The 55,333-nt window shown below is 67.8% G+C and carries 54 protein-coding genes (2 of these 54 cut by a window edge); 35 read left to right on the top strand and 19 right to left on the bottom strand.

The window, feature by feature from the left end:
• From CVV76_RS16300 to CVV76_RS16280, 5 genes are all read left to right on the top strand, one after another.
• Positions 1-983: the 3' portion of an ABC transporter ATP-binding protein gene (locus CVV76_RS16300; protein WP_102225742.1), read on the top strand. 43 nt of this gene lie to the left of the window's left edge; 983 of the gene's 1,026 nt are visible here — the last part of the coding sequence; its start codon lies beyond the left edge, outside the window; it ends in the stop codon at positions 981-983.
• A complete protein-coding gene (locus CVV76_RS16295) occupies positions 980-1,753 on the top strand; it encodes an ABC transporter ATP-binding protein (protein WP_158243177.1) in 774 nt (257 codons plus the stop codon). The genes CVV76_RS16300 and CVV76_RS16295 overlap by 4 nt, the downstream gene beginning before the upstream one ends.
• A gap of 29 nt (positions 1,754-1,782) precedes the next feature.
• The gene (locus CVV76_RS16290; protein ID WP_102225740.1) at positions 1,783-3,234 is read left to right on the top strand and encodes a serine hydrolase domain-containing protein; all 1,452 of its coding nucleotides are present in this window, start codon (positions 1,783-1,785) and stop codon (positions 3,232-3,234) included.
• Positions 3,235-3,308: 74 nt separating this feature from the next.
• Positions 3,309-4,127: a M55 family metallopeptidase gene (locus CVV76_RS16285; RefSeq protein ID WP_102225739.1), complete on the top strand. Its 819-nt coding sequence runs from the start codon at positions 3,309-3,311 to the stop codon at positions 4,125-4,127.
• A gap of 144 nt (positions 4,128-4,271) precedes the next feature.
• Entirely contained in the window at positions 4,272-4,916 is a 645-nt protein-coding gene (locus CVV76_RS16280) for a helix-turn-helix domain-containing protein (protein WP_102225738.1), read from the top strand.
• Positions 4,917-4,989: 73 nt separating this feature from the next.
• On the opposite strand, the gene CVV76_RS16275 is transcribed toward CVV76_RS16280, so the two are convergent.
• Complete coding sequence (locus tag CVV76_RS16275; protein ID WP_102225737.1) at positions 4,990-5,238, bottom strand: HypC/HybG/HupF family hydrogenase formation chaperone; 249 nt, start codon at positions 5,236-5,238, stop codon at positions 4,990-4,992.
• A 371-nt stretch (positions 5,239-5,609) separates the two neighbouring features.
• On the opposite strand from CVV76_RS16275, the gene CVV76_RS16270 reads away from it, so the two are divergent.
• Genes CVV76_RS16270 through CVV76_RS16245 form a run of 6 tightly spaced genes read left to right on the top strand, consistent with a single transcriptional unit; the run spans position 5,610 to position 11,375 of the window.
• Positions 5,610-6,116: a hydrogenase maturation protease gene (locus tag CVV76_RS16270; RefSeq protein WP_158243176.1), complete on the top strand. Its 507-nt coding sequence runs from the start codon at positions 5,610-5,612 to the stop codon at positions 6,114-6,116.
• The gene (locus CVV76_RS16265) at positions 6,109-6,486 is read left to right on the top strand and encodes a hydrogenase expression/formation C-terminal domain-containing protein (RefSeq protein WP_102225735.1); all 378 of its coding nucleotides are present in this window, start codon (positions 6,109-6,111) and stop codon (positions 6,484-6,486) included. Before CVV76_RS16270 ends, CVV76_RS16265 begins: the two co-directional genes overlap by 8 nt.
• Positions 6,483-7,604, top strand: coding sequence for a hydrogenase small subunit (locus tag CVV76_RS16260; RefSeq protein ID WP_102225734.1), 1,122 nt, complete (start codon positions 6,483-6,485; stop codon positions 7,602-7,604). Before CVV76_RS16265 ends, CVV76_RS16260 begins: the two co-directional genes overlap by 4 nt.
• Positions 7,601-8,260, top strand: a complete 660-nt coding sequence (locus CVV76_RS16255) for a nitrate reductase (RefSeq protein WP_102225733.1) — start codon at positions 7,601-7,603, stop codon at positions 8,258-8,260. The genes CVV76_RS16260 and CVV76_RS16255 overlap by 4 nt, the downstream gene beginning before the upstream one ends.
• Positions 8,257-9,633 (top strand): (Fe-S)-binding protein, encoded by a 1,377-nt coding sequence (locus tag CVV76_RS16250; RefSeq protein ID WP_102225732.1) that lies wholly within the window; start codon positions 8,257-8,259, stop codon positions 9,631-9,633. The genes CVV76_RS16255 and CVV76_RS16250 overlap by 4 nt, the downstream gene beginning before the upstream one ends.
• Positions 9,630-11,375 (top strand): nickel-dependent hydrogenase large subunit, encoded by a 1,746-nt coding sequence (locus tag CVV76_RS16245; RefSeq protein WP_102225731.1) that lies wholly within the window; start codon positions 9,630-9,632, stop codon positions 11,373-11,375. The genes CVV76_RS16250 and CVV76_RS16245 overlap by 4 nt, the downstream gene beginning before the upstream one ends.
• Positions 11,376-11,510: 135 nt before the next feature.
• Here CVV76_RS16245 and CVV76_RS16240 read toward each other — a convergent pair whose 3' ends face one another.
• Together CVV76_RS16240 and CVV76_RS16235 are read right to left on the bottom strand one after the other, a co-directional pair.
• Positions 11,511-12,989: an FAD-dependent oxidoreductase gene (locus tag CVV76_RS16240; RefSeq protein WP_102225730.1), complete on the bottom strand. Its 1,479-nt coding sequence runs from the start codon at positions 12,987-12,989 to the stop codon at positions 11,511-11,513.
• A 176-nt stretch (positions 12,990-13,165) separates the two neighbouring features.
• On the bottom strand, positions 13,166-14,635 hold the full coding sequence (locus tag CVV76_RS16235) for an FAD-dependent oxidoreductase (RefSeq protein WP_158243175.1): 1,470 nt from the start codon (positions 14,633-14,635) through the stop codon (positions 13,166-13,168).
• A gap of 302 nt (positions 14,636-14,937) precedes the next feature.
• Between CVV76_RS16235 and CVV76_RS16230 the strand changes: the two genes are divergently transcribed.
• Positions 14,938-15,570 (top strand): hypothetical protein, encoded by a 633-nt coding sequence (locus CVV76_RS16230; RefSeq protein ID WP_146010311.1) that lies wholly within the window; start codon positions 14,938-14,940, stop codon positions 15,568-15,570.
• 57 nt (positions 15,571-15,627) lie between these two features.
• Here CVV76_RS16230 and CVV76_RS16225 read toward each other — a convergent pair whose 3' ends face one another.
• The 5 genes from CVV76_RS16225 to CVV76_RS16205 are packed head-to-tail and all read right to left on the bottom strand — an operon-like array spanning position 15,628 to position 20,887.
• Positions 15,628-16,560 carry an SMP-30/gluconolactonase/LRE family protein gene (locus tag CVV76_RS16225; protein WP_102225727.1) on the bottom strand — a complete coding sequence of 311 codons (933 nt, stop codon included), beginning with the start codon at positions 16,558-16,560 and terminating at the stop codon, positions 15,628-15,630.
• Complete coding sequence (locus tag CVV76_RS16220; RefSeq protein ID WP_102225726.1) at positions 16,557-17,495, bottom strand: ABC transporter permease; 939 nt, start codon at positions 17,493-17,495, stop codon at positions 16,557-16,559. The genes CVV76_RS16225 and CVV76_RS16220 overlap by 4 nt, the downstream gene beginning before the upstream one ends.
• Positions 17,496-17,506: 11 nt before the next feature.
• Positions 17,507-18,439, bottom strand: a complete 933-nt coding sequence (locus tag CVV76_RS16215; RefSeq protein WP_102225725.1) for an ABC transporter permease — start codon at positions 18,437-18,439, stop codon at positions 17,507-17,509.
• Positions 18,436-19,878, bottom strand: a complete 1,443-nt coding sequence (locus CVV76_RS16210) for an ATP-binding cassette domain-containing protein (RefSeq protein WP_102225724.1) — start codon at positions 19,876-19,878, stop codon at positions 18,436-18,438. The genes CVV76_RS16215 and CVV76_RS16210 overlap by 4 nt, the downstream gene beginning before the upstream one ends.
• Positions 19,879-19,882: 4 nt before the next feature.
• Entirely contained in the window at positions 19,883-20,887 is a 1,005-nt protein-coding gene (locus tag CVV76_RS16205; RefSeq protein ID WP_102225819.1) for an ABC transporter substrate-binding protein, read from the bottom strand.
• A 208-nt stretch (positions 20,888-21,095) separates the two neighbouring features.
• Here CVV76_RS16205 and CVV76_RS16200 point away from each other — a divergent pair, with 208 nt between their 5' ends.
• Together CVV76_RS16200 and CVV76_RS16195 are read left to right on the top strand one after the other, a co-directional pair.
• Positions 21,096-22,361: a GAF domain-containing sensor histidine kinase gene (locus CVV76_RS16200; RefSeq protein ID WP_233192984.1), complete on the top strand. Its 1,266-nt coding sequence runs from the start codon at positions 21,096-21,098 to the stop codon at positions 22,359-22,361.
• Positions 22,358-23,077, top strand: coding sequence for a response regulator transcription factor (locus tag CVV76_RS16195; protein WP_102225723.1), 720 nt, complete (start codon positions 22,358-22,360; stop codon positions 23,075-23,077). Before CVV76_RS16200 ends, CVV76_RS16195 begins: the two co-directional genes overlap by 4 nt.
• Before the next feature lie 41 nt (positions 23,078-23,118).
• Here CVV76_RS16195 and CVV76_RS16190 read toward each other — a convergent pair whose 3' ends face one another.
• Positions 23,119-24,024, bottom strand: a complete 906-nt coding sequence (locus tag CVV76_RS16190) for a LysR family transcriptional regulator (protein ID WP_102225722.1) — start codon at positions 24,022-24,024, stop codon at positions 23,119-23,121.
• Between the two features lie 185 nt (positions 24,025-24,209).
• Here CVV76_RS16190 and CVV76_RS16185 point away from each other — a divergent pair, with 185 nt between their 5' ends.
• Together CVV76_RS16185 and CVV76_RS16180 are read left to right on the top strand one after the other, a co-directional pair.
• The gene (locus CVV76_RS16185; protein WP_102225721.1) at positions 24,210-24,467 is read left to right on the top strand and encodes an Atu4866 domain-containing protein; all 258 of its coding nucleotides are present in this window, start codon (positions 24,210-24,212) and stop codon (positions 24,465-24,467) included.
• 118 nt (positions 24,468-24,585) lie between these two features.
• Complete coding sequence (locus CVV76_RS16180) at positions 24,586-25,965, top strand: NAD-dependent succinate-semialdehyde dehydrogenase (protein WP_102225720.1); 1,380 nt, start codon at positions 24,586-24,588, stop codon at positions 25,963-25,965.
• Between the two features lie 133 nt (positions 25,966-26,098).
• Here the strand turns inward: CVV76_RS16180 and CVV76_RS16175 are convergent, their stop codons facing one another.
• Complete coding sequence (locus tag CVV76_RS16175; protein WP_102225719.1) at positions 26,099-26,788, bottom strand: N-acyl amino acid synthase FeeM domain-containing protein; 690 nt, start codon at positions 26,786-26,788, stop codon at positions 26,099-26,101.
• A 27-nt stretch (positions 26,789-26,815) separates the two neighbouring features.
• Positions 26,816-27,586 carry a class I SAM-dependent methyltransferase gene (locus CVV76_RS16170; RefSeq protein ID WP_146010310.1) on the bottom strand — a complete coding sequence of 257 codons (771 nt, stop codon included), beginning with the start codon at positions 27,584-27,586 and terminating at the stop codon, positions 26,816-26,818.
• A gap of 937 nt (positions 27,587-28,523) precedes the next feature.
• On the opposite strand from CVV76_RS16170, the gene CVV76_RS16165 reads away from it, so the two are divergent.
• Positions 28,524-29,969: a sensor histidine kinase gene (locus tag CVV76_RS16165; RefSeq protein WP_102225718.1), complete on the top strand. Its 1,446-nt coding sequence runs from the start codon at positions 28,524-28,526 to the stop codon at positions 29,967-29,969.
• 96 nt (positions 29,970-30,065) lie between these two features.
• Here the strand turns inward: CVV76_RS16165 and CVV76_RS16160 are convergent, their stop codons facing one another.
• The gene (locus CVV76_RS16160) at positions 30,066-30,677 is read right to left on the bottom strand and encodes an NAD(P)-dependent oxidoreductase (protein WP_102225717.1); all 612 of its coding nucleotides are present in this window, start codon (positions 30,675-30,677) and stop codon (positions 30,066-30,068) included.
• A gap of 146 nt (positions 30,678-30,823) precedes the next feature.
• Here CVV76_RS16160 and CVV76_RS16155 point away from each other — a divergent pair, with 146 nt between their 5' ends.
• Together CVV76_RS16155 and CVV76_RS16150 are read left to right on the top strand one after the other, a co-directional pair.
• Positions 30,824-31,210 (top strand): winged helix-turn-helix transcriptional regulator, encoded by a 387-nt coding sequence (locus CVV76_RS16155; protein ID WP_102225716.1) that lies wholly within the window; start codon positions 30,824-30,826, stop codon positions 31,208-31,210.
• Positions 31,211-31,322: 112 nt separating this feature from the next.
• Complete coding sequence (locus CVV76_RS16150) at positions 31,323-31,865, top strand: NADPH-dependent FMN reductase (RefSeq protein ID WP_102225715.1); 543 nt, start codon at positions 31,323-31,325, stop codon at positions 31,863-31,865.
• Between the two features lie 12 nt (positions 31,866-31,877).
• Here CVV76_RS16150 and CVV76_RS16145 read toward each other — a convergent pair whose 3' ends face one another.
• From CVV76_RS16145 to CVV76_RS16130, 4 genes are all read right to left on the bottom strand, one after another.
• Positions 31,878-33,404 (bottom strand): VOC family protein, encoded by a 1,527-nt coding sequence (locus CVV76_RS16145; protein ID WP_102225714.1) that lies wholly within the window; start codon positions 33,402-33,404, stop codon positions 31,878-31,880.
• A 61-nt stretch (positions 33,405-33,465) separates the two neighbouring features.
• Positions 33,466-34,431, bottom strand: a complete 966-nt coding sequence (locus CVV76_RS16140) for a pirin family protein (RefSeq protein ID WP_102225713.1) — start codon at positions 34,429-34,431, stop codon at positions 33,466-33,468.
• Between the two features lie 78 nt (positions 34,432-34,509).
• Positions 34,510-35,130, bottom strand: a complete 621-nt coding sequence (locus CVV76_RS16135) for an alpha/beta hydrolase (protein ID WP_408607887.1) — start codon at positions 35,128-35,130, stop codon at positions 34,510-34,512.
• Between the two features lie 10 nt (positions 35,131-35,140).
• The gene (locus CVV76_RS16130; RefSeq protein ID WP_102225711.1) at positions 35,141-36,073 is read right to left on the bottom strand and encodes a VOC family protein; all 933 of its coding nucleotides are present in this window, start codon (positions 36,071-36,073) and stop codon (positions 35,141-35,143) included.
• A gap of 116 nt (positions 36,074-36,189) precedes the next feature.
• Here CVV76_RS16130 and CVV76_RS16125 point away from each other — a divergent pair, with 116 nt between their 5' ends.
• On the top strand, positions 36,190-37,116 hold the full coding sequence (locus tag CVV76_RS16125) for a LysR family transcriptional regulator (protein ID WP_102225710.1): 927 nt from the start codon (positions 36,190-36,192) through the stop codon (positions 37,114-37,116).
• A 15-nt stretch (positions 37,117-37,131) separates the two neighbouring features.
• On the opposite strand, the gene CVV76_RS16120 is transcribed toward CVV76_RS16125, so the two are convergent.
• From CVV76_RS16120 to CVV76_RS16110, 3 genes are all read right to left on the bottom strand, one after another.
• Positions 37,132-38,061, bottom strand: coding sequence for a VOC family protein (locus tag CVV76_RS16120; protein WP_102225709.1), 930 nt, complete (start codon positions 38,059-38,061; stop codon positions 37,132-37,134).
• Positions 38,058-38,822: a serine O-acetyltransferase gene (locus tag CVV76_RS16115; protein ID WP_102225708.1), complete on the bottom strand. Its 765-nt coding sequence runs from the start codon at positions 38,820-38,822 to the stop codon at positions 38,058-38,060. The genes CVV76_RS16120 and CVV76_RS16115 overlap by 4 nt, the downstream gene beginning before the upstream one ends.
• A 76-nt stretch (positions 38,823-38,898) precedes the next feature.
• A complete protein-coding gene (locus CVV76_RS16110) occupies positions 38,899-39,576 on the bottom strand; it encodes a GntR family transcriptional regulator (protein WP_102225707.1) in 678 nt (225 codons plus the stop codon).
• A 110-nt stretch (positions 39,577-39,686) separates the two neighbouring features.
• Here CVV76_RS16110 and CVV76_RS16105 point away from each other — a divergent pair, with 110 nt between their 5' ends.
• From CVV76_RS16105 to CVV76_RS16035, 15 genes are all read left to right on the top strand, one after another.
• Positions 39,687-41,201, top strand: coding sequence for an ABC transporter substrate-binding protein (locus tag CVV76_RS16105; protein WP_102225706.1), 1,515 nt, complete (start codon positions 39,687-39,689; stop codon positions 41,199-41,201).
• Positions 41,202-41,274: 73 nt separating this feature from the next.
• Positions 41,275-42,192 (top strand): ABC transporter permease, encoded by a 918-nt coding sequence (locus CVV76_RS16100; protein ID WP_102225705.1) that lies wholly within the window; start codon positions 41,275-41,277, stop codon positions 42,190-42,192.
• 1 nt (position 42,193) lies between these two features.
• Positions 42,194-43,075, top strand: a complete 882-nt coding sequence (locus CVV76_RS16095; RefSeq protein WP_102225704.1) for an ABC transporter permease — start codon at positions 42,194-42,196, stop codon at positions 43,073-43,075.
• Positions 43,075-44,703: an ABC transporter ATP-binding protein gene (locus CVV76_RS16090; protein ID WP_102225703.1), complete on the top strand. Its 1,629-nt coding sequence runs from the start codon at positions 43,075-43,077 to the stop codon at positions 44,701-44,703. The genes CVV76_RS16095 and CVV76_RS16090 overlap by 1 nt, the downstream gene beginning before the upstream one ends.
• Before the next feature lie 60 nt (positions 44,704-44,763).
• On the top strand, positions 44,764-46,158 hold the full coding sequence (locus tag CVV76_RS16085; protein ID WP_102225702.1) for a M20 family metallopeptidase: 1,395 nt from the start codon (positions 44,764-44,766) through the stop codon (positions 46,156-46,158).
• Positions 46,155-46,970: a sulfite exporter TauE/SafE family protein gene (locus CVV76_RS16080; RefSeq protein ID WP_102225701.1), complete on the top strand. Its 816-nt coding sequence runs from the start codon at positions 46,155-46,157 to the stop codon at positions 46,968-46,970. The genes CVV76_RS16085 and CVV76_RS16080 overlap by 4 nt, the downstream gene beginning before the upstream one ends.
• A complete protein-coding gene (locus CVV76_RS16075; protein ID WP_102225700.1) occupies positions 46,970-48,277 on the top strand; it encodes a D-serine ammonia-lyase in 1,308 nt (435 codons plus the stop codon). Before CVV76_RS16080 ends, CVV76_RS16075 begins: the two co-directional genes overlap by 1 nt.
• Positions 48,274-49,782 (top strand): amidase, encoded by a 1,509-nt coding sequence (locus CVV76_RS16070; RefSeq protein WP_102225699.1) that lies wholly within the window; start codon positions 48,274-48,276, stop codon positions 49,780-49,782. The genes CVV76_RS16075 and CVV76_RS16070 overlap by 4 nt, the downstream gene beginning before the upstream one ends.
• Positions 49,783-49,824: 42 nt before the next feature.
• Positions 49,825-50,163, top strand: a complete 339-nt coding sequence (locus CVV76_RS16065) for a RidA family protein (RefSeq protein ID WP_233192983.1) — start codon at positions 49,825-49,827, stop codon at positions 50,161-50,163.
• 15 nt (positions 50,164-50,178) lie between these two features.
• Positions 50,179-51,405, top strand: coding sequence for an NAD(P)/FAD-dependent oxidoreductase (locus CVV76_RS16060; RefSeq protein ID WP_102225697.1), 1,227 nt, complete (start codon positions 50,179-50,181; stop codon positions 51,403-51,405).
• A 139-nt stretch (positions 51,406-51,544) separates the two neighbouring features.
• On the top strand, positions 51,545-52,363 hold the full coding sequence (locus CVV76_RS16055; RefSeq protein WP_102225696.1) for a DUF3100 domain-containing protein: 819 nt from the start codon (positions 51,545-51,547) through the stop codon (positions 52,361-52,363).
• Positions 52,364-52,373: 10 nt separating this feature from the next.
• The gene (locus CVV76_RS16050; protein ID WP_102225695.1) at positions 52,374-52,880 is read left to right on the top strand and encodes a hypothetical protein; all 507 of its coding nucleotides are present in this window, start codon (positions 52,374-52,376) and stop codon (positions 52,878-52,880) included.
• Positions 52,881-52,922: 42 nt separating this feature from the next.
• Positions 52,923-54,077: a M20 aminoacylase family protein gene (locus CVV76_RS16045; RefSeq protein ID WP_102225694.1), complete on the top strand. Its 1,155-nt coding sequence runs from the start codon at positions 52,923-52,925 to the stop codon at positions 54,075-54,077.
• 32 nt (positions 54,078-54,109) lie between these two features.
• Positions 54,110-55,015, top strand: a complete 906-nt coding sequence (locus CVV76_RS16040) for a LysR family transcriptional regulator (protein ID WP_102225816.1) — start codon at positions 54,110-54,112, stop codon at positions 55,013-55,015.
• A gap of 111 nt (positions 55,016-55,126) precedes the next feature.
• Positions 55,127-55,333 carry the beginning of an NAD(P)-dependent oxidoreductase gene (locus CVV76_RS16035; RefSeq protein ID WP_102225693.1) on the top strand. Its footprint extends 675 nt past the window's final position, so 207 of the gene's 882 nt are visible here — the first part of the coding sequence; its start codon is at positions 55,127-55,129; the stop codon falls past the right edge of the window.

Raw genomic sequence — 55,333 nt, 5'->3', positions numbered from 1 at the left:
AGAGGGCCAGCGCAGGGCAGGCCCCGCTGCTTGAGATCGACCGGCTCTGCGTCTCGGCCCATATCAACGGGCAGGACTGGCGCGCGCTCGAGAATATCACGCTGCGGGTGGACCGGGGAGAGACGCGGGGGCTGGTGGGCGAATCCGGTTCGGGCAAGAGCCTGACCCTGCGCGCGGCGATGGGGCTTCTTCCCGGAAGCCTCTCCGTCACTTCGGGGGCGATCCGGTTCAAGGGGCGCGACCTGCTGGCGGACGGCGGCAAGGCGATGGCCGCGGTCCGCGGCACCGGTATCGCGATGGTGTTCCAGGAACCCGCGGTCGCGCTGAACCCGGTGATGCGCGTGGGCCGCCAGATCACCGACAGCGTTTCCGCCCGCCGGGGCTGGGGCCGCCGCCAGGCCCGCGAATTCGCCGTCGAGCTGATGGATCAGGTCGGCATCCGCGACCCCAAGCGCTGGGTCGAGGCCTATCCCCACCAGCTTTCGGGCGGAATGCGCCAGCGGGTGATGATCGCCTCGGCCATCGCCTGCGGGCCCGAACTGATCTTCTGCGACGAACCGACGACCGCGTTGGACGTGACGGTGCAGTCGCAGATCCTCAAGCTGTTTTCCAAGCTGCAGGCCGATCTGCATGCGGGGTTTCTTTACGTCACGCACGACCTGTCGGTGGTGGCCGAGTTCTGTAGCTCGCTCAGCGTCATGTACGCGGGCCGGATCGTCGAGCAATCCGACGATCTGAAGGCGATGGTGCAGGCCCCGGTTCACCCCTACACGCGTGCCCTCCTGGGCGCGGTGCCGCGGATCAAGGGGCCGATCCAGAGGTTGCGCGGGCTGTCCTCCTCCGCCCCGCCGCTGACCGAGCGGTCGCAGGCGCCGACCGCGCCCCTGGCCGAGGTGTCGCCCGGGTGGCAGGTCGCGCCGGCCAGCCCCGAAGAGGTGGAACTGTTCGAGACGGGAGTGCAGGCATGGGAAGCGCAGGCATGACCGGCGGATCGGAGCTTGTGGCCGAGGATATCTCCGTCACCTTCGCGACCCGGCGGCGCGATGCGGGGCACCGCGCGCTGGCGGGGGTGAGCCTCGGCGTGCGGCCGGGGGAAATCGTGGGTCTGGTGGGCGAATCCGGATCGGGGAAATCCACCCTCGGGCGGGTGATCGTCGGGTTGCAACAGGATTATACCGGCACCCTGCGCTTCGGGGGCGAGGTCCTGGCGCACCGGCGTACGCGCGCGCAGCGGCGGGCGATCCAGATGGTGTTCCAGGATCCCTATGCCTCTCTCGACCCGCAGATGACCGTTTGGAAGATGCTCGAGGAGCTGCTGATCGTCCACGGCATCGGCGAGAACCGCGAGGCGCGGCGAGCGCGCAGCGAAGAGCTGATGCGCCTCGTGCACATGCCGCCCACGCTTCTCGATACGCGGCCCGCGGGGATGTCGGGCGGCCAGCGGCAGCGTGTGGCCATCGCGCGGGCGCTGTCGGTCGGGCCGCAGCTTCTGGTCGCGGACGAGGCGACCTCGGCACTGGACGTGTCGGTACAGGCGGGGATCATCAACCTCTTCGCGGATCTGCGCGCCGAGATCGGATTGTCGATCCTGTTCATCTCGCACAACCTTGCCGTCGTCCGGTCGCTTTGCGACCGCGTCGCGGTGATCTGCCAGGGGGAGATCGTGGAAGAGGCGGAGACGCGCGCCGTTTTCGATGCGCCGCGCCACGATTATACGCGGCAGCTCCTCGCCGCGGCACCGGACCTTCCGTAACGGCGCTCAAAGACAGGGAAGACAGACACATGACACCACTCAAGGATCGCCCCGGCTTCGACAAGGCCAGGTCAGACCTGACCGAGCTGTTCGCGCGTCGGGTGGGCCAGGGCCGCGCGCCGGGCTGCTACTACGCCGTGTTCGACGCGACAGGCCCGCTGTTCGGCGAAGGCTTCGGCGCGGCCACGCTGGGCGGCGCCGTCCCGGACGGACAGACGCGGTTCCGCATCGCCTCGTGCACCAAGAGCTTCACCGTCGCCGCGCTGCTGATCCTGCGCGATGCGGGCAAGCTGGTGCTGGACACGCCGATCACCGCATATGTGCCCGAACTGCGTGGTACGCTGCCCGCCGGGGCGCCGGCCGTGCCGACGGTGCGGATGCTGATGGCGATGGCCGGCGGCCTGCCCACCGACGATCCCTGGGCCGACCGTCAGGAATCGCTGACCGGCGCGGCGTTCCGCGCCGTGATCGAACGGGGGGTGCGTTTCACCACGGTGCCTGGAACCCGGTTCGAATATTCGAACCTCGGCTACGCGCTTCTGGGGCAGGTCGTGGAGCATGTCAGCGGTCAGAGCTTTCCCGACTTTGTGGCCGAAGCCCTGCTCGGGCCGCTGGGCCTGGAGATGACGACCTTCGACTACACCGCCGTGCCCCAGGGGAACATGGCCACCGGGTACCGCCCGCGCGGCGGCGCCTGGCTGGCCCTGCCGTTCAGCGGACCGGGCGCGTTTTCCAGCATCGGCGGCGTGATCTCGACCGGCGACGACCTGAGCCGCTGGGCGCAATGGCTGTGCGAGGCGTTCCGCGACGACAGTCCCGAACGGGGGCCGCTGTCGGCCGCAAGCCGCCGCGAGATGCAGGCGGTGCATTGCCCGATCGCACCCGAGCGGGAGGAGGCCCTGCTTTTCAAGGGCTACGGTTTTGGCCTGATGGCACAGACCGACGCGCGGCACGGGCTGAAGGTGCATCACTCCGGCGGGTATCCGGGGTTCAGCTCGCACATGCGGTGGCATCCGGAGACGGGGATCGGCGTTGTCGGGTTCGAGAACGCGACCTACTCCGGCGCCACCCTTCCCGTCACCGCCGCGCTGGACCGTCTGCTGGAGCTTGGGGATGCCAGACCCACAGCGCCGAAGCCGCCGAAGCCGCCGGAGACGGTGCGCGATCTCGGCGCCAAGGTCGCCGCGCTGGTCGCCGGTTGGGAGGACGCCGCGGCAGAGGCGATCTGCCTGGAGAATGTCGCGATGGACCGCCCGTATGACGAGCGGGCCGCCGATCTTGCGGCGCTGCTGGCGCGTGCCGGCACACCGGACCCTGCCCGTGCCGAGATCCGGCCCGCCGACGGGCAGATGTTCGGGCAGTTCGAGGTGCGCGTGCCCTGCACGACCGGGCTGATCGTCGCGACGGTCCTGCTCGGCCCGCCGGAGCCCGCAAGGATCCAGACCCTGCAATTCCGGATCGCCCCCCCGACCGAGGCCTAGGCGGGGCAGGTGGCCGCGCCGGGGGGCATGATGGCGCGCCGAGGCGCGTGGAAAACGGGAAACGGGAGACCGGGATGAAAGTCTATATCTGCGTTGACATCGAGGGGGTGGCGGGTGTGGTGACGCCGCAGCAGGGCAGCCCCGGTAATCCCGAGTACGAACGCGCACGGCGGCTAATGACGCAGGAGGCGAATGCCGCGGTCGAGGGCGCCCTTGCCGCCGGGGCGACGGAAATCCTCGTCAACGACGCGCATGGGCCGATGACCAACCTTCTGCCCGACGAGCTTCACCCCGGGGCGGAGCTCATCATCGGCAAGCCGAAGCCCTTCAACATGTTCGCGGGGCTCACCTCCGGGTTCGACGCGGTGTTCTGCATCGGCCACCATGCCCGCGCCTCCGGCCCCGGGGTGCTGGCGCATACGACCAACGGCTTCGCCTTCCGCGAGATCCGCATCGACGGCCAGCCCTTGGGCGAGCCGGGCCTCTACGGCGCCTATGCCGGGGAGCTGGGCGTTCCGGTCGCGCTGATAAGCGGTGATGACCGCTGCGCGGCGGAGAACCGCGCGCACTTTCCCGATGCGCGCTTCGTCGTGGTGAAGACGGCGCTTGGAAACCGCGCTGCGCGGGCGATGTCGGTGCCGCGCGCCCGGGCGGCGATCCGCGACGCGGCGCAGGCGACCCTTGCCGAGGCGCCGCGGTCAAGGCCCTTCGTGATCGCGGAACCGAAGGTCGTGGCGTTCGAGATGGCCCATCCCGCACTTGCGGATCTGGCCGAAGCCCTGCCGCCCGCCAGGCGCAGCGACGGCGTGACGGTGGAATTCGCGATCTCCTCCGTGGCAGAGGCGATCGGCTGGATGATCGCGCTTTCGGCCATGTCGGCGATGCTGCGCTGAGGCGCGCGCCTGGGTCACGGAGCAGTGGCGACGACACGGAACGATCCGCGGGTGACCGGGGATTGACCTGGGGTGTATTCTCCCGTCACCCGGTCACGGGCAACGGGAGACGTAGTCCGAGCGCGATGGTTGAGAAGAGTTGAGATGGACCTATCCGGCAGTCAGATCGGAGGGCGCATAAAGCGCCTTCGCAAGAAGCGGGGCTGGACCCTGAGGGAGTTGAGCGGGCGCGCGCATGTCTCGACCGCGACGCTTTCGAAGATAGAGAACGCGCAGGTCGCGGCCTCCTTCGACACGCTGGTGAAGGTGGCGCAGGGCCTGAACGTAAGCTTCGACAGCCTTCTGGAAGTGTCCGAAACGCCCCGCAGCGGCGGCAGGCTGGTCGTCACGGGAGCCGGCGAAACGGTGCATTTCGCGACCAGCATGTATGAATACGAGGTGCATTCGGTCGAGCTGCGCCGCAAGCAGATGATCCCCCTGATCATGAAGATCAAGGCGCGGTCGCTGGACGACATCACGAACTGGAGCTCTCATCCCGGGGAGGAGTTCATCTACATCACCAGGGGGGCCGTAAGGCTTCATACCGAATTCTACACCCCGGTGGAGCTTCAGCGCGGCGAAAGCGCCTATATCGACAGCGAGATGGAGCATGCCTTCGTCAGCATCGGCGACGGCGAGGCCGAGATCATCTCGATGTGCGTGACCTCGCAGACGACGCAGGCCTTCTTTGCCGCGGCGGGAATGCCGGAGCCCCGCGACCCGCCGCAAGCGCGGCCGACGACCGACTGAGAGACGACGGCCGACCGGGGCCGGGGCGGACAGTGCGCGGCCCGGGGCCCCCGTGTTCGCGCAAGCGGCCTGCTCATGCCCGCCCTGCCGCGGCGCCATCCTGCGCGGCGGCGACGGCCTGAAGCAGGTCCCACGACAGCCTTGCCTCGTCGGCCGGGATCTTCCGGACCGCGTGGCCAAGGTGCACGAGGACGAAATCCCCGGGCACGACTTCCTCGTCCTGAACCATGAACAACGAGACGTCGCGAAAAACGCCCCGCATTTCGCAGCGGGCGCAAAGGCCGTCGATGGCGCGGATCTGCATGGGAATCGCAATGCACATGGCTTTCCTCGCCGGGGATGATCCGAAGGCCAGCGCGGCAATGCCTGTCCGGCGCTTCCGTTTTCCGACATGTAGAAATTGCAGAGCGGCCCCGGCGGGTCAAGTATTGCGGCACTGCCAATTCCCTCCGCTCCGCTCAGGAATACGTGAGAGTCAATTCCACCCGACTCCTGCGGCAATTTTTATCTTGAACTCCCCGGCGCCGCGCGGGATCCTGTCGCCAATTCCGGTTCGTTGGTCAGTGGAATTCCCGTTCCCTTGGTGAATTTCACGCGGCCGGAAGGTGATGTTCCAATTCGGTCGGCGCGCCAATGCGGTTTCGGATGCCGCGCCGCGGGAAAAGGATATCTCTTGATGCGGGATGGCGTGAGATGGGGGCGGAACTGACGGCCGGCGAGGATTTGGATGTTGCCACGGCGACCACGGTCATCGGGCTGGGCAATACGCTGCTTGGCGATGACGGGGTCGGCGTGCGGGTGGTCGGGGCGCTGCGCGACCTCGGGGCGAGGGGCCTGACCCTTGTCGACGGCGGCACCATGGGGTTCCGGCTTGCCGATCTGGTCGCCCGGGCCGGGGCCTGCATCCTTGTCGACGCGGCCGATCTTGGCGCCCCGCCCGGCCATGTCGCGGCGCTGACCCCGGACGATCTTCAGGCCCGGTTTGCCGATGGCCACCGCAGCAGCGCGCACGAGGCCGGGCTGATCGACCTTCTGGGCCTCGTGCGGCTGGAGGACCGGCTGCCGCGGCGGCTGATGGTCGTCGCGATCCAGCCGGGGCCGATCGACTGGGGCGAAGACCTGAGCGCCGCGGTCTCGGCGGCGCTTCCGCGCGCGGCGCAGGAGGTGATGCGGATCGCGGGAGGCTGGGCCGATGGATGAGCGCGACCCCTTCCTGAATGCCCTGATGGGAGAGGTGCGCATGCTTCTGTCCCGGCTTCTGGACGACGGCGGTCCCGGGCAGATCGACCTGATGCGCCTGCCCATGCCGCCCGAGCGGCGGCAGGATCTGCAGGACATGCTGGGGCGCGGCGAGGTGGAGATCACGCTCGACGCGGCGGGCACCAGCCTGATCCGCGAGACGGCCTATGCGGGTGTCTGGTGGATCGAGCATCGCGACCGGGGCGGCCGCATGGTGGCGAACCTGATCGAGGTGGCGCAGATGCCCGCGATCGTGCCCCCCACCGACGAGGAGATGCGGGCCTCCCTAGCGGCGTTGCACGCCCGCGACATGAAGGAGGCGGGACGGTGAAGCCAAGGGACACGCTGGGCCAGAAACTGGCCGGTTACGGGATCAGCCGCCGCGCCCTGCTGAAATTCGCGGCCGCCGCCGCGACCAGCCTCGCCCTGCCGCCGGGGGTGGCGCCGGCGATTGCCGAAAGCCTGTCCGGCGCGCGGCGTCAGTCGCTGATCTGGCTGTCGTTTCAGGATTGCACCGGCTGCCTGGAGTCGCTGACCCGCTCGGACGCGCCGGGTATCGAGCGGCTGATCTTCGATTTCATCTCGCTCGACTATCAGGAAACGCTCATGGCCGCGGCCGGGGCCGCGGCGGACGAGACGCTGGTCCGGGCCGCCCGCGACAACCATGGCAAGTACCTTCTGGCAATCGACGGCTCCGTGCCGACGGCGGAGGGCGGGGTTCATTCCATGGTCGGCGGGCGCACCAACATGGACATGCTGGCCGAGCTGGCCGAGGGCGCCGCGGCGGTGTTGGCGATCGGAACCTGCGCGGCCTACGGCGGCATTCCGAAGGCCGCACCGAACCCGACCTCGGCCGTCGGCATCGCCGATCTGGTCAAGGAAAAGCCCATCGTGAACATTCCCGGCTGTCCGCCGATCCCCGAGGTCCTGACCGGGGTGCTGGTGAATTTCCTGACCTTCGGGCGGCTGCCCGATCTCGACGATCTGGGCCGGCCGCTGGCCTATTTCGGTACCACGATCCACGACCAGTGCTACCGGCGGCCCTATTACGACCAGGGCAAGTTCGCCCACAGCTTCGACGACGAGGGCGCGCGCCAGGGGTGGTGCCTGTTCGAACTGGGCTGCAAGGGCCCGACCACGCGCAACGCCTGCGCAAGCCTGAAATGGAACGGCGGCACCTCCTTCCCGATCCAGTCCGGCCACGGCTGCCTCGGCTGCTCCGAGCCCGATTTCTGGGACAAGGGCAGCTTCTACACCTCACTGTCGGGAGGAGAGGGCCCGCCGTGGGACGCCGTCGGCGGCGCGGCGGCGGTCGGTCTGGGGATCGGCGGCGCGGCAGCCTTCGCCGCGCGGCGGTCGCGCGCCGCCGTCGATCGTCAGCTTGCGAAGGAGTGGCAGCGCGACCACGGCGCGACCGCGACATCCAAGACAGAGGAAGACGGGCCATGACCCTGCTCGATTTCGCCCGCGGCCCGGCGCTTTACTGGTCGACGCTGATCATGGTCTGCGGCCTTGTCTGGCGGCTTGCCGGGGTGGCGCTGCTGCCCTTCCGCCCCGACCGGTCCGCCGCCGGGCCGCAGTCGCGCGGACGTGTTCGCGGCGCGCTGGGAACGATCGTGAGCCGCTCCCTGCCGCGCCGGACCTTCCTGGCCCGGACTTTCGCGACGGTGGTCGTCGGATATGCGATGCACCTGGGCCTGCTGATCATCCTGCTGGGCGGGGCCCCGCATATCCTGCTGGTGGCGCAGGCGACGGGCCTGTCCTGGCCGTCCCTGCCGAAGGGGGTTGTCGCGCTGGCCAGCGCGGTGACGCTGGTGACGCTGGTGTTCGTCCTGGTCCGCCGCTGCACCCACCCGGTGCTGCGCCTTCTGTCGAACTTCGACGACTTCCTCAGCATCGTGCTGACCCTCGTCCCCGTCGCCACCGGGATCCTGCTGGCCGAGGAGACGGTGCTGCCCTACCGAACACTGCTGACCTGGCACATCCTGTCGGTCGAGGCGATGATGATTTGGCTGCCCTTCGGCAAGCTGTCCCATGTCGTCTTCGTCTTTGCCGGGCGCGCGGTCTCTGGCGCCAAGCTCGGCAAGAGGGGGGCCACGACATGAGCGGCATGCCCCCATCCCTCGCGCCGGCCGCCAAGCCGGGCGCGAAGCCGGCCACCCGCCGCGTCGCCGAAAGCCGCGACCAGGCCGATCGCGCGCGGCTGGACGCCGCCATGCGCGGCTTCATCTCCGACTTCGGGCCCGAGGCCGCGGTTTACATGGAGGCCTGCCTGCACTGCGGACAATGCGCCGAGGCCTGCCAGTTCTATGTCGAGACCGGCGATCCGAAATACACGCCGATCTGGAAGATCGAACCCTTCAAGCAGGCCTACAGCCGCGAGATGGGTCCCTTCGCCCCGTTCTTCCGCGCCTTCGGCCTGACGCCGAAGGTGACGCTGGGCGAACTCGAGGGCTGGCAGGAGCTTCTCTACGACAGCTGCAACATGTGTGGTCGCTGCTCGCTGGTCTGCCCGGCGGGGATCGACATCGCCGACCTGGTGGAGAAGGCGCGGCACGGCATGTTCGAGGCCGGGCTTGTCCCCGGAGATTACCTCGGGGCGCTGGCGGGCAAGGAGCAGGAAACGGGCAATCCCTTCGGCATTTCCCGCGAAGACGTCCGCCGCGCGCTGCTGGAGATTGGCCGGTCCCATGGCGTCGAGATGCATGTCGATGAACCGCGGGCCGCCGTCGTGCCCACCGTGTCGTCGATCGACCTTAAGATGTACCCCGCCTCGATCGCGGCCACGGCCCGGGTGCTGAACCATGTCGGCGCAAGCTGGAGCTTTCGCACCGACGGGTTCGACGCCGACAACGTATCGCTGACCGCGGGCGACCGGACGGGGCAGCGGCTGGTGACCGAGGCGATCGTCGACGCGGCGACCCGCTGCGGCGCCGAGGTGCTGATCATGCCAGAATGCGGCCATTCCTACACCGAGATGCGGTGGGAGGCGGCCAACACCGTGGGGCACGCGCTGCCCTTCCGGGTGTTGCACATGTCGGAATACCTGGCCGAATGCCTGGACGCGGGGCGCCTGAAGCTGCGCCCGGTGACGCCCGACCCGGAGGGCCGGGGCGTGACGTTCCACGATCCGTGCCAGCTGTCGCGGCGCAGCGGGCGCTCGGACGCGCCGCGCAAGGTGATGGCGGCGCTCGGCCTCGATCTGCACGAACTGGCCGACCACGGCGCCGACAGCTGGTGCTGCGGCGGCGGGGGCGGGGTCGCGCTGATCAACCGGGCGAGGCCGCTGCGCGACAAGGCCTTCGCCATCAAGCGGCGGCAGGTCGCGGATACCGGCGCCGGGACGGTCATCGTGTCCTGCACCGGCTGCCGCCAGACCTTCGAGCATGGCTTCAAGGATGCCGGCGGCGAAACCGGCGTGGGCAGCCTGCTCGACCTCGTGGCCGGGCAGCTTGAAGAAGACGGGAAGACCCCATGAGCAAGACAATCGTTGTCGATCCCCTGACCCGGATCGAGGGCCACCTGCGGATCGAGGTCGGGATCGACGGCGGGGGGCATGTCACCTCCGCGCTCAGTTCCGGCACCCAGGTGCGCGGCATCGAGATCATCCTCAAGGACCGCGACCCACGCGACGCCTGGGCCTTCGCGCAGCGCATCTGCGGGGTCTGCACGTTGGTGCACGGGCTGGCATCGGTCCGCGCGGTCGAGGACGGCCTCGGCCTCGCCATCCCCGAGAACGCCGAACTGATCCGCAACCTGATGGCTGGGTGCCAGCTGGTTCAGGATCACGTCATGCACTTCTACCACCTTCAGGCGCTGGACTGGGTGAGCCCGGTCTCGGCGCTCGAGGCCGACCCGGCCAAGGCCGCGCGCATCGCCGCCGAACGGGATTATCCCGACAGCTCCGTCGCCCATTTCACTGCCGTACAGGCCCGGCTGCGCGCGCTGGTCGGCTCGGGTCAGCTGGGTCTCTTCACCAACGGATACTGGGATCACCCGGGTTACGCGCTGCCGGCCGAGATCAACCTGATCGCCATCTCGCACTACCTCGAAGGTCTGACCTGGCAGCGCGAGATCGGCAAGATCATGACGATCTTCGGCGGCAAGGATCCGCATCCCAACCTCGTGGTCGGGGGTGTCCCCTGCGCCATCGCTGCGGGGGAGGGGGACCTGCCGGGCGGGGGCGACGGTACGGCTGTCAACCTGACGACACTTCAGAAGGTTCAGCAGCTCATCGACGAGATGAACCGCTTCGTCACGCGGGTCTATCTGCCCGACCTCGAACTGATCGCGTCGCACTACAAGGAGTGGTTCACCCGCGGCGAGGGAACGCGCAACTTCCTGGCCTACGGCGATTTCGGCGGCACGGAGGAGAACGGCTTCGGTGTGCGGCGCGGGGTCGTGCTGGACCGTGATCTGTCGCAGGTCCACCCCCTCGACCTGGGAGACGAGGATCAGATCCGCGAGTTCATCTCGAACGCCTGGTATAGCTACAAGGAGGGCCGTGATGCCGGCCTGCACCCCTACCGGGGTGAGACGACGCTTGCCTATGACGGCCCGCGCCCGCCGCTGACGACGCTTGATCCTTCGAGCGGGTATTCGTGGCTGAAGGCGCCGCGCTGGCGTGGCAAGCCGATCGAGGTCGGGCCGCTGGCGCGCCTGGTGGTGATGCGGGCGGCGGGGGACAAGCGATCCGCCGCGCTGACCGACGCGTCACTGCAAAGGCTCGGGCTGGGGTTCGACGCGATGTATTCGACGATGGGGCGCATCCTGGCGCGCGGGATCGAAAGCCGCCTCATGACCGACAGGATGCAGCACTGGCTTGACCGGCTGCTTGCCAATATCGCGAAAGGCGACGTGAAGACGTTCGACGGCCGTGCCTGGGATCCGGCGACATGGCCGCAGAAGGCGCAGGGGGTCGGCTATGTCGAGGCACCGCGCGGATCGCTCGCCCACTGGATCGTGTTCGAGAACGGCAAGATCACCAACTACCAAGCCGTGGTGCCGACCACGTGGAACGCGGGGCCGGTCGACCCGATGGGGCAGCACGGCCCGTTCGAGGCGGCATTGCTCGACAACCATGACCTGTCGTTCCCCGATCAGCCGCTCGAGGTGCTGCGCACGATCCACAGCTTCGATCCCTGCATGGCCTGCGCCGCCCACGTCCTGCGCCGCGCCGATGGGCGGAGCGAGGAACTTGCCCGGGTACGCGTCGTCTGATCGCGGGCCTTACGACCCCGGACCTCACAATCCCGGACCTCACAATCCCGGACCCCAGGGGCAGCGATGCACGACACCCCCGCCGGCCGGGCCGGCGGAGGCGGTGATGCGGGAGGGAAGCGCCGTCCCTGCGCGCTATTCGGCCGCGGCGACCGGCACGGCCTCTTCCCCGATGATCTGTTGCGCCGCCATGCGCCCACCGTTCACCGCGAAGCCGAAGCTGGTGCCCGAAGCCGCGCCCAGCGTGTAGGTGTCGCGCGCCGAGATGCCGCCCGCATCGTTGCCGACGACGTAGACCCCCGCGATCACCGAGGCGTCCGGACGCACGGGTTGCAGGTAGCGGTTCACCCGGATGCCCCCCACCGTGGTCAGGATGCCGTAGGTCATGCGGAAGGCGTAAAGCTTGCCGTTCGCGTCGATCTCGCTCAGGTAGCGTTCGTCCTTGGCAAAGCCGCTGTCCTTGTTGTGCGCGGCGTCATCGTTGTAGGTGGCGATGGTCCCCCGCAGCGTGGCAAGCGGCAGCCCGGTCTGCGCGGCAAGATCCGCAAGGCCATCGGCGACGACGACCGCACCCTCGCAATGCTCCAGCCCGTACTGGATGAACTTGTCGAAATCGGCGACTTTCGTCGTGGCGCGGACAAGCACGCCCAGCCCGACATCCAGCCCCTCGTTCATCAGGTAGCCGCGCATCTTCTCGTCCATGATGGTCCACGAGGTCTTCACCCGGTGCACGGCGTTCCCGGCGTGGATGAAGTCCACCGCGACATCCTCGGCGGTGAAGCGTTCGCCCTGAAGATCGACCCAGATCGCCCGCGGCTGCCAGCCGAGGATGCACAGGTTCATCTGTTCCCAGCCCATCTTCTTCACATGCTGGTCCAGCGCGGGCAGCAGCATCGTCGCCCCGATCGAGTCGAGGTCGGCACCCAGCGCATGCACCATGTTGATGCCGTCCCCCTCGGACCCGATCGGGGCATATTGCACGGGGTTGGGGGCCTCGGTGTATTTCGCCAGCATCTCCGGGTTGTTGGCGAACCCTCCGGTCGCGACGATCACGCCGTCCGGGGCCATGACGGTCAGTTCGCTGCCATCCCCAGCGACGGCCCGGGCCCCCACGACGCGCCCGCTGTCGTCGGTCAGCAGTTCCCTGGCCGAGATGTCGCGGATCAGCTCGGCGTTGTCGAAGGTTTCCAGCCGCTCGTAGAGTCGTTTGCAAAGTTCCTTGCCGTGGCCCTTGGCGATGTGCCAGGTGCGGTTCGCGGTCCACTCGATCCGCTCCGGCCCCTCGAATTCCACCCCCTGCTGCTGCAGCCAGTCGATGGTTTCGGCAGACTTGTTGTGGAAGCGGCGCACCAGCGGCGCGTTCGCGGACCAGCGGGTTTCCTGCATCTCCTCGCGGTAAGTCTCGTCGCGCTTGAGGTCGATCCACTCCTCGCGCTGCATCTCGGTCTCCACGCCGAAGACGCCTTCGGCGTAATTGGCGCGGCCCCCGGTTATCGGGGTCTTTTCCAGGACGAGAACCTTTTTCCCGGCAATTGCAAGCGTCAGTGCGGCCGAAAGTCCGCCAGCCCCAGCACCGAGAACGAGCACATCCGTATTTCGGGTTTCATTGGTCATTTGAGGTCACCTTTCCTATATCTCATCACTCCAGATACCGCGAAAATACAATTACGGTTTCTGCGGCGTTCGTTTGCCGCGCGTGCCCGGATAATTTCCGATGACATCCGCGACGCCCAATAAGGCCCCCTCCCGGTATGTGGTGCCCGGGCATTTCCCGGGCACCACGTCTTTCGTCAATTCATCGGCGCTTCGGCGGCGGCATTGCGGCCAGCGATCCGGCCGAAGGCGAAACATTCCCCGATATTGCCGCCGCCCTGGTACAGGTAGGAATAGATCGAGCCGAGCTCGCCCGCGGAGTAGAGACGCGGGATCGGCGCCCCCTCGGTCGAGATCACCCGGGCCTCCTTGTCGCGGCGCGGCCCGCCCTGGGTGTTGACGAAGGCTGGCGTCAGCTTCATCGCGTAGAACGGCGCGGTCTCGATCGGCGCCATCCGGTCGGCGGGGCGGTCCCAATCGGCGTCGCGGCCGGCGTTGGCGAACATGTTGAAACGTGCGACGCTTTCCTTGAGCTTCGCCACCGGCAGCCCGATCTTCGCGGCCAGATCGTCAAGCGTGTCGGCCTTGACGATCCAGCCCTTCTCGACCTCGCGCAGGTTGTCCTTGCTCCAGTCGTAGCGGTTGCCGTGGCTGACATCCCAGTCAGCATGGGCGCTGCCGACCGGGCCGAAGGCGCGCATCGTCTCGTCGAAGATCATGTGAACCGGCGCGGGGATCGGCTGCTGCACCCACACCCCGTTGCGCAGCACCTTGCCATGACGGTCGCCGACCGAGCACGGCTCGCCCTCGCGGGTGAAGCGCGTGGCGTCGGCTCCGACGAACATGTAACTGTTGCAATGCGGAAGGTTGATCCAGTGGGCAACTTCGATCTCGGGCGCCTTGAACGACAGGATCGGCCCCGAGACGTTGTTCATGTGCCAAAGGTCCGCGCCGACCTCGATCCCCATGCGCACGCCGTCACCGGTGTTGTAGGGCGAGCCGTCCGGATAGATCTCTGGCAGCCCGTCGAGGTAGGTGCGCACCATTTCCGGGTTGGCCTCGAAGCCGCCGCAGGTCAGCACGACGGCGCGGCGGGCACGGATCGCGATCTCGCGCCCTTCGGTCTCGGCGATCACCCCGACGATGCTGCCGTTCTCGCGGACAAGGCGTTTCGCGGGTGTCTCGTAGCGGATGTCGACGGGGCGGGCGTCAAGCTTTCCGGCGATCAGCTTCCACAGCCGCTCCTGGCCGTAATCCCCCTTGCCGTGCATCAGCACGCGCACGCAGTCGGAGCCGTCGATCTCGGGGAATTCGCACAGCGGGAACTCCACCGGATCCATGCCCAGCCCCTCCAGCCAGGCCCGGTTCTCGTGCATCCCCTCGGCCCAGGTCTGAAGCATGTCCGCCGGGATATTGTCCATGTAGGTGCCGGCGAGGCCGGTGAAATAGACCTTGGCCCGCTCCACATCGGTCGGCCAGAACACGAGGTTCGCGGACACCCGGCTGTTGCCGCCGCGGTGTTCCTTCGGAGCCTTCTCGAGCATCAGGACCTCGGCGCCCGCGTCGGACGCGGTGATGGCCGCCGTCGCCCCGGCAAAGCCGCAACCGATGACGATCACGTCCGTCTCCAGTTCCCAGTGCTTCTGTTCCGCGTGAGACATGTCCATGATCCTTCTCGGCTTGATGCGGACACCCGGAGCGGCGCCGCCTGTCAGTCGCCGAAGATAGTCAGGGCGGCGGGCAACTCGTTGACGTGGATCAAGTTTCGCGGGGGCGCACGCAGTCGTGAAGAGGGCGCCGCGCCCGACCCGCGTTTCGAGGCCGGCACGCGACATCCCCGCTGCATTGGAACGAACCTGCCTCCGGCGGGTTCAAGGAGTGATTGCGGCGAATGCGGCCCGTCAATGCGGCCCGGCAATGGAGCGCGGAGCGGACCCCCGCGTGCCGCGCGACGGAAGGAGGAAGCGACGTGTTGGATTGGATTTCCGCCCACAGCGCCCTGCTGAACGTGGCGATCAATGGCGGCATGCTGGCGGTCTGGGTGGTCTACCTGCAGATCTTCGTCACGACCTATCGGCAGGCGCGCTCTCCGCGCGTGCTGATCAACCGTGCGATGGGGTCCGATATCGACGCGCAATGCATCGTCTCGAACATGAGCCAGGAGCCGGTCTATCCGCAAAGCGTCTATTGTACGGTGCACTACCGCGGCGGCAGCTTCTCGGCTACCATCACCGACCGCGAGATCTTTCAGGACACCGGGCGCGACCAGCCCAAGGGCGTGACCGCGCAGGGGCCGCTGAAGCAGGGGGCGTTCCTCAGCCTCGGCAGCTTTCGCAACCTCATGGACGTCACCTCCCGGCATTCCGACGAGGACAGCGCGCTGGCCCGGCATGACGATGCGGTCGAGGGGATGGAGATCATGGTGGTCTGCGCCTTTGGCGGCGACAACCTCGAGATCGCGGCGAACCGCGCGTTCCGCATAGATACCGGCACGGATCCATGGTCGATCATCCCACGGTTTCCGCAGACCGACCAGATCGCCGGCCGGGCGGAGCGAAAGCGTATCCGGCAAAGGGTGATCGCCGAGTTGCAGGAGCGCTGAGCCGCGCGGAGCGGCCCCCGCCAATCGGCCGGTGCCCCACGGGGCATCGGGCCCGGATCACCCGAGGTGGGACCGGGTCCAGGGCTCGGCGCCCTTCACGCCCACGTAGATGCGGTAGAGCGATGTCGTCGCGGTGATGAACAGCCGCTGCCCGTCGGCGCCGCCGAAGCACAGGTTGGCGACCGTCTCGGGGATCAGGATCTTGCCCAGAAGCGCCCCCGACGGGGTAAAGCAATGCACCCCGTCACGGGCCGAGGACCAGACGTTGCCCAGACGATCGACGCGCAGGCCGTCGGGGAAGCCGCAATCGAGCTCGGCCAGCACCCCGGCGTCCCGCAGACTGCCGTCGTCGCCCAGGTCGAACTGACGGATCACCGCTGGGACCGTATCGTCGTGGCTCTTGCCGCTTTCGGCGACATAGAGCCTGCGTTCATCGGGGGAGAAGGCAAGGCCGTTGGGCTGGGTGAAATCGCTGATCACCGGCTCGGGCGCGCCGCCCGGGCTCAGGCGAAAGACGTGGCGGGCGCCCTGTTCGGGCGTGGCGCGGAAGCCTTCGAAATCGCCGAGGATGCCGTAGGTCGGATCGGTGAACCAGACCGTCCCGTCCGAGGTGACCACCACGTCGTTGGGCGAGTTGAGGCGGCATCCGTCATGGTCCGATGCAAGGATTGTCAGGCTGCCATCCCATTCGGTCCGGACCACGTCGCGAAAGCCGTGGCGGCAGCCGATCAGCCGCCCGACCTCGTCGCGCGTATTGCCGTTGTTGAAGCCGGAATTCTCGCGGAAGACGGTCAGCCCGCCCGTATCGCTCCAGCGCAGGATGCGCCGGCTCGGGATGTCCGAGAACAGCACGCAGCCGTGATCCCCGAACCACACCGGCCCCTCGGTCCAGGTGAAGCCGGTGGCAAGACGCTCCAGCTGCGCCATGGGATGGATGAAGTCGAGGAACCGCGGGTCGCGGATTTCCAGATGTTCGGGAAGCGTGATCATCTCCGCGCCCTCCTGCCGTTGGCCGCGATGACGATGCCGATGATGATGAGACCGGTCAGGACCATGCGGATGCCGGCGCCCAGGCCGTAGGAATTCAGCATGGAGACGACGAGGAACATGAACAGCGCGCCGCCCCAGATCCCCGGCACGTTCGAATGTCCGCCGGCGATCGAGGTGCCGCCGATGACGACCACCGCGATCGAGGTGAGAAGGTATTCCTGTCCCATGTCGAGCGAGGCCCCGCCCGAGAAGCTGGCCAGAAGATACCCGCCCAGGCCCGCGAACAGCGCGACGGTGACATAGGTGGTGGCGCGAACCCGCTCCACCGGCATCCCGGCCAGCCGTGCCGCGCGCATGTTCTGGCCCGAGGCAAGCAGCCAGCGCCCGAACGCCCCGCGCTCCAGCACGATCCAGACCGCGACCGACAGCACCAGCGCCACGAGCGCCACGTTCGGCACCCCGAGGCTGCGGCCTGTGGCGAAATCGGCCAGCGCCTCGGGGGGCTTGATCCGCAGCCCCCGGTTCGACCAGATCGCCACCGACTGATAGACCAGCGAAGCGGCCAGCGTGGCGATGATCGGCGGCAATCGCAGCGCGGCGATCAGGATGTAATTCGCAAGCCCCGTGGCAAGCCCCGCCAGCAGCGCGACGGCGAGACCGAGGAAGGCGGTGCCCGGGGCGGCATCCATCGCCTTCAGGGCGAGCGTGCCGGACAGCGTCATCACCGCGGGGATGGAAAGATCGACGTTGCCGGGGCCGAGGGTGATCACCAGCATCTGGCCAAGCCCCACGATCACCGAGAAGGCGCCGAAGGCGAGGGCGGCATAGGCGAGGCCCCCGGCGCCGTTGCGCCCGGTCAGGGTCAGCGTCAGGCCGAAGACGACGATGGTGGCAAGCCAGGACCAGATCCAGGCGCGGGAAAAGAGCGCAGGCATCGGGGTTCCTTTCAGCGGGTGGCGCCGCGGCGGGTGAAGATCAGCCGGGCCGTCAGCACGAGGATGAGGATCGCGCCCTGCGACCCGATCTGCCAATCGGGCGACAGGCGCATGAAGGACAGGAGTGACGCCGCCAGCGCGAGGGTAAACGCCCCGAGCACGGCGCCGGTCGGCGAGACGCGGCCACCGACGAACTCCCCCCCGCCCAGGATGACGCCGGCGATGGACAAAAGCGTGTAGCGCGAGGCGACGTCGGCCCCGGCCGAGGTCGTCAGCCCGGTCAGCGCCATGCCCGACAGCACGCCGAACAGCCCGGCTAAACCGTAGGCCAGCGCCGTCAGCCGCACCACCGGCCAGCCGGCCCGCGCCACCGCCCGCGCGTTGCCGCCGACGCCGCGCAGGACGGTGCCGATCCCGGACCGGATCGCGATCAGATGGGTCACCGCCGCGATCACCGCCGCGGCCCAGACCGCCATCGGAAGCACCGGCGGCTTCACCGACATCAGCGCGCTCAGCCACTCGGGGCTTTCGCCGCCGGGGCTGGGCAGGATGAACAGCGCAAGGCCGCCCCAGACGAAGGACATGCCCAGCGTGACGACGATCGCCGGAAGCTCCAGCGCCCGCACGATGGCGCCCATCCCGGCATAAGCCAGCACCAGCGCCGCGAGGGCAAGCACACCCAGCAGCGGCTGCTGCACCAGAACCGTCGCGGTGAGGCAGGCGACGAGGCTGACGAAGGCGCCGATCGACAGGTCGATGTCGTTGACCTTGATGATGAACATCTGCGCCACCGTCGCCAGCGCGATCGGCACCGCGAGGTTGAACAGCAGGTTCATGCCGAAATAGCTCATCGCTCGCGGCTGAAGCCAGAAGGTCAGCGCCAGCAGCACCGCAAGCGAGATGACCGGCAGCAGGATCCGGTGGCGCGCGAAAAGGCGTGTCATGTGCCGGTCTCCTGCAGTTCGAACGACGCTTCGAGGATCTTCTCCTCGCAGATGTCGGTGCCGGTCAGCTCGGCCGAAATCGTGCCGTTGCGGTAGACGAACACGCGGTCGCATTCGCAGATCTCCTCGGTCTCGGTGGAGTACCAGAGGAAGGTGCGGCCGCGCGCGGCTTCGGCCCGGATCATCGTGTAGACGTCGCGCTTGGTGCCGACGTCGACGCCGCGCATCGGGTCGTCCATCACCACGATCGGCGCGGTGGAGGCGAGCGCCCGCGCGAACAGGACCTTCTGCTGGTTGCCGCCCGACAGCGACAGGATCGGGTTGGCCAGGTCGTCGGTGCGGATCCCGATCCGCTGCTTCCATTCGGCCGCGACCTGCTCTTCGGCGGCGCGGTCGACGAGGCCGTGCCGGGTGATCCGCGGCAGGATCGAGGCCGAGGCATTGCGCAGGATCGACCACAACGGCAGCACGCCGTCGCGCGGGCGGTCCCCGGCGACAAAGACCATCCGCGGTTCGCGCGGGCTTTTCCACGACGAGGTCGACCCGAGATAGAGCCGGGCCAGTGCCTCGGCCTGGCCATGGCCGGCAAGCCCGGCAAGTCCGACGATCTCGCCCTTGCGCGCGCTCAGCCCCCGGTCGGTCCGCACGACCTCATCGCCAAGGGCGCGTTCCGAGGCCGTGCTTTCCTCGGGGGCGTCAGCCGCGACATGACCCATCGCTGCGACAAGGCTTTCACGGGTGAAGGCGCCGGCCGCGCGATCGGCGACGACCAGGCCGTCCTTCATCACCAGGATGCGCGAGGCGACGTCGAATACCTCGCCCAGCATGTGGGAAATGAAGATGACCGCGCCGCCCCCGGCGCAGAACCGGCGGATATGCGTCAGAAGCTGCTCGGCGATCCCCGCGTCCAGCGCCGATGTCGGCTCGTCGAGGATCACCAACTCTGCCGCGCCGCCCCGGGGGGCGAAGCCGATCGCGATCTCGACCATCTGGCGTTCGGCGATCGTCAGGCTGTCCACGGTCACCATCGGGTCGATCCCGTGACCGGGAAAGACGGTGTCGAGGCTCTGGCCGATCTCTGCCGCGGCCTTGCGCCGCCATCCGATCCCGCGCAGGGCGGAATGCGAAATCCTCAGGTTTTCCGCGACCGTCAGGTTCGGGCAGAGCGAGAGTTCCTGGAACACCGAGCGGATCCCGGCCTTCGCCGCCGCCGCGTCGCCGGCGCGCGGAAACGCCAGCTCGCCCGACGAGGGGCGCAGCGTGCCGTTGACGATGTTCACCAGCGTGGACTTGCCCGCGCCGTTGTGTCCGACCAGGCTGAGGCATTCCCCCGCCCGGATCTCGAGGCTGACCCCGTTCAATGCCCTGACCGACCCGAAATGCTTTGCCACATCGGTCAGGGCGACGACCGCTGCGCCGCCCTGTTCCTTTCCGGTCATGCCGTCACTTGCCCTTGGCGAGGATGGCCTGCACGTCGGCCTGGGTATAGTTCTTGTTCGCCACCGACCCCTTCGGCGTGGTTTTCAGGGCGTTGTCGAGCGTGTCCTGAGTGACGGTCAGGAACGGCACGCTCACGTCCTTGGGCACGTCCTTGCCGTCGAGGATCTGCTGCGCCACCCAGAAGGCCAGCGTCGCAATGCCCGGCGCGATCGACGCCGACATCGTGGTGTAGCCGTTCTCGGCATGCTCCTGCTTCCACCAGGACAGCTCGTCCTCGCGGTTGCCCATGATGATGATCGGCTCGGGCCGGCCTGCTGCCTTGAACGCCATAGCGGTGCCATAACCGTCGCCGCCCTGGGTCACGACGCCTGCGATCTTGGGCAGCGAGGGCAGCACGCCCGCCACCGCCTTCTGCGCCACGTCCTGGGCCCAGTTGCCGTGCACCGATCCGACGATCTTGAACTTGGGATACTTCTGCACCTCGTCATGGATCCCCTTCGAGATCTCCTTGTCGATCGAGGTGCCGGCAAGGCCGCGAACTTCCAGCAGGTTGCCGCCGTCCGGCAGCCGCTTGGCGAGGTAGTCGACCTCGTCCCGGCCCCATTTCTGGAAATCGACGACCACCCGCCAGGCGCAGGGCGCCGTGACGATGCCGTCGAACGAGATCACCTTGATCCCGGCGTTGCAGGCCTCCTTTACCGCGCCGTTCAGCGCCGTGGGCGAAGCCGCGTCGAGAACGATGGCGTCATAGCCCTGCAGGATCATGTTCTGGATTTGCGCGGCCTGTTCCGTGGCCTGGTTCTCCGACGTGGTGAAGGCGTCGGCCTGGCCGATCTTCTTGTCCTTGATGGCCTGGTCGGTGACGGTCTTCCAGCTTTGCAGCATGGCCTGGCGCCACGAGTTGCCGGCGTAGTTGTTGGAAAGCGCGATCTTCTTCGACGCGGTGTCGGCGACGGCCGGAGCCACGGACAGGGCTACGCAGGCCGCTCCAAGCAGCAGCTTCTTCATGTTGGTCTCCTCCCTCTTGTCGGGCATGCACCGTGTGGATCCGGTCCCGACCTGCGCATGCTGACGCAGGGCCGCGGCGATCGTAAAGGCACCTGCCCGCATATCCGTTTGCGGGTTCCCGCAGATTTTTGCCGGGTATTCCCCTTTTCAACGCGCCCCCGCCGGAGGCATCCTGAGGCCCGACGCAGCTGTGCGCAGGGAGGACAGCGTGAGACATTCAGCCGCGGGCGCGCCCGACGCGCGCGATATCCTGTTGCGGATTTCCGCACATCTGGCGGGGGAGGTCGAAGTACGCGGCGCGCTGGACGCGGTCGCGGACGAGATGCGCGCGATCCTTCCCTTCACCCATGCCGACATCTGCCTGCACGATGCGCCCGGCTGGCTGGTCAGCTACGAGGTGGGCCTGCGCACCCGCTGGCCCGACCGGCGCACCCGCCTCAACGCCTCGCCGGTCCGGGCCCTGATGACCGGCGAAGTCGATACGATGCTGACGGCGAACGCGATGTGCGATCCGCGGCAGGTCTTCCCCGGCGCCGCCTGCGGCCCGATCCTGGAACATGGCCTGCGGTCGCGGGTTCACGCGACGATGCGGATCCGCGGCGAGGTCATCGGTTCGCTCAACTTCTCCCATGTCGAGGAGGGCCGCTATTCGACGCGCGATCTGGCGCAGGTGCGCCAGCTGTCCGATGTGCTCGCCCCCTATTTCTACGCGCTGCGGGCGGGAGAGAAGGCGCGCCACGCGGCGGTGATCCGCGCCGAGGCGCAGGCGCGCGAGGAGGGGCTGCGACTGGGGGCGCTCGGGCTGACGCAGGCGCTCGAAGACCAGCGCCAGCGGATCGGAATGGATCTGCACGACGAGGTGCTGGCCGACCTGACCCACCTTCTGCGCCGGCTCGACGGCGAGGGGGTGGTGCCCGACCGGGCCGAGATCGGTGCGCGGATCTCGGATTGCATCCAGGATCTGCGGCGGATCATCGACCTGACGGTTCCGACGCTTCTGGATCTCTTCGGGTTCAACCATGCCGTCCGCGAACATCTCACGCGTGCGGCCACCGGCGCGGGCGCGGCCACCGACCTGCTGGACCGCAGCGACGAGGCGGTGGACGGTCTCGACCCCACGGTTCGCACCGCGCTTTTCCGCATGACGCAGGAGGCGATCAACAACGCGGCCCGCCATTCTGGCGCCGGTCTGATCCGTGTGCTGATCGACCGGGCCGCGGCGGGGCGTCTGCGCGTGCGGATCGAGGATGACGGCCGCGGCTTCGACCCCGCCGCGCTGGTCCGGCAATCCGGCCTGTCGCACATGCGCATCCGGGCCCGGCTGATCTCGGCCGATCTGCAGATCTCGCATGAGGCCGGCACCGCGGTGTCGATCACCCTGCACGAGGCCCCCCCGCGGGAGGCCGGAGTGTTCGAGACGGGGCGGGGCGGGAAGGGCCATGGCGAGAAGAATCGGCGGGAGGTGCGGCAATGAGGATCCTCATCGTCGAGGACGACCAGTTCCATGCCGTCTTTCTTCAGGATTCGATCGCCGAGGCCCTGCCGGAGGTGACCGAGACGATCCACGCGACCGATGGCGTCGAAGGCGAGGCAGCGGAGCGCGAGAGCGATTTCGACGGCGTGGTGATGGATCTTCAGATGGAGCGGCGCAACGGCATCGACACGGCGCGCACGATCTGGGCGCGTCATCCCCGCATGCGGATCCTGTTCTGGTCGAACTATGCCGACGAGGCGTATTTCCGCGGCATCTCGCGGATCGTGCCCGAGGAAGGCACCTATGGCTACCTCCTCAAGACGACCAGCCGCGACAGGCTGAAGCTGGCCCTGCGCGCGGTGCTGCTCGAGGGGCAGGTTGTCGTCGATCAGCAGATCCACCGGCTTCAGCACCGGGCCGCGGTGCCGGGTGAGGCCCTCAGCGAAAGCGAATATGCCGTGCTGATCGACCTTGCGCTGGGGTTGCAGGACCGGCTGATCGCTGATCATCAGGGAATGTCGCTGCGTACGGTTCAGAACCGGCTGCTCGCGCTCTACGAAAAGCTCGGGGTGGGGGAGAGGAGTTTCGGCGACGGCGTCAACAAGCGTGTCCGGGCCGTCAGCCGGGCGATGACGACAAGGATCCTCAACGCCGAGACGCTGGAGGCCGCACAGAAGAATTTCGACCAGTGGTGGGCGCGGCAGGCCGGTCGCTGAGGGGCGCCGCCGTGTTGGCCATGCCCCGCGTCGTGCTGCGTTCAGGCGCTGGCCGCCTTGCGGGCCACGTCGCGCACGAAGCTGCGGAAGTTCCGCGTCACGACGCTGCGGTCCTCGCTTCGGGTCGCGAGGGAGAGGCGGGCCACGGGGGCCGTGCCCGCGATCGGCAGGAAGGCGATGCCGGGAATGCTGCGCGAGGCCACCTGAGCCGGGACGAGCGACACCCCCAGCTCCACCGCGACGAGGTTGGCGATCGAGGTGATCTGCGGCGCGACCTGCGTCACCTTCGGCTCGAACCCCGCGCGCCGGCACCCCTCGACGACCGAGTCGTAAAGCCCCGGCCCCAGCGCGCGAGAGAACATGATGAACTCCTCGTCGCGCAGTTCCGCCAGCTCCACCGCGTAGCGCGCGGCCAGCCGGTGTGCCGCGGGCACGACGACCATCATCGGCTCCTCGTCCAGCGCCATCACATCGACGCCCGGCATCGGCGCCCCGTCCCCCGGACGGATGAACGCCGCGTCAAGGCGCTGACGCCCGAGCTGTTCCAGAAGCTGGGTGCTGTTCAGCTCCTCCAGCGACAGCTCGACATTCGGATAGGCGCGGCGGAACTCGCGCAGCGACCGGGGCACGATCTGGTTGAACGAGGCGGAGCCGGTATAGCCGACCCGAAGCTGTCCGACCTCGCCCCGTCCGCCGCGCTGCGCGATCCGCACCGCGGCCTCGAGCCGGTCGAACACCGCGGGCACGGCGGAAAGGAAGGCCGCGCCCGCCTCGGTCAGCTCGGCCCCCTTGGGGACGCGGCGGAACAGCGGCACGCCGATCTCGTCCTCCAGATCGTGGATCTGGCTGCTCAGCGGCGGTTGCGCCATCCCCAGCTTTTCGGCCGCCCGACGAAAGTTCAACTCCTCCGCCACGGCGAGGAAATAGCGCAGGTGTCGCAGGTCCATTGGCTCTCTCCCAGTTGGGGGGCGTCCGCGCGGCGCCCTGATAATGCGATACGGGAAAAGTATCGCGAATAATACCTGATATATTGGAAGTGTTGTCGATCGCCACTCATATCCCTCTCGTGGCAAGGGGCCGGTCCCGGAGACGCCGTTCGTCAGCCGGGGCTCGCGCAGAAAGGAGACCGCCCATGAGCGAAGACCACGAGCCGCACCCGTTCGTCGGCATGTGGGTGACCGCCGACGGCTACATCCGGCAGGAGCTTCTGCCCGATGGCCGCTACGACGAGGCGCGCGGCAACAGACAAAGCGCCTACCAGGGCCGCTACGAGGTGACCGGCGCGCATATCCGGTACTGGGACGACACCGGTTTCACCGCCCACGGCGACTTCATCGACGGCGTGCTGCACCACGTGGGCATGAAGTTCTACCGCGAACTGCCCGACTGAAGCGCAGACGCCTCCGCCCCCTACCACCATCTGCGACCGCCATCCGTGACCGCGCCCCGCTGCCCGGTCCGGGGGCGGCGCCCCCCCCCTCACTGACCAACCCCCGAAAGGAATGGGAATGATCAAGGTATTCAACCCTGCCGATGGAACGCTTGTCGGCGAAGCCCCCGAGATGACGCCGCAAGAGGTGAAGGCAGCGGTCGACCGCACCTGCGAGGCCTTCCCCACCTGGTCGCGCCGGCTTGCCAAGGAACGCGGCGACCTTCTGCGCAAGTGGTTCGAACTGATCCGCGCGGACAAGCGCGCCTATGCCGAACTCATGGTCAGGGAAAACGGCAAGTGCCTGTCCGAGGCGATGGGAGAAATCGACTACGGTCTCGGCTTCGTCGAGTGGTACGCCGAAGAGGCCAAGCGCGTCTACGGCGACACCATCCCGACCCATGATCCGAACGCCCAAGTGCTGGTGATGAAGGAGCCGGCGGGCCCGACGGCGGCGATCACACCGTGGAACTTCCCCTTCATGATGATCACCCGCAAGATCGCCACGGCGCTCGCCGCAGGCTGCACTATGATCATCAAACCGTCCGAGGAAACCCCGCTGACCGCTTACAAGCTGTTGGAAGCCGCGCGTGCGGCGGGCATCCCCGAGGGCGTGTTCGAGATGGTCACCGGCGATCCGAGGGAGATCGGGGAAGTCTTCACCTCCGACTCCCGCATCCGGAAGCTTTCGTTCACCGGGTCGACCGCGGTGGGCAAGCTTCTGGCCTCGGCCTGCGGGCGCGACCTGAAGAAGGTGACGATGGAGCTGGGCGGCAACGCGCCTTACATCGTCTTCGACGACGCGCATTTCGACGATGCGGTGAATGGCATCGTCTCGGCCAAGCTGCGCAATTCGGGGCAGGTCTGCATCTCTCCCAACCGGATCTACGTACAAGACGCCATCTATGATCGCTTCGTCGCCGCGGTGAAGGAGAAGGTCGCGCAGATCCGCGTGGACCAGGGCCTTCAGGACGATTTCGTCGTCGGACCGCTGATCACCCAGGCGGGCTATGACAAGGTCGCCGGGCTGGTCGAGGATGCGCGGGCGCGCGGCGCGGCGGTCGTGCTGGGCGGCAAGGCGCATGAGAAGGGCGGGCTGTTCTACGAGCCGACCATCCTTGCCGACGTCACCGACGACATGCGCATGGCGCAGGCCGAGATCTTCGGCCCGGTGTTCCCGATCTACCGCTTCGGCGCGGAAGACGAGGTGGTGCGGCGGGCCAACGACACGGAATACGGCCTGGTCGCCTATGCCTGGACCGCGAACAACGCGCGGGCCTTCCGCCTGTCGCGCAATATCGAAGCGGGGATGGTAATCCTCAACTCGGGCGCGGTCGGCACCGCGTCGGTGCCCTTCGGTGGTGTGAAGCATTCGGGCTACGGCCGCGAGGGCGGCCACTACGGCATCGAGGAATATGTCGAGGTGAAATACGTTCTCATGGCCGGTCTCGACCGCTGAGGCGATGCGCGGGGCGCGGGGCTGGCGTGCCCCGCGCCCTACTGGCGCGCTGTGATATGGCCAGCTTTGGTATGACCAAGAGCCGGGCGGCCGTCGGGACCATGGGATCCCGTGACGGCCGTTCGCCGTTCGTTTACGCGACGCGGGGAATCGCGGGCGCGGCGGCGGGGAAGACCTCGTGCAGATCGGGGAAGGCGATGTCCGAGCGCGGGATCGACCCCACCGGGCCCAGGAAGGGATACCTCGCCAGAACGGCGCCCTGCTGTTCCTTGACCTTGGTCGCCAGCAGGCCGACAGGTTTCCTCAGCCCCGGGTACAGGCGCGGCATCTCGCACACGTCGTAGCCCAGGTACCGCAGGTAGAAGGCCGAATGCTCGACCCGGACCGGCGCAAGCGCGAGGTCGATGTCATAGAACATCGAGGCAAGGAACGGGATCCGCAGCGCCACGAAATGCATCGGAAGCCCCGCCGCGCGCGCTTCGCGACGGACCACGAACCGCGTCGGATCCAGGATCGACTTTCCGAAGGGAACGGCGTTCAGATATTCCGGAAAGACGTCGATCGTCGGCGCGTTCCACATCTGGTCGGTCGCGATGTGAAGGCGCACCGCGGCCAGGTAGGTATCGCGGAAGCGGACGGCCACGTGAACGCAGTTCGGGCTTTCGTCGTAGGGATCCGACATCATCCGGCTTGCGTTCTCAGGGATAGAATTCTCGGCGCGGTAGCAATCGTACCTGAGACGATAGATCGGCTCCGGGTCATCTCCCTTGGTGAAGACCTGATAGTCGCATTGTTTGAGTGTTTCCAGAACCTTGTCTTGCATTGTACCCACCCCCAGGTTGTTTGTCGTTCACGACGCGGCGCGACAGACCAACAGGTCGCTATAGCCGCGGTATGCCGGTTTTCGCGTCATCACTTCGAAGCCCGCTTTTTCAACGGCTGCCGCAAGTTCGGATTCGGAATGGGTCCAATACGCACCCTCTTCCTGCGCCTTTGAAATCGCCTTGTTCTGTTTCGCGATTTCCCGTCCGTTCCAGAAAATCTGAATTGCCTTTGCAATTCCGACTTCCCGTGTCAGGTGCGAGAACAGATATGAGCGCCATTCCGCTATGTTCAGTTTCCGGCCCAGGTCGATCAGGAAAAGTGTCCCGCCCGGACGGAGAAGTTTCCTCAGATCGAAAAGCCGACTTTCGGGGTCCGGCATCGCATAGAGCGAATGCACGCAGATCACGAGATCGGCCGGGGCAGGGGGATCGAATTCCTGGAAGGGGGAATCGAGATAGGTGACGTTGTCGTAGGCGGAAAGCTTTTCCCGCGCCCGTTGTGTCATTCCAGGATCAGGTTCGACAAGATAAACGGAGCTTTCGGGAAATTTCCGTGCTGCAATTTCTGAATAATTGCCGGTGCCGCCGCCGATGTCATAGATCAGCCGCGGGGTATCCATCCCCGACAGGGTGCCCTCGAATTCCTCCAGCAATTCCTGATATGCCGGATTGTAATCCGAGAGTAGGTCGTAGGCGGCCGCATAGGCCGTCCAGTCGGTCTTTGACTTCCGGCTGCTCTTCGGCTGCCGGCTAATCGTCCGAGGCTGATAAGCCCCGGATTGAACATCCGTTCTCATGAAGCGCGCCCCCGCGTTTTTAATAGTCCGATTCTCGCGCATAGGATGCGCGCCACCGAGGACAGATGTTACAGGGGCGGGCCGCCTTTACAACAACTGTGGCGAAAAAATGTCAAGCGCGGCACACGCCTGCCTAGAAAATGTCATAGTTTTGCCGCGTTGTTGCGGCGCTTCCGGGCAGGCTGAGGACCGGGTGCCCGTGACGGCGCCGGAAAATCGGGCCCCCGGCGCACCCGGCGTGCCGGGCAGGACGAGGTGCCGAAAGCTCCCGCTTTGTCGGCATCGCGGCGCGCGGTGGGTGTGGGGCGTGGCCGGCAGGGCGGCGATGGCGGGCAAGACTTCGCGGGGCAGGGCGGGTGGATCGGCGGGTGATTCCGGTTCTCGGGGCCCCCGATGGCGATCACAGCTTGCTCGCGCATTGTTCATGACGCGTTACCTTGGCCGCCGGGCCTTGCCACAAAGGTGCCGTAAGGGAAGCCGGGCTTTTTCTTGTTATCCTTCCGGGGGGTGCGGAGCGGACCCGCCCCTCGTCCCGACCGTCGGCCGCCGATCCGGCCCCGTCGGCTCCCCGCCGTGGGCGGCGGGCCGCCAGGCGCGCAGACCCGGTGGCGCGCCATTACCCGTGACGCGCAAGAGGTTGGCCCGGGCGTCCACGTCCCGCGCGGGCGGCTGCCGCACCGCAATCGCGGGGCGCGCGGGCGTTGCGCTGGTGCAGGGAACGGCGAAGTGGCGTTCTTTCCTGTCCTTGCGGGGACACCGGGGCCGCGCCGGCGGGCCTGCACAATGGGAAGACGGCACGGGGGGGCGGGCACCGCTTTCGAGATCGCGATCCCGAGAGCAGGGCATGCCGATCGCAGATGCACGCCGCACAAGCGCCTAACTTCCACCAAAATAAACAGGCAGGGTTCAGGCTGGATGCAATTCGGGAGAGGCAGGAATGTCGGGCTTGAACGCGTTCTGGCCTAAGTGGTTCACGTGGATGGATCCGCTCAGCCGGACGCAGCAGATCAAGGACTATGTCGCGCTTGCCAACAAGGTCAGATGGCAGCGGCAGGGAAGCTTTCTGGTCGCTGCGGTGCTGGCCGGGTGCTACTTCAACCCGGTGATCACGCTGGTCTGCTACCTCGGGGTGTTCTTCTCGGACGTCCTCGATCTGCTCATGTGCGCCAAGGCGGCGTCCTGGGACGTCAAGAACCAGAAAGTCGCCGTCAGGTTGATGATATGGATCGCGGTCAACACCGTGATCAGCGCGGTGACGATCTGCACCTTCATCATATGCATCGCCCTGCAGCAGCCATCCGGCGGGCACTTCACGCCGCTCATCTTCCTGTTCTCGGCGTCACTTTTCGCCACAATGTACAACAGCCAGATGATGGGGATCCTTCTGCTGCGGCTTTCGATCTACGGCGTGACGTTCCTGTTCATCGCCTTTCTCGACGTGCTGCGGTATCACCCCAGCCTGAGTTCGCCGATCTGGTTGAACCTCTTTACCGTCTTTTTCGTGCTCTATTTCATGATCGACATTTCCCTGAAGTTCTCGCAGAACTACAAGGAACAGCTCGACCGGCTGCGGATCATCAAGGAAGAAAGCGAAAAGGCCAAGATCGCGTCCGAGATCAAGTCGCAATTCATCTCGACCGTCAGTCACGAATTGCGCACGCCGCTGACGTCGATCAAGGGATCGCTCGATCTTGCGAACTCAGGGTTGCTCGGGGAGGTGCCGGAAAAGCTCAAGCGCGTTCTGGGGATTGCGGTAAAGAACGGGCAACGTCTGGAAAAGCTGGTCAACGACCTGCTCGATGTCCAGAAGATAGAGGCTGGCAAGATGGAGTTTCAGCTTGAAAGGCTGAACGTCAATGAGCTGGTGAAGGAATCGATCGAATCCGCGACCGGATATGCCGAAAAACTTGGCATTCACGTGACGACGATTCTTCCCGCACGGGAAATGTTCATTCAGGGCGATCATTCCCGCCTCGTGCAGGTCATGAACAACCTTCTGTCGAACGCCTTCAAATTCTCGAACGAGAACGGATCGGTGCAGGTGCGGGTCACGTCGGATGGCGATCACGTGCGCATTTCCGTGCAGGATGAGGGGCTGGGCATTCCCGAAAGCGCGCGGGACCGGATCTTCCGCAGCTTCAGCCAGGTCGATTCCTCGGACCGGCGCAAGGTGGAAGGCACCGGCCTCGGCCTGAACATCGCCAAGCAGATCGTGGAGCGTCACGCCGGCACGATCGACTACACCAGCGAGCACGGCGTCGGCTCCACCTTCTACATCGAGCTGCCACTGTCGCATGTCGGGATCGCCGAACTTCCCCCGGGGGATCGCGCCCCACGGGAGCTGCCCCCCAGCCGGAATCGCGCCGCGAACGGGACAGGCTGACACCCGCCCCGTTTGCCTTCGCCCTTTCCATCCGAGCCTCTTACGCCCCAGCCTCTTCCACCTCAGACGAGGGCGCCCCGCCCAAGGCAACCGTGGTCAGTAGCCGACGGTAAAGCGCTGGCGGATGTGGCGTCCGCTTTCCAGTTCGTCGACCATGGCGATGGCGTAATCCTCGTATGAGATCGACGAGCCGTCCGCGCTGGTCAGCAGCTCGTTCTTGGCGAGGCGGAACTTGCCGGTCCGTGCGCCGGGGACGAACAGGGCCGAGGGAGACAGGAAGGTCCACTCCAGATCCTCGATGCCGCGCAGCTGGTCGAGGACCTCGGCCCCCCTGGTCGCCTCGGGCCGGTAGGCCTCGGGGAACTCGGGCTGATCGAGCAGGCGCTTGCCCGGCGCCACCTCGAGGCTTGCCGCCCCGCCGACCACCAGCCAGCGGAAGACCCCGGCCTGGCGCAGCGCCTTGGCGATGGCGTCGAAATCCGTGCCGACGAACCGCGTGGCGCTGATCACCGCGTCGTGGCCGTGGATCAGCGCCGCCAGAGACTGGGCGTCGTTGGCATCTCCCGCGACCGGGGTGACCCCGGGCAATGCGGCGATCTTTTCCGGGCTGCGGGCGATCGCCGTGACTTCGTGCCCCCGGTCCGAGAGTTCCTTCAGCAGGCGCGTGCCGACATTGCCGGATGCACCGATGAGAGCGACTTTTGCCATGATTTGCCTCTTGGTTCGGAATTCATACCTGGTCTTGAAAATTGACCATTGGGTGGAGGTAGGATAAGGCCAGACCGCCCGCAAGAAGTCATTTTCACCTGATCCGGTCACGCCGCGCTGACCGTGTTCGAACGAGAGAGGCGCCGATGCCCCCCCAAGCAGAGACCCGGGACGCCCTGCCGTTCGACCAGCCGTGCCCGATCCGCGACGTGCTCGACCGGATCGGCGATCAGTGGAGTTTGCTGGTCCTGCAATCGCTGGAAGGGCGGACGCGGCGCTTCAACGAGCTGGCGCGCGACATCGGCGACATTTCCAGGCAGATGCTGTCGCGGACGCTGAAGCGCCTTGAACAAGATGGCTTCGTGCGCCGCACGATCTATGCCGAGGTGCCGCCGCGGGTGGAATACGACCTGACCGATCTGGGGCGGTCCTTCCTTGTGCCGCTGCGCGCGCTGGTGGTTTGGGCGGATGCGAACCACGGCACGATCCGCGCGGCGCGGGCCGATTACGGCGCGGGGCAGGGGCGGGGCTGACCCCCCGGGCGGTAAGGACGATCGGAAGCAAGGAAGATCTTGCGAAGTACCGGCGGTTTGCCGAACATGCCCCCGGGGCCGACCGGATCGCCCCGGGGACAGGAGATCGCGGATGACGACCATACTCGGCCTTGCCGGCAGCCTGCGCGGGGCGTCGTTCAACGCGGGCCTCCTGCGCGCGGCGATCGAGGAATGCCCGGACGGCCTCACGCTGCGGGCCGGAACGATCGCCGGGGTGCCGCTTTACAACGCCGACGAGGAGGCCGCGACCGGCCTGCCCGCCGCGGTGCAGGAGCTTCACGCGCAGCTTGCTGCGGCTGACGGGCTGCTGCTGGTGACGCCGGAATACAACAACGGCATTCCCGGGGTCTTCAAGAACGCCATCGACTGGATGTCGCGCGGGCCGGGCCTTGGGCTGTTCAAGGGCAAGCCGGTCGCGGTGATCGGCGCGTCGCCGGGCGGTTTCGGCACGATCCTATCGCAGTCGCACTGGCTGCCCGTGCTGCGCACGCTGGGCACGCGCCCCTGGCAGGAAGGGCGGCTTATGGTCTCGCGCGCGGGGCAGGTCTTCGATGCCGACGGCAACCTTACCGACGCCAAGACACGCGAGATGCTGGCCGCCTTCCTTGCGGGTTTCGCCGCAAGCCTGGGGTAGGGCCGGCCCGGTTCAGCCTTCCGCGCCGGCCATCCAGTCGCTGATCGCCGGCCCGTCCGGATCGCCCGGTGCATGCCCTGCGTCGATCACCCGGGTGTGCAGCGTGGCACCGCTTCGCGTCAGCCACCCGGTCAGCCGCTCGGTCCGGGGGGCCGCGGGGTCCTGCGCGCCGATGAGGACAAGCGCCCTCGTGCCGCTCAGATCGACCGGCGGCAGATCCTCCAATACCGCCACGGGCCGCAGCAGCACCGCGCGGCGGATCAGCCCGGGGTGCAGCGCCATCACCGCCGCCGCGAAATTCGCGCCGTTGGAATGGCCAAGAACCGTCAGCCGCGCCGGATCGAGGCCATATCCCCGCACCGCCCCGTCGAGGAAGGCCGCGAAGGCCTCCGCCTCGGCGCGGATGTCGGCCTGATCAAAGCGGTCGGCACCGAACCGGCGGAACCAGCGGGCCACGCCCTCTTCCGTCGCGCGCCCGCGCAGGCCCAGCAGCGTCGCGCGCAGGTTCACCGCATGGGCCAGCGGGAACAGGTCCGCCTCGGTGCCCGCGCTTCCGTGCAGCGTCAGGATGACCGACCCGTCCGGATCCTCGGGGTGGTGGAAGCGATGCACGAACGGCAGGTCGCGGCGCGGCGGCCGGGTCGCGCCAGGAAGCGAGAATTGCGGCAGCATGACCCGCAGCGCCGCCTCCCGCGCGGCATCGGCGGGCGGGATGAAAAGTGTCTCGCCCAGATGCCCGGGCGCTTCGTCCAGGGTGAAGCCCGGCGCGTCGGTCGCATGTTCGAACAGGATCCCCGCCGGGTCGCGCACGTAGAGCGAGCGGAAATAACGCCTGTCGTGCACTTGCGTCGGCCCGTCGGTCGCAAGGGCGCGCTGCATCGCGTCGACCGCCGCATCGTCGGCGGCGCGGAACGCGACGTGATCGAAGATCCCGGTGCCCGGGATGCCGGCGAAGAAGCCGGTGGTGTCGCGGATGTCGACGGCATCGCTGTCCGACAGCATGCGCCGGATCGCCCCCTCCCGCCGGCCCGGGCGATAGCCGAAGCGGGCCACGAAGGCCGCCGTCTCGTCGGGCCGTTCGCTGAACAGGGTGACCCCGCGGACCCGGGTGGGCGCGATCGGATCGGGCAGCGGGGCGCGGGCCTGAAGATCCGCGCCCACCAGCTTGACGATGATCCCGTCGGGATCCTTGAGGCGCAGCACCGCTTCGCCCATCTCGCGCCGCGGCCCCTCGACGGGAACACGGGCGGCGATGGCCCGGCCCAGCCAGTCGCCAAGGCTGTCAGGCGGCACCGCAAGGGCGATCTCTCCGACCTGGCCGTGACCGACCCGCCCGGGGGCGCCGTCCTCCCAGACCAGAAAGGTGACCAGCGACCCGGGGCTGCCGAGGGCGTCGCCGTAGAACAGGTGAAGCTGCGTGGCGTCCTCGAACCCGGCGGTCCGCTTCACCAGACGCAGGCCGAGAAAGCCCGCGTAGAAATCGACGTTGTCCTGCACCCGTCGGGTGAGCGCGGTGACATGATGGATGCCGCTCGTCATCGCTCCGCTCCTTGCGCGACTTCGGGAAAGCGCCGCGCGCAAGGCGCGCGCGGCGGCATGGTTACCATTCCTTGGGGCGCGTGCGCTCCAGCTCCTCCGGGAAGGGGATGAACTCCGCCGCATCTCCGGGCGGCAGGTGGAAGGGGCCGCCGGTCCAGTCGGCCGCTTTCCAGGCCTCCTTCGCCTCCTCGATCCGGTCCTTCGAGGACGAGACGAAGTTCCACCAGATGTAGCGCTGTTCGTTCAGCGTCGCGCCGCCAAGCGCCATCAGCCGCGCGCCCCGTGGCCCGGCCTTGGCCGAGATCCGGTCGCCGGGGCGGAACACCATCATCCGCCCGGCCTCGAACCTCTCGCCCGCCACCTCAATCTCGCCCTCGGTGATGTAAAGGCCGCGGTCCTCATGCTCGTCGGGCAGGGGGAAGGATGCGCCGGGCGCCAGCACCACGTCGAGATAGAAGGTCTCCGACTGCATCGTCACCGGGCTGGCCTCGCCATAGGCCGTGCCGAGGATCAGCCGCGCCTCGGCCCCGCCATCGCGCAGAACCGGAAGCGCCTCCTTCTTGTGGTGCTCGAAATCCGGGGCCATCTCCTCGCGGTCCTCGGGCAGGGCAATCCATGTCTGGATGCCGAACAGCTTCTGCCCGGGTTTCGCGCGCGTCTCGGCGCTGGTGCGCTCGGAATGGGTGACGCCGCGCCCCGCCAGCATCCAGTTCACCTCGCCGGGATAGATCATCTGGTGGGTGCCGAGGCTGTCGCGGTGCTCGAACTCGCCCTGGTAAAGATAGGTGACGGTGCCGAGGCCGATATGCGGATGCGGGCGCACGTCGATCCCGCCGTCGGTGATGAATTCCGCGGGGCCCATCTGGTCGAAGAAGATGAACGGCCCCACCATCTGCCGCTTGGGCGAGGGCAGGGCGCGGCGCACCTCGAAACCGCCCAGGTCGCGTGCGCGGGGGATGATGAGGGTTTCCAGCGCGTCGCTGCCGGCCTCGGGGCAATCGGGGGTCTGTGTCGGGTTCCAGCTCATGTCCTGTGTCCTTCTCGCGTGATGTCCGGTGGTCAGGATCGGGGGCGGCCCTTGTGGCCGCCGCCCGTCGGGAAGGGATTACCCTTCGAACAGGGCCGCCAGCGCCGTCAGCTCAGCCTGACGTATCTCGTGCCCGCCGTCATGTACCTCTGTCGCGACCTCGGCGCCCTGCGCCCCGAACCAGTCGATCAGGCGTGCGCTCAGCGGCCAGGGGCAGATCGGATCGCGCCGACCGGCGGTGATCAGCACCCGGCGCCCGGAAAGCCCCGGCACCGGCGCCGGATCCCATGGGATCAGCGGGTGCAGAAGGCCCACGCGGTCGAAAAGCCCGGGATGCGCCATCGCCACCGAGGCAAGGATGTTGGCCCCGTTGGAATAGCCGAAGCCGTAGATTGGCGCGCCGGGATGCGCGGCCTTGGCCGCGGCCACGAAGGTGGCCATCCGCTCCGTCCGCAGGGCAAGGTCGTCCATGTCGTAGACCCCCTCGCCGGTGCGGCGGAAGAACCGCGCGGCGCCGCCCTCCGAGACGTCACCGCGGGGCGAGATCACCCCCGCACCGGGGACAAGCGCGCCTGCCAGGTCGAAGAACTGGCCCTCGTCGCCGCCGGTGCCGTGGAAGGCGAAGATCAGCGGCGCGCCGGGGTCGGGCGCCCGGGTCAGCGCGTGGTAGTGATCGGTCGTCATCGTTGCGGTCCTCATGTCCGGCCCCTCACTCCGCGATCTCGGGCAGCAGGCCCTCGATCTGCGCGCGGTAGGGTTGGTAGCGGGTCGGCAGTTTCAGCGCCTGGCCCAGATGCGCGGTATCCTCGTCGCGGTCGAAGCCGGGTTCATTGGTCGCCACCTCGAACAGGACGCCGCCGGGCGTGCGGAAGTAGATCGCCCAGAAGTAGTCGCGGTCGATCACCGGCGTCACCTGATAGCCGGTGTCGATCAGCGCCTGCCTCGTGCGCAGCTGGGCCGCCCGGTCCTCGACGGCGAAGGCGATGTGGTGCACCGATCCGGCGCCCTGGCCGGCGACCGGCCCGCCCGGGAGTTCTTCGAGGTCGAGCGTGTCAGCCGCGTTGCCGCCCTCGATCCGATAGCGGGTGACGTTGCCGTCGGTTTCGTCCTTGCGATAGCCCATGAAGCCCAGCAGTTCGGCGGTAGCACCCGCGTCGCGCAGCCGCAGCCGCGCCCCGTGAAACCCGAGGATGCCCGCGTCTTCCGTCACGTCTGCCCCGGTCCAGGGCGTACGGTCGCGCGCCTCGCTCTCGACCAGCGCGAAGCTGTCGCCGTCCGGCCCCTCGAAGCCCAGCCGCGCCTCTCCCAGAAAGCTCGTTTCGCTCAGCCCGGCGACGCCCCGTGCCGCAAGCCTGTCCTTCCAGAAGCCGAGAGCGCCCCTGGGTACCGCGAATTCGGTCACGCCCACCTCGCCGGTGCCGCGGCGTCCGCGCGGCATCCGGCCGAAGGGAAAGTAGGTCATGACCGAGCCGGGCGTTCCGATCTCGTCGCCGTAATAGAGGTGATAGACCTCCGGCGCGTCGAAGTTCACGGTCTTCTTCACCCGGCGCAGGCCAAGGGTCTGCGTGAAGAAGTGGTTGTTCTCGTTCGCATCCGCCGCCATCGAGGTGACGTGATGCAGCCCTTTCACATCGGTGATCATCTTCGGTCCTCCTGACCTGTTCGCTTGTGCGTCGAGGGGAAGATAAGGGCATCTGTCGTTATCAAGAATAGAAACGTATCTTCATTTACTATTGCTTCAGATGTAATAATCTTGGGATGCAGGATCTCAAGCCCATCCGTGTCTTTCTGGAAGTCGCCGCGCAACGCAGCTTTGCGGGCGCCGCGCGCAGCCTGCGCATGACGCCCGCCTCGGTGACCCGGCTGGTCGCGGGGCTGGAGGCCGACCTTGGCCAGCAGCTTCTGTTGCGCACCACGCGGCAGGTTTCGCTGACCAGCGCGGGCGCGCTGGCGGCGGCGCGCTACCGGCCGTTGATCGAGGCGTTCGACACCACCACCGACGAATTGCTGGCCGCCACCCGGTCCGACCGCGGGCGGCTTTCGATCAACGCGCCGATCTCGCTGGGCGCGCCACTCCTGGCCGGGCTGGTGAGCAGCTTCCGCCTTGCCTATCCGCGCATCGCGCTGGACGTGCAGCTGACCGATGCGCTGGTCGATATCGTCGATGAAAACTGCGACCTGGCGATCCGGATCTCGGGGCCGCCGGGCGACAAGTCGACGATCTGGCGCAAGATCTGCGAGGTGCCGCGCCAGCTGGTCGCGGCGCCCGCGCTCTTCGACAGGGTTCCGCGCCCGACGACACCGGATGAGTTGGACCCCGCCCACTGCCTGTCCTACGGCAGCGGGCGGCAGGCCGAGACATGGCGCTTTCGCAAGGCGGCGGTGACGCGCAGCTTTCGCGCCGGGACCGAGGTCGTGACGAACAACGGAGAGTTTCTTTACGGCCTTGCCGCCGCGGGCAACGGCATCGTCAACCTGCCCGCCTTCCTGACCCGCGACGGCATCCGTCGGGGCGAGGTGGTGCCCCTGCTTTCCGACTGGAAGATGCCGCCCTTCTACCTGATGCTGTATTACCCGCCCTACGAGATGTTGCCGCCGCTGGTCGCCACCTTCACCGATTTCTTCGAGGCTTACGTGCGCGATCGCGAGGGGTTCGATTTCGGCGAGGCCGCGGCCGGCAGCTGAGGGACGCCGCAGCGATCAGTCGTTCCCGGCGGCGTAACGCAGCACGATCCCCCCGAGGTGGTTGGCCCGTTGCAGCACCTGCCCGTCGCCGATCCGCACGGCGGGAAGCCCGGCGGCAGCGGCGATCCCGGCGGCCCTGTCCGGGTCGGTGCAGGCGATGTCGATCGCGCAGATGCCGGGGCGCAGCGGTTCCGCCAGCGGAGGTGCCACGCCATAGCGCCGGACGAAGCCCGCCTCATCGGTGACCCGCCAGCGGCCCCGCGCGGTGGCGATCAGGGCGTCCTGGCCGTCGGCCCATGTCATCGTGCCATGGGCTGTCGTGTCATGGGCCGTGGTGTCAGGGATGCTGGTGTCATGGATCTTGGCAAGCCGCGCGACGATCTCCTCCCGCGCGGCGTCGGGCGCGACGATGGTGTAGCCGGCGATGCCCGTCGCGGTGTTGGGATGGTCCATCCATTCGGGGTATTCGATCAGGTCGCGACGGAACTGCTGGCAGGCAAAGAGCGACAACCGGGGATGGCGCGGGTCGGACAGGATCTTCAGCCGCGTGCTGGTGCGATCCGCTGTGCCGTCCGCCCGGGTCACGTCGCGGCCGAAGTCGATGGTGCCGGTCACCCCGATCCCCCGCGCGCGCAGGCCCGCCTCATCCGCCTCCGCATCGCTTGAGTTGAGCGCGGTGAGGGCCACGCCCTCCTGTTCGCGCAGGTGCCGCTCGACATGCCGGCCGAAGCGGAAGCCGCCGGTCTCGTACCCGTCCAGAAGCTCGGGGGCGCCCAGGCTGACCACCTCGAACAGCTGGTCGCGGAAGATCAGCACCATGGTCGAGGTGCCCCAGGGGTGCTGGCTCAGGCCGCGGCTGAGAAAGCCCAGGGCCTGATAGGTGGCGCGCGCGGCGTCGAGGTCGCGCACCGCGACAAGGGCATGGTCGAGGCCGAGGGTGGTCATTCAAGCTCTCCGATCGGGATTTGCAGGTCGGCATGGCTGCGCGCCCGGCCCGGAAGAAGGCGGGCGCGGGGGCCGACGGCAAGGCTGGCGGGGGCGACGGTTTCGGTGACCACGGCCCCCGATGCGACCACGGCGCCGGCGCCGATGGTGATCGGTCCGATAAGCTTTGCCCCGGCGCCGATCACCGCGCCGTCCTCGATCCGGGGGTGCCGCGCGGGGCCCCGGTCTACAAGGTTGGTGCCCAGCGTCACCCCGTGCCACAGGCTGACATCGTCGCCGATCACTGCGGTCTGGCCGATGACGATCCCCAGCCCGTGGTCGATCCAGACGCGGCGGCCGATGCGGGCGGCGGGCATGATATCGGCGCCAAAGGCTCGCAGGACGCGCGTCTTGAGCGCCAGCGCCGCCGCGTCGCGCCCGGCGCGATGCAGTGCATGGCCGAAGCGGTAGCCCAGAAGACAATGCAGACCGTTGGCAAAGAGCAGGCTGCCCACCTTTCCCAGCGGATCTGCATCGCGCAGCGCGGTGACGGCGATGTCCTCGCCCAGCAGGGCCAGAAGATCGGGGGCAAGCAGGCCGTGCAGGAGTGCGCCCAACCCTGCGTCCGCCCCTGACCCATGCAGCGCCCTGGTCAGCACGGCGACGATCAGCGCGCCGTCATCGGCAAGCGACGCCGGGTCGATGCCGGTGAAGGCGGGCAGCGCGGGGTCTTCGGCGCAGAGGGCGGCATAGCCCGAGACAAGCGAGGGGGAAGGCGGCATGTCAGCTCCTGTTTCGCGGGCAAGGCTAAACGGCGGTTCGGTGCGGGGCAGTCCCGGATCGTGGAACGCGGTGTTCCTACTGGCGCAACATGCCGGGTTTCCGCTCGCGAAGCATCTCTTCATAGACGACGCCCTGCACCCGGATGTGCTTGCGCATCACCTCGGCCACGCCGTCGCCGTCGTGGATCTCCAGCAGGCGCAGGATCTCGGAATGTTCCTGCATCGAAGCCGTCAGGCGGTCACCGTGGCTGAGTTGCTCCTTGCGGAAGAGGCGGAGGCGGCGTTGCAGGTTGCGCGTTTCCTCGGCCAGAAACGCATTGCCCGAGGCCTGGTAGATCAGGTCGTGGAACAGCGCGTTTTCCTCGTAATACGCGGCGGTATCGTTGCGCGACAGCGCGTCGGCGCAGCCGTTCGCCGCGGCGCGCAGCATCAGAAGCTGTGCGTTGGTGATCCGCTGGGCCGCCAGGCGCGCGCACCAGGCCTCCATCTCCGCCATCACGTCGAACATGTCGACGAGGCGGGTGAAGCTGGGGAGACGGACGAAGGCGCCGCGGTGCGGGATCAGCTCCACCAGCCCAAGCGCGGCCAGCATCCGGAACGCCTCACGCAGGGGTGTGCGCGACACGGAGAACTGCGCCGACAGGCGGGCCTCATCGAGGCGAATCCCGTCTTCATAGACCCCTTCGGCAATCTCCTGCTCAATAAGCTGGCATACGCGCTCGGAAGTGCTGCTATTTGCATCGCCTATCGTCATCACTCGCCCAGCCTTGTCGATTTGTCCTTCAAATAATATACAATTTTGCCGAGTTGCCCAATGAATTCGTCAGAAGATTGAACAAACTGACACACGGACAGGGAACTCACATGACGTATGCAAAGCTGCTGTGCAGTGCCGTTGCCCTTGGGCTCGCGCTTTCCGGAACCGCACATGCGAACAAGGCCGACGACACCGCCGAGGTGCTGTTCGCCAAGGATCTGGACAACCCCGACATCTACTTCTCCTCGGCGCGCGAGGCGGTGATCTTCGGCTTTCAGGTCTTCGACGGGCTGGTCTACCTGAACCCCAAGACGAACAAGTACGAGGGCGACCTTGCGACCTCGTGGAAATGGGTCGACCCGACGACCCTGCGGTTCGAGCTGCGCAAGGGCGTGAAGTTCCAGAACGGCGACGCGTTCTCGGCCGATGACGTGGTCTTCACCTTCAACCACATGGCCGATGAAAAGACGCCGATCGCCGACCCGGTGGTGATCCGCTGGCTCGACAAGGCGGTGAAGATCGACGCTTACACCGTCGAGCTGAAGCTGAAGCATCCGTTCCCGTCGGCGCTGGCTTACCTCGCGAACTACGACGCGATCTATCCCGCGAAATACTACCAGAAGGTCGGCAGCGCGGGCTTTGCCAAGGCGCCGATCGGCACCGGGCCCTACAAGGTCAAGTCGATCACCCCGGGTACCGGCTATACCCTTGAGCGGAACGAAGATTACTTCGGCGGACCGAAGGGCAAGGCCGCGATCAAGACCGTCAAGGTCGACACCATCCCCGACACCAACACCCAGCTGGCCGAACTGATGAACGGCAAGGCCGACTTCCTGTGGCAGGTGCCGCAGGATCAGGCGCAAAAGCTCAAGTCGCTCAACCGCTTCGACGTGGTCAACGCGCCGACGCTGCGGGTGGGCTACATCACCATGGACGCGACCGGCCGCTCGATGGCCGACAGCCCGTTCAAGAAGCTCAAGGTGCGTCAGGCGGTGAACTATGCGATCAACCGCGAGGGCATCGTCAAGGCGCTGATGTCGCCGTCGAACCACGTGATCGATTCCGCCTGCAACCCCACCCAGTTCGGCTGCGAGACGGATGTGACCAAGTATCCCTACGACCCGAAGAAGGCCAAGGAGCTGCTGGCCGAGGCGGGCTACAAGGACGGGTTCTCGATCGACCTCTACGAATACCGCGACCAGCCTCTGGCCGAGGCAATGGTGGGCATGCTCGCCAAGGTCGGGATCAAGGCGAACCTGCGCAAGATGCAGTATTCGGCGCTGGCCTCGAAGCAGATGAAGGGCCAAGTGCCGATGGCCTTCATGACCTGGGGATCCGGCTCGATCGAGGATGTCTCGGCCATCACCTCGCATTTCTTCGAAGGCGGACCGACCGACGATGCCAAGGATCCGCAGGTCGAGGCGGACCTGAAGAAGGGCGACAGCTCCGTCGATCCGGCGGAACGCAAGGCGGCCTATTCCGCGGCGCTCAAGCGGATCGCGGCGCAGGCCTACTGGGTGCCGCTTTGGACCTATTCGTCCAATTACGTGATGAGCAAGGAACTGAAGTTCGCGCCGACCCCGGACGAGATCCCGCGCTTCTTCGACATGTCGTGGAACTGATCGCCATCTATGACAGGGCAGGGGCCGCCGGGCCCTGCCGCCTACGCCACAGGATGCGCCACGGGGACGGAACATGCTGAAATACATCCTCTCGCGGGTCGTCATGGCGATACTTGTCGCGCTGACGGTCTCCTGCATCAGTTTCGCGCTGGTCTACGCCTCCGGCGACCCGGCGATCGCCATCGCGGGCGAGAACGCGACGCCGGCCGATATCGCCCATATCCGCCACCAGTTCGGGTTCGACCGGCCGGTGCCGGTGCAATACGGCGACTGGCTGTGGAAGGCGCTGCACGGCAACCTTGGCGTCAGCCATTATTTCAACCAGTCGGTCGCCTCGCTGATCTGGCCCCGGCTGGAGGTGACGATGACGCTTGGCCTCTGCGCGATCGTCTTCGCGCTGGTGCTGGCAATTCCGATGGGCGTGATCGCGGCGATGCGGCCGAATTCCATCGTCGACCGGCTGGCACTGCTGATCGCGGTGATGGGGCAGGCGATCCCCAGCTTCTGGCTGGGTTTGCTGCTGATCGTCGCCTTCTCGATCAACCTCGGCTGGCTGCCCGCCTCGGGTACCGACAGCTGGCAGAACTTCGTGCTGCCGACGATCGTGCTGGGCTATTACGCCGCCCCTGCGATCATGCGGCTGACGCGCGCGGGCATGCTCGAGGTGCTGCAGGCCGATTATATCCGCACCGCGCGCGCGAAGGGTCTGAGCCGCCGCAAGGTGATGTTCAAGCATGCGCTGCGCAACGCGATCATCCCCGTGGTCAGCCTGGCCGCGGTTCAGATGGGCTTCATGCTGGGCGGGTCTGTCGTGGTGGAATCCGTCTTTGCGCTGCATGGCGCGGGGTTCCTGGCGTGGCAGTCGATCTCGCGCAACGACCTGCCGGTGATGCAGGCGCTGATCCTGATCTTCGCGATGTTCTACATCTTCTTCACCTTCCTTGCCGACATCCTGAATGCCTGGCTTGACCCGCGCCTGAGGGGACGCTGAGATGACCACAGCCGTGATATCCAAACCCCTTACGCCGCGCCGGGTGATGATGCGTCGCGCACTGCGTCACAAGGGCTTCCTGATGGCGGGCACGGTGCTGGCGCTGATCGTGCTGGCCGCGATCTTCGCCCCGCTGCTGGCCCCGGATGACCCCTACGAGCAGGACCTGCTGGCCCGGCTTCAGGTGCCGGTCTACCTCGGCGGATCGTGGGATCATCCGCTGGGCACGGATTCGCTGGGCCGGGACGTCCTGTCTCGGCTGATCTACGGCGCGCGGATCTCGATCCTGATCGGGTTGATCGCCGCCTGCGTCTCGGCGGTGATCGGCACCACGCTGGGCGTGCTGGCGGGCTATTTCGGCGGCCGCGTCGACAAGGTGGTGCAGTTCTTGATCAACGTGCGTCTTGCGATGCCGGTGGTTCTGGTGGGGCTTGCGGTGGTGTCGCTGCGCGGCGGATCGCTCTGGGTCGTGACCTCGGTTCTGGGGCTGTTGCTGTGGGATCGCTTCGCCGTGGTCTTGCGCTCGGCCACGATGCAGGTGCGGTCGATGGAATACGTCGCCGCGGCCGAGGTGCTGGGCGCGCCGCTGCACCGGGTGCTGTTCAAGGACATCCTGCCCAACGTCATGAACCACCTGATCGTCATCGCGACCCTGGAGATGGCGCATGCGATCATCCTCGAGGCCGCGCTGTCATTCCTCGGGCTCGGGGTCAGGCCGCCGACGCCGTCCTGGGGCCTGATGATCTCGGAGGGCAAGGAGATGCTCCTGTTCGACAGCTGGCTGATCGCGACGCCCGGCCTTGCCATCTTCGTCCTCGTGCTCTGCATCAACATGTTCGGGGATGCGATCCGCGACATCACCGCCCCGGAGGGCCGCAACTGATGGCCGAGACCGTCCTTTCCATCCGCAACCTCACCGTCGACCTGCCCGAGGGCGCCGACCGGCCCCATGCCGTGGAGGGGCTGAGCCTCGACGTGCGCCCGAACGAGATCGTCTGCATCGTCGGTGAAAGCGGCTCGGGCAAGTCGATCACCTCGTTCGCGACGATGGGCCTCTTGCCCGCCGCTTTGCGCCCCTCCGCCGGCGAGGTGCTGTTCGAGGGCGCTGATGTCCTGAAGATGTCAGAGGCGGGTCACGCGCGTCTGCGCGGCAACCGCATGGCGATGATCTTTCAGGAACCGATGAGCGCGCTGAACCCGTGCTACACGGTCGGCGACCAGATCGAGGAGGTGTTCGAGACCCACGCGACCCTGTCGCGCAGCGCCCGGCGCAAGCGGGTGATCGCGCTTCTGGAAGAGGTGCGCCTGCCCGACCCCGAGCGGATCTACCATTCCTTTCCGCACCAGCTTTCGGGCGGGCAGCGCCAGCGCATCGTGATCGCCATGGCGCTGGCGATGGACCCGACGCTTCTGATCGCGGATGAGCCGACGACGGCGCTGGACGTGACGACGCAGATGCAGATCCTGAAGATGTTCCGCCGCCTGAAGGAAGAGCGCGGCGCAGGCATCATGTTCGTCACGCACGATTTCGACGTGGTGGCCGAGATCGCCGACCGCGTCGTGGTGATGCAGAAGGGTCGCGTGGTCGAGCAGGGCACGGCGGAAGAGGTGCTGAATCACCCGACCCATCCCTATACCCGCCAGCTGATCGACGCCGTGCCGCGGCGCACCCGTGCCGCCCGCGAAACCGATGCCGGGGCCGAGATCGCGCTGCGGGTGCAGGGGCTGGAGAAGGCCTTTCACACCCCCCGCACGCTGTTCTCGCCCGCCCGGACGGTGCGCGCGGTCGCCAATGTCGACTTCACCGTGCGGCGGGGGGAGACCCTGGGCATCGTGGGCGAAAGCGGGTCGGGGAAATCGACGCTGGTGCGTTGCCTCATGCGCCTGACCGAACCCGAGGACGGCGCGGTCTGGGTCGGCAACCAGAACCTGCTGGAAACCCAACGCGGCAACCTGCGTGCCTATCGCAAGGAGATCCAGATCGTCTTTCAGGATCCCTACGGCTCGCTCAACCCGCGCCGGACGATCGGCGATCAACTGCTCGAAGGGCCCACGAACTTTGGCGTGCCGCGGGCCGAGGCCTGGGAAAAGGCGCGCGAGCTAATGCGGATCGTCAAGCTCAACGACGAGGCGCTCTACCGTTATCCCAACCAGTTCTCGGGCGGGCAGCGGCAGCGGATCTGCATCGCCCGCGCGCTGATGGTCGAACCCAGCATCCTGATCGCGGACGAGGCCGTCTCGGCCCTCGACGTCTCGGTCCAGAAGGAGGTGCTGACCCTTCTGCGCGAGATCCGCGAGCGCATGGGCCTCACGATGCTTTTCATCACCCACGACTTGCGGGTGGCGGCCCAGGTCTGCGACAGCGTGATCGTGATGGAAAAGGGCCGGATCGTGGAAAGCGGGCCGATCGACCGGGTCTTTGCCGAGCCGCAGGCAGAGTATACCCGCAAGCTCTTGTCCGCCCAGCCTGGCCAGGGCTGGGAAGTGCCGGACCTTGGCGTGACCGCCTGACAACATGCCGGCAATGCCCGGCGGCCGGGTCAGGTGACCCGGCCTTCTAGGAGTGAAGACATGACCGACCGTACCGCCGCCCTCGACCGGAGCACGCAATATTTCGACACCGGGGGCTTTCAGGCGGATCTGGCACGGCTGGTCGCCTTTCCCAGCGAAAGCCAGGAGGCGCGCGGCGCCCCCCACCTGCAGGCCTACCTTGACGATGCGATGATCCCGATGCTGACGTCGCTGGGGTTCGCCTGCGAGGTGTTTGCCAACCCGTCGACGACCGGCGGCCCGATCCTCGTGGCCGAACGGATCGAGGACCCGGCGCTGACGACAATCCTCAGCTACGGTCACGGCGACGTGGTGCGCGCCCAGACCGAGCAGTGGCGCGAGGGGCTGTCTCCCTTCACCCTGACGGAAGAGGGCGACCGTCTCTATGGCCGGGGGGCTGCCGACAACAAGGGCCAGCACCTCGTCAACATCCAGGCCATGGCCGCGCTGATCGAGACGCAGGGGCGGCTGGGCTTCAACGCCAAGATCCTGATCGAGATGGGCGAGGAGAACGGTTCCCCCGGGCTCAAGGAGTTCTGCGCTGCTGAAGCCGGGCGCCTCAAGGCCGACGTTCTGATCGCGTCGGACGGGCCGCGGCTGTCGCCGGACCGCGCGACGATCTTCACCGGGTCGCGCGGCGGGGTCCTGTTCGACCTCAGGGTCGCGCTGCGCGAGGGGGCGCATCACTCGGGCAATTTCGGCGGGCTGCTGGCGGACCCCTCGATCATCCTGGCCCATGCGATCGCCGCCATCACCGACGCGCGCGGCCAGATCCAGGTGCCCGAATGGCGCCCCGACAGCCTGACCCCGCGGATCCGCGAGGTGCTTTCGGTCCTGCCCCCGGTCGAGGCCGGGCTGCCCCTTGATCCCGACTGGGGCGAGGAAAGCCTGACCCAGTCGGAACGCGTCTTCGGCTGGAACAGCTTTGCCGTGCTGGCGATGATCTCGGGCGTGCCCGAGGCGCCGGTGAACGCGATCGCGGGCTGGGCGCGGGCCACCTGCCAGCTGCGCCATGTCGTGGGCACCGATGTCGACGACATCCTGCCCGCGCTGCGCCGGTTCTTTGATGCGCGGGGCTTCGACAAGGTCGAGATCGTGCCGGCCGAACGCGGATCGTTCCCGGCCACGCGGCTGGATCCCGATCACCCCTGGGTGGCTTTCGCCGCCGCCTCGCTGGAACGGACGACGGGCCTTGCGCCGCACCTGCTGCCGAACCTCGGCGGCTCGCTGCCCAACGACTGCTTTGCCGAGGTGCTGGGCCTGCCGACGATCTGGGTGCCGCATTCCTATGCCGGGTGCAGTCAGCATGCGCCGAACGAACATGTGCTGAAGCCGGTGATGCGGCAGGCGCTTCTGGGGATGACCGGGCTTTTCGCCGACATCGCGGCGGGCCTGCACCCGCAAGCGGACGCATGACCGGCGCGCTCCTGCCGCTGCTGGCGATCCTGATCGCCTCGGGCGCCGTTGCCGGGCTGATCTCGGGCCTTCTGGGCGTGGGGGGCGGCATCGTGCTGGTGCCCGCGTTCTACTATGCCTTTTCGGCGCTGGGTTATCACCCCGACCAGCTGATGCAGATCTGCGTGGCCACCTCGACCGGGACGATCATCTTCACCTCGCTGAGGTCCGTGACCTCACACATGAAGCGCGGGTCGGTCTCGGTCGATCTGCTGAAATCCTGGGGGCCCTTCGTCGCGCTGGGGTCGGTGCTGGGCGTGCTGGCCGCGACCCGGCTCGAGTCAAGCGAGCTGGAGCTGGCCTTCGGCCTGCTGGGGCTGTGCATCGGTCTCTACATGCTGCTGGGCAACAGCAACTGGCGGATTTCGGAAACCCTGCCGGGGCGGGGGCTGTCGATCGTCTATTCGATGTTCATCGGCTTCTTCTCGGCGCTGATGGGGGTCGGCGGCGGGTCGTTCACCGTGCCGTTGCTGACGGCCTACGGCTTTCCGCCGGTCAAGGCGGTGGGCACCTCGCCGGGCTTCGGGCTGGCGCTGTCGGTGCCCGGGTTCCTGGTGTTCCTGATGGCCGGCTGGCACGTCTCCGGAAAGCCGCCGCTGACCGTGGGCTATGTCAACATCCCCGCGGTGGTCCTGATCGTGCTGACGACGATGCTGACGGTGCCCTTGGGCGTGCGGCTGGCCCATAGCCTGAAGCCGCAGACCCTGCGGATGATCTTTGCCTGTCTCGTGCTGGTTGTCGCGGTCAACACCTTGCGCGAGGCGATCTTCTGATGACGGACCTTCGCACACGCCTGACCCGGCGCACGCCGCTTCTCTGGCTCAACCCCGACTACCGCCCCGGCGACGACCCCGAGGCCGCGGCGGATCTTGCCGCCGCCGTCGCCGACTGGGCCGAGATAGCCCCGGCGCTGAGCGCGCTTTTCCCCGAGCTGGGGACGGCGGGGCGGATCGTCTCGGACCTGCTGGCGCCCGATCTTCCGCTGACGGGCGCGAGGCCGCTGGTCAAGGCCGACCACGCGTTGCCGGTGGCGGGGTCGGTCAAGGCACGCGGCGGGCTGTTCGAGGTGGTGACCGTGGCGCTGGCGCAGGCGCGCGCGGCCGGGATCGTGCCCGAACGCGGCGCGCCCGGCGGCGGCGACACGGCGGCGCTCACCTCGGATGCGGCGCGGGCCTTCTTTGCGCGCCGCCGCGTCCTTGTCGGGTCGACCGGGAACCTCGGTCTCAGCGTCGGCATCGCCGCGCGGGCGCTGGGGTACGCGGCGGTCGTCCACATGTCGTCCGACGCCAAGCCGTGGAAGGTGGCGCGCCTGCGCGCATTGGGCGTCGAGGTGGTCCAGCACCGGACCGATTACACCGAAGCCGTCGCCGCCGCCCGCCGGGTCGCCGCCGAGGACCCGCTGGCGCATTTCGTCGACGACGAGGATTCGCTCTCGCTCTACCGCGGCTATACCGCCGCGGGGGCCGAGCTTGCCGCGCAGCTGCAGGCGGCGGGGCACCGGATCGGGCCGGACAGGCCGCTGATCCTCTACCTGCCCTGCGGCATCGGCGGCGCGCCTGGGGGCATCGCCCATGGCGCGCGCGGGGCGTTCGGCGCGGATGTCCACGCCTTCTTCGTCGAACCGGTCGAGGCGCCCTCGGCACTCTACCGCATGGCGCTGGGGTCCGGGGCGGATGCCAATGTGCGCGACATCGGGCTGGGCGGCCGGACCGAGGCCGACGGGATGGCCGTCAACACCATGTCCGCGCTGGTGGCCGAGCGGATGCGCCACCGGCTGGCCGGGGTGCTGACGGTGACCGACGACGACCTGTTCCGCTGGCTGGCGCGCGCCCACGCGGCAGGCCTGCGGGTGGAGCCTTCGGCCGCCTCGGGCTTTGCCGGGCCGGCCCTTCTGGCCGGCAGTGCCGAGGGCCGCGACTTCGCCGCGCGGCACCTGCCTGGGGGCACACCGGACCGCGCGTTGCAGGTGGTCTGGACCACCGGCGGGGCCTTCGTGCCGGAGGCCGAATACGCCGACTTTCTTGCCCGGGGGCAGGCTTGCCTTGCCCGGGACCACGACGACACAGGAACCACAGCATGAGCACGATCTCCGCAACCGACCCCGCCGACCTGGGCGCCCTCGAGGCGCGCCGCCTGATCGCCCGCCGCCAGTTGTCGCCGGTCGAGCTGGCCGAGGCCTGCATCGCCCGGGTCGAGGCGGTGGACCACGCCGTCAACGCGCTGGTCGCTCGCGACTTCCCCGGCCTGCGCGCCGCCGCGCGCGAGGCCGAAGCGGCGGTAAGCGCGGGCGCGCGCCTCGGGCCGCTGCACGGCCTGCCCTTCGGGGTGAAGGACATGATCGACGTCAAGGGGCTACCCACCACCTTCGGCTCGGAGATCTTCCGCGACAACGTGGCGAAGGGAGACGACGCGATCGTCGCGGCCATGCGCGGCGCCGGGGCCAGCCCGATGGGCAAGACCAACAACCCCGAATGGAGCGCCGGCGGCAACACCCGCAACCGCGTCTACGGCGTCACCGCGAACCCCTACGACCTGACGCGGACCTGCGCGGGGTCTTCCGGCGGCTCGGCCGTGGCGCTGGCCTGCGGCTACGCGCCGCTCGCCACCGGGTCGGACACCGGCGGCAGCCTTCGCAATCCCGCGGCCTTCTGCGGCGTCGTCGGCTACCGTCCCAGCCCCGGCGTGGTGCCGGGCAACACCCGGCCGATGGGCATCGTGCCGATGTCGACCTCGGGGCCAATGGCGCGGTCGGTCGCCGATGCCGGGCTGATGCTGTCGGTGCTGGCGCGGCCCGACCAGCTCGATCCCTATACCACGGTCATCGACGGCAAGACGCCGTGGAACCCTGACGATTTCGCCCGCCTGCCGCGGCGGGACCTGTCGTCGCTGAAGGTCGCGGTGACCGAGGATTACGGCTTCGCCCCGACCGAGCGCATCGTGCGGGATCATTTCCGCAAGGTGATGCCGCAGCTTGCGCCGTTCTTCGGCGCGGTCGAGGAAACCACCCCCGATTGCACCGATGCCGATCGCATCTTCTCGGTGCTGCGCGCGGTGCAGTTCCTTGGCCGCCATGCCGAGCTGGTGGATACCAAGCCCGATCTGGTCGGCCCCAACGTGACCGACAACGTGGCCGAGGGCCGGACCTATTCGGCCGAGGACGTGGCCAAGGCGCTGATGGCGCAGACCCGGTACTATCACCTCTGGCAGGCCTTCTTCGAGACGCATGACTTCCTGATCTCGCCCGCCGTGACGATCAGCCCGCGCAGCTGGCGCGAGCTGTATCCGGCCGAGATCGACGGCGTGCCGACGAAAAGCTATTACCACTGGCTGGCGATGGCCTATGCCTCGACCATCCCGGGCCATCCCTCGATCACCATCCCCTGCGGCTTCGATGCGAACGGCATGCCCTTCGGGTTGCAGATCGTCGGGCGGCGGCACGACGACCTGGGCGTGCTGGCCGTCGCGGCCGCGCTGGAGGCGATGATCGCGGGGCTGTCCGATCTTGCGCCGCGCCGCCCCGATATCGCAAAGCTGAAGGCGGCGCCCGCGCTGTCGGAGGCGGCCGGTTTCCTCACCTTCGACTGACACCCGACGCGACCCTCACGACCCCTCATGAAAGGACCAGACATGGCCAAGATCCCGCTTTCCAAGCTGCGCCGCACCAAGACCGGCGTCTATCTCTCGGGCGAACTCGGCTTCGATGCCGAAGGCAACCTGCCCGAGGGGATCACCGCGCAGACCACGAACTGCCTGGAGAACATCAAGAAGACGCTGGCGGGCGAGGGGCTGTCGCTCGCCGATGTCGTGTCGTGCACCTGCTACCTGACCGACCCGGCCGATTTCGCCGCCTTCAACGCGGTCTATGCCGGCTATTTCGACGATCCGCTGCCGGTGCGCACCACCGTCGGCTGTGCGCTGATGCTGCCGGCGGCGAAGGTTGAGATCACCGTCATCGTCGCGCTCTGATCCGAAGCGACGGCCATGACGGAGACGATCGTTCTGGGGGCCGGCATGGCCGGTATCGGGGCCGCGCTGGCCCTTCAGACCGCCGGTCAACGGGTGGTCGTCGTCGACCGCCGCGCGCCGGGGGAGGAGACCAGCCACGGCAATGCCGGCATCATCCAGTCCGAGGCGGCGGAACCCTATCCGCTGCCGCGCGACCCGGCGACGCTGCTGCGCTATGCGCTGGGGCGCAGCAACGACGTGGCGTGGACCTGGCGCGGGCTGACCCTGGCCGCGCCGTCGCTGCTGCGATATTTCGGTGCCTCCGCGCCGCGCCGCCATGCGGCGGTGTCGGTGCATTATGCCGCGCTGACCCGCCGGGCGACGGCGGACCACGCGCCGCTGATCGAGGCGGCGGGGGCCGGGGCGCTGATCCGGCGCACCGGGTTCTACCAGATCTACCGCGAGGCGGCGCGGCTTGAGCAGGCGCTGGCCGATGCCGCGCGCCTGTCGGGGCTGTTCGGCGTGGCGTACCGGGGCATGGACGCCGCCGCGCTGGCACGGGAGGAACCCGGGCTCCGGCCCGGTGCGGCCGGCGCGCTGCACTGGCCCGAACCCTGGAGCTGTTCCGACCCCGGCGCCCTGGTTCGGGCCTATGCGACCCTGTTCACCGACCGTGGCGGGCGCCTTGTCACCGGCGATGCGTCCAGCCTTGCCCGCACCGGCGCGGGTTGGCAGATGACCACCTCTGACGGGCCGCTGAGCGCCGAGCGCGCCGTCGTGGCCCTCGGGCCCTGGGCGCCGGATCTGCTGACGCGCTTCGGCTACCGCGTGCCGATGATCCGCAAGCGGGGCTATCATGCCCATTTCACGCCGAAGGCCCCCCTGCACAGGCCGTTCCTCGATACGTCCCACGGGGTCGTCGTCTCGCCGATGGTGCGGGGCGTGCGTGTCACCACGGGGGCCGAGCTGACCGCCCCCACCGCCCCGGCACGCGACCGGCAGCTGGCGCGCGGGCGCGCGGGTCTGGACGACCTGATCGACCTCGGGCCCGAGGTGGCCGACGCGCGCTGGTTCGGGCATCGCCCCTGCCTGCCGCGCATGCTGCCCGTGGTGGGCCCCGCGCCGCGCCACGACGGGCTGTGGCTGTGCTTCGGTCATGGGCACCAGGGCTTCACCCTCGGGCCGACGACGGGCGTCCTGCTGGCCGAGATGATGGCGGGACGGCGTGACGCGCTGACCGGGGCGCTTGCCCTGTCGGGCTGAGGCGGCCTGCCCGGTTGCAGGCCGCCGGAGCGTTGCGTACAGGGCAACACATCGTTCCGAAAGCGCAGGCTGGCAGAGACCCGCGTTCCGGACATCCTGAGCGGAAAACAAGATCAAGCTGTCCGACAAGGAGTCAGTCATGCAACAACCTTCCGCCGCCGGCGGCCGGGCCTGGGGGCTGCATCTCGCGGTTCTGGCCATCGTCGTCATCGCGCAGGCGATCGGGATCATCATCCTGCCCATCGGGGCGGCCAAGGTGATCCTGCTGCCGATGCTCTATGCCTTCGCCCTGGCGATCGTCGTCAATCCCAACATCCTGCGCGGCACCGCCCGGATCTTCACCCCCCGGGTGCAGAAGCTTTCGGGCGCGATGATCACCATCGCGATCACCCCCTTCGTCGCCAAGTTCGGCACCACCGTCGGCCCCGAGATCAAAGAGATCCTGGCCGTGGGCCCCGCGCTGGTGCTGCAGGAGTTGGGCCACCTGGGCAGCATCCTGCTGGCCTTCCCGATCGCCGTCTACCTGCTGGGCATGGGGCGCGAGTCGATCGGTGCCGTCTATTCCATCGACCGCGAGCCGAACCTCGCCCTGATCGCCGAGAAGTTCGGCCTCAACAGCCCCGAGGGCGCGGGCGTCATGGGCGTCTATGCCACCGGCACGCTGATCGGCACCTTCATCTTCGCCATCGTCCCGCCGCTGATCAATGCCATGGGCATCTTCGATCCGCGCGCGCTGGCGATGGCCTGCGGCGTCGGCTCCGGCTCCATGCTGGCGGCCTGCACCGGGGGGCTCATCTCGGCCATGCCGGGCCACAAGGACGACATCATGGCGCTGGCCGGGGCGTCGAACATCCTGACCTACGCGACGGGCCTCTACTTCTCGCTCTTCGTGGCACTGCCGTTCACCCAGTGGCTTTACCGCCGCGCCCGTCCCGATGACATCCAGACCGCCGGCTGAGGAGAGCACAATGGAGAACCTGTCCGCGAAAACCGACGACCTGATCCTCGAGATGCCCGAGGCCGGCGAGGGCGAGACCGGGCTGATCGAGACCGGGGGGCTGCTGCTGGTCGCCTGGGTGATCGGCCTGATCTCGGTCTGGGTCGGTGTCGGAACCAGCCCGCTGGTGGCCCTGCCGGGGATGATCGTCTTCTTCCTGTGCTCGGTCGCGGGGCTGTTGCTGGCGCGGTTCGTGCCCGTCAGCATCCCGGCGGTGGGCTGGGTGTCGCTGATCGCGATCCTGATCACCGTGCCGGGGGTGCCCGGTGCCGACTGGGTGGTGGAGGTCTGCAAGAAGGTGGATTTCCTCTCGCTCGCGACCCCGGCGCTGGCCTATGGCGGCCTTGCCCTGACCGGGACGGAATTCGCCATCGCCCGGCGCTCCGGCTGGAAGATCGTGGTGGTTGCCATCTGCGTGATGCTGGGGACTTATGTGGGCTCTGTCATCATCGCGAACCTGACCATCGGGTTGGGTTGAGGAACTGGGTTGAGGAACTGGGCTGAGGAGCTGGGCTGAAACATGGGCGACCTTCTCGATCCGCAGGCAGTGGCCGAGGCCCGGACCTGGCGCCGCGACCTGCACCGCCACCCCGAGCTCGGCTTTGCCGAGCACCGCACCGCGGCCTTCCTGGCCGAGCGCCTGACGGCCTGGGGCTACGAGGTCGCGACCGGCATTGCCGGCACCGGCGTGGTGGCCAGCCTGACCCGCGGCGAAAGCGGCCGCAGCATTGGCATCCGCGCCGATATCGACGCCCTGCCGATCACCGAGGAAACCGGGGCCGACTGGGCCTCGGCCACGCCGGGGGTGATGCATGCCTGCGGCCATGACGGGCACACCAGCATGGCGCTGGCCGCGGCAAAGGCCCTTGCGGGGGCCGCCTTCGACGGCACCGTGCGCTTCATCTTTCAGCCGGCCGAGGAAAACGACGGCGGCGGGCGCGAGATGGTGAAGGCGGGTCTCTTCGACCGCTTCCCCGTCGACACGGTCTATGCGCTGCACAACTGGCCCGGCCTGAAGCCCGGCCAGATCGTCGCGCGCGACGATGCGATGATGGCGGCCTTCGCGGTGTTCGAGATTACCGTGACCGGGCGCGGCGCACATGGCGCGATGCCGCACGAGGGGGCCGATTGCCTGCTGGCGGCCTCGCATATCGTGGCGGCGCTGCAATCGATCGCCGCGCGCAACGTCAGCCCGCTCGAGTCGGCCGTCGTCTCGGTCACGCAGATCCACGGCGGCGACGCCTGGAACGTGCTGCCCGAGCGGGCGGTGATCCGTGGCACCACCCGCTGGTTCCTGCCCGAGGTCGGCGACCGGATCGAGACCCGGCTGACCCGGATTGCACAGTCGGTGGCCGAGGGCCTCGGCTGTTCCGCCGGGGTCCGGTACGAGCGGCGCTATCCCCCGACCATCAACGCGCGGGAGCCGGCGGCGCGGGTGCGGCGGGCGGCAGAGGCCGCGGGACTTCAGGTGATGCCGGCCGACCCCTCGATGGCGGCCGAGGATTTCGCCTTCCTGCTGGACAAGGTGCCGGGCTGCTACTTCTGGCTGGGGGCGGGCCGCGAGGGCGACAATCCCGGCCTGCATTCGGCGCGGTTCGACTTCAACGACGAGATCCTGGAAACCGGGGCCGCGTTCTGGATCCGGCTGGTGCAGCAGGAACTTCCCGCGGCTTGACGATGCCACCGCGCGCGCCCAAGCATGGCCGCATGGCCAGCTTTGACAGACGTGAGGTCGCGACCTTCCTCGCAGTGAACAGACAGGGGTCGATCCGGGCGGCAAGCGAACAGCTTGGCGTCGCGCCCTCGGTCGTGTCGCGGCAGGTGGCCGAGATCGAGGCGCGCCTCGGCATGAAGCTGTTCGAACGCTCGGTCCGGGGCGTGGCGCTGACCGAGGCGGGGGTGCTGGTGCTGGAACACCTGCGCCGCGTGACCGAAGAATACGGCGTCCTGCACGAACAGCTGTCGGGCCTGCGCGGCATCCAGCAGCGCCACGTCCGCATCCACTGCGGCGAGGGGTTTCTGGCCGATTTCGTGCAAAACGGGCTTGGCCGCGCGCTGGCCGACAGCGCACAGGTCTATTATGACCTGAAGATCGGATCGACCGAGGCCGTCGTTGCGGCCCTTGCCAACGGCGAAAGCGATATCGGCATCGCCTACAACCCGCCTGCGACCGGGGTTGTCCGGTCGGTGGTGCAGGCGCGCCAGCCGCTGTGCGTGATAGCACCGCCGGAACACCCGGTGCTGGCGCTCGATCACTTGTCGCTGGAGGATTGCCTCGACTATCCGCTGGCCATGCTGGGGCAGGGTCACGGCACGACCGACCTCCTGATGCGGGTCGCAGCCGACAGCGGCTTTGCACTTGGGCCGCGGCTGACCACCACCTCGATCGACGCATTGCGGCGGTTCGTGGCCTCGGGCCTCGGGTTGAGCTTCCTGCCCCGCAGCTCGGTCTCGACCGAGCTGACCCACGGCCTTGTCGCCGCGCGTGAGCTGGAGGACCTCACGCTGTCGGCCGCCGCGGCGCATCTGATGGTGCGCGCCCGGCGCCGGTTGCCGCGGTCGGTCGACCGGCTGGTCCGGCACCTGGCCGAGGGGATGGCCAGCTTCTCCTAGGCCCGGGGCATTCAGGGTGTTGCGCGGGGCGCAACGCTTCGTGCGAAAATTCACGCCTGCCCGGTCAGGCGGGCGGGATGTGATCCTCACCGGGCAACAGCGAGGTACAGCATGACGGAACGGAACGCGGGGACGGAACAGAAGGCGGCTGTCGTCGGTCTGGGCGCGATGGGGCTTGGCATGGCCATTTCGCTGGTCGCGGCGGGGTTCGAGACCTGGGGGTTCGACCTGTCGGAGGCGCGCCGCACCATGGCGCGGGAAAACGGCGTCACTCCGGTCGCCGACGTGGCGGAGCTGCTCGGCAAGGCCGATTTCATC

Source organism: Acidimangrovimonas sediminis, from assembly GCF_002871005.1.
In the GTDB taxonomy this organism is placed as follows: domain Bacteria; phylum Pseudomonadota; class Alphaproteobacteria; order Rhodobacterales; family Rhodobacteraceae; genus Acidimangrovimonas; species Acidimangrovimonas sediminis.
Note: the sequence above shows the minus strand (reverse complement) of the source record. Positions and strands in the feature narration are given on the sequence as shown.

Excerpts from the sequence above, each read along its gene's own strand:
- CVV76_RS16160 (WP_102225717.1), bottom strand. The coding sequence starts at position 30,677 with ATGGCAAAAGTCGCTCTCATCGGTGCATCCGGCAATGTCGGCACGCGC.
- CVV76_RS16140 (WP_102225713.1), bottom strand. The coding sequence starts at position 34,431 with ATGAGCTGGAACCCGACACAGACCCCCGATTGCCCCGAGGCCGGCAGC.
- CVV76_RS16225 (WP_102225727.1), bottom strand. The coding sequence starts at position 16,560 with ATGATCACGCTTCCCGAACATCTGGAAATCCGCGACCCGCGGTTCCTC.
- CVV76_RS16270 (WP_158243176.1), top strand. The coding sequence starts at position 5,610 with ATGGGGGCGGAACTGACGGCCGGCGAGGATTTGGATGTTGCCACGGCG.
- CVV76_RS16255 (WP_102225733.1), top strand. The coding sequence starts at position 7,601 with ATGACCCTGCTCGATTTCGCCCGCGGCCCGGCGCTTTACTGGTCGACG.
- CVV76_RS16125 (WP_102225710.1), top strand. The coding sequence starts at position 36,190 with ATGCAGGATCTCAAGCCCATCCGTGTCTTTCTGGAAGTCGCCGCGCAA.
- CVV76_RS16285 (WP_102225739.1), top strand. The coding sequence starts at position 3,309 with ATGAAAGTCTATATCTGCGTTGACATCGAGGGGGTGGCGGGTGTGGTG.
- CVV76_RS16235 (WP_158243175.1), bottom strand. The coding sequence starts at position 14,635 with ATGGACATGTCTCACGCGGAACAGAAGCACTGGGAACTGGAGACGGAC.
- CVV76_RS16185 (WP_102225721.1), top strand. The coding sequence starts at position 24,210 with ATGAGCGAAGACCACGAGCCGCACCCGTTCGTCGGCATGTGGGTGACC.
- CVV76_RS16180 (WP_102225720.1), top strand. The coding sequence starts at position 24,586 with ATGATCAAGGTATTCAACCCTGCCGATGGAACGCTTGTCGGCGAAGCC.
- CVV76_RS16175 (WP_102225719.1), bottom strand. The coding sequence starts at position 26,788 with ATGCAAGACAAGGTTCTGGAAACACTCAAACAATGCGACTATCAGGTC.
- CVV76_RS16145 (WP_102225714.1), bottom strand. The coding sequence starts at position 33,404 with ATGACGAGCGGCATCCATCATGTCACCGCGCTCACCCGACGGGTGCAG.
- CVV76_RS16120 (WP_102225709.1), bottom strand. The coding sequence starts at position 38,061 with ATGACCACCCTCGGCCTCGACCATGCCCTTGTCGCGGTGCGCGACCTC.
- CVV76_RS16050 (WP_102225695.1), top strand. The coding sequence starts at position 52,374 with ATGGAGAACCTGTCCGCGAAAACCGACGACCTGATCCTCGAGATGCCC.
- CVV76_RS16165 (WP_102225718.1), top strand. The coding sequence starts at position 28,524 with ATGTCGGGCTTGAACGCGTTCTGGCCTAAGTGGTTCACGTGGATGGAT.
- CVV76_RS16280 (WP_102225738.1), top strand. The coding sequence starts at position 4,272 with ATGGACCTATCCGGCAGTCAGATCGGAGGGCGCATAAAGCGCCTTCGC.
- CVV76_RS16070 (WP_102225699.1), top strand. The coding sequence starts at position 48,274 with ATGAGCACGATCTCCGCAACCGACCCCGCCGACCTGGGCGCCCTCGAG.
- CVV76_RS16150 (WP_102225715.1), top strand. The coding sequence starts at position 31,323 with ATGACGACCATACTCGGCCTTGCCGGCAGCCTGCGCGGGGCGTCGTTC.
- CVV76_RS16100 (WP_102225705.1), top strand. The coding sequence starts at position 41,275 with ATGCTGAAATACATCCTCTCGCGGGTCGTCATGGCGATACTTGTCGCG.
- CVV76_RS16060 (WP_102225697.1), top strand. The coding sequence starts at position 50,179 with ATGACGGAGACGATCGTTCTGGGGGCCGGCATGGCCGGTATCGGGGCC.
- CVV76_RS16240 (WP_102225730.1), bottom strand. The coding sequence starts at position 12,989 with ATGACCAATGAAACCCGAAATACGGATGTGCTCGTTCTCGGTGCTGGG.
- CVV76_RS16110 (WP_102225707.1), bottom strand. The coding sequence starts at position 39,576 with ATGACGATAGGCGATGCAAATAGCAGCACTTCCGAGCGCGTATGCCAG.
- CVV76_RS16105 (WP_102225706.1), top strand. The coding sequence starts at position 39,687 with ATGACGTATGCAAAGCTGCTGTGCAGTGCCGTTGCCCTTGGGCTCGCG.
- CVV76_RS16095 (WP_102225704.1), top strand. The coding sequence starts at position 42,194 with ATGACCACAGCCGTGATATCCAAACCCCTTACGCCGCGCCGGGTGATG.
- CVV76_RS16250 (WP_102225732.1), top strand. The coding sequence starts at position 8,257 with ATGAGCGGCATGCCCCCATCCCTCGCGCCGGCCGCCAAGCCGGGCGCG.
- CVV76_RS16245 (WP_102225731.1), top strand. The coding sequence starts at position 9,630 with ATGAGCAAGACAATCGTTGTCGATCCCCTGACCCGGATCGAGGGCCAC.
- CVV76_RS16115 (WP_102225708.1), bottom strand. The coding sequence starts at position 38,822 with ATGCCGCCTTCCCCCTCGCTTGTCTCGGGCTATGCCGCCCTCTGCGCC.
- CVV76_RS16220 (WP_102225726.1), bottom strand. The coding sequence starts at position 17,495 with ATGCCTGCGCTCTTTTCCCGCGCCTGGATCTGGTCCTGGCTTGCCACC.
- CVV76_RS16130 (WP_102225711.1), bottom strand. The coding sequence starts at position 36,073 with ATGATCACCGATGTGAAAGGGCTGCATCACGTCACCTCGATGGCGGCG.
- CVV76_RS16055 (WP_102225696.1), top strand. The coding sequence starts at position 51,545 with ATGCAACAACCTTCCGCCGCCGGCGGCCGGGCCTGGGGGCTGCATCTC.
- CVV76_RS16085 (WP_102225702.1), top strand. The coding sequence starts at position 44,764 with ATGACCGACCGTACCGCCGCCCTCGACCGGAGCACGCAATATTTCGAC.
- CVV76_RS16170 (WP_146010310.1), bottom strand. The coding sequence starts at position 27,586 with ATGAGAACGGATGTTCAATCCGGGGCTTATCAGCCTCGGACGATTAGC.
- CVV76_RS16215 (WP_102225725.1), bottom strand. The coding sequence starts at position 18,439 with ATGACACGCCTTTTCGCGCGCCACCGGATCCTGCTGCCGGTCATCTCG.
- CVV76_RS16065 (WP_233192983.1), top strand. The coding sequence starts at position 49,825 with ATGGCCAAGATCCCGCTTTCCAAGCTGCGCCGCACCAAGACCGGCGTC.
- CVV76_RS16075 (WP_102225700.1), top strand. The coding sequence starts at position 46,970 with ATGACGGACCTTCGCACACGCCTGACCCGGCGCACGCCGCTTCTCTGG.
- CVV76_RS16265 (WP_102225735.1), top strand. The coding sequence starts at position 6,109 with ATGGATGAGCGCGACCCCTTCCTGAATGCCCTGATGGGAGAGGTGCGC.
- CVV76_RS16045 (WP_102225694.1), top strand. The coding sequence starts at position 52,923 with ATGGGCGACCTTCTCGATCCGCAGGCAGTGGCCGAGGCCCGGACCTGG.
- CVV76_RS16275 (WP_102225737.1), bottom strand. The coding sequence starts at position 5,238 with ATGTGCATTGCGATTCCCATGCAGATCCGCGCCATCGACGGCCTTTGC.
- CVV76_RS16190 (WP_102225722.1), bottom strand. The coding sequence starts at position 24,024 with ATGGACCTGCGACACCTGCGCTATTTCCTCGCCGTGGCGGAGGAGTTG.
- CVV76_RS16080 (WP_102225701.1), top strand. The coding sequence starts at position 46,155 with ATGACCGGCGCGCTCCTGCCGCTGCTGGCGATCCTGATCGCCTCGGGC.
- CVV76_RS16205 (WP_102225819.1), bottom strand. The coding sequence starts at position 20,887 with ATGAAGAAGCTGCTGCTTGGAGCGGCCTGCGTAGCCCTGTCCGTGGCT.
- CVV76_RS16040 (WP_102225816.1), top strand. The coding sequence starts at position 54,110 with ATGGCCAGCTTTGACAGACGTGAGGTCGCGACCTTCCTCGCAGTGAAC.
- CVV76_RS16295 (WP_158243177.1), top strand. The coding sequence starts at position 980 with ATGACCGGCGGATCGGAGCTTGTGGCCGAGGATATCTCCGTCACCTTC.
- CVV76_RS16135 (WP_408607887.1), bottom strand. The coding sequence starts at position 35,130 with ATGAGGACCGCAACGATGACGACCGATCACTACCACGCGCTGACCCGG.
- CVV76_RS16210 (WP_102225724.1), bottom strand. The coding sequence starts at position 19,878 with ATGACCGGAAAGGAACAGGGCGGCGCAGCGGTCGTCGCCCTGACCGAT.
- CVV76_RS16090 (WP_102225703.1), top strand. The coding sequence starts at position 43,075 with ATGGCCGAGACCGTCCTTTCCATCCGCAACCTCACCGTCGACCTGCCC.
- CVV76_RS16155 (WP_102225716.1), top strand. The coding sequence starts at position 30,824 with ATGCCCCCCCAAGCAGAGACCCGGGACGCCCTGCCGTTCGACCAGCCG.
- CVV76_RS16290 (WP_102225740.1), top strand. The coding sequence starts at position 1,783 with ATGACACCACTCAAGGATCGCCCCGGCTTCGACAAGGCCAGGTCAGAC.
- CVV76_RS16195 (WP_102225723.1), top strand. The coding sequence starts at position 22,358 with ATGAGGATCCTCATCGTCGAGGACGACCAGTTCCATGCCGTCTTTCTT.